This window comes from Microseira wollei NIES-4236, from assembly GCF_020521235.1.
GTDB lineage: Bacteria > Cyanobacteriota > Cyanobacteriia > Cyanobacteriales > Aerosakkonemataceae > Microseira > Microseira wollei.
Genome location: NZ_BLAY01000074.1, coordinates 1 through 47,006, shown reverse-complemented (window position 1 = coordinate 47,006; position 47,006 = coordinate 1). Strand labels below are relative to the sequence as shown.

The following is a 47,006-nucleotide window of genomic DNA, read 5'->3' as shown; positions in this document are numbered from 1 at the left end:
GATTGCTGCCGTGCCCCTACAACAATAACTGTGTTGCAACCCATGGAAAACTGCTGTAATATCATGTCCGGTTGCATTGGTAGGTGGTAGGGGCACGGCAGCAGACAACCTTCATGTTTTGGGCGCTTATTGCTGCCGTGCCCCTACAACAATAACTGTGTTGCACCCCATGGAAAACTGCTGTAATATCATGTCCGGTTGCATTGGTAGGTGGTAGGGGCACGGCAGCAGACAACCTTCATGTTTTGGGCGCTGATTGCTGCGGTGCCCCTACAACAATAACTGTGTTGCAACCCATGGAAAACTGCTGTAATATCATGTCCGGTTGCATTGGTAGGTGGTAGGGGCACGGCAGCAGACAACCTTCATGTTTTGGGCGCTGATTGCTGCGGTGCCCCTACAACAATAACTGTGTTGCACCCCATGGAAAACTGCTGTAATATCATGTCCGGTTGCATTGGTAGGTGGTAGGGGCACGGCAGCAGACAACCTTCATGTTTTGGGCGCTTATTGCTGCCGTGCCCCTACAATATGCCCCTACAATAATTATTCCTTTTGTTGCACTAACTCGACAATGTATGAAATAATCCGATCTGGATCGATCGGTTTGGCTACATGACGTTGAAACCCTGCGGCGATCGCTTGTTTCTGGTCTATCTCTCCAGCATACGCGGTTAAGGCAATCGCCGGAATCGATCTGCCTGCTTCTAACCTCCGAATTGATCGCATTAATTCATAACCGTCCATTTCTGGCATCCCAATATCGCTGAGAATAATGTCAGGCTGGAATTCTCCGAATGTCTGCAAGGCTTCTGTGGCTGAACTGACTGCCAAGACGATCGCACCATTCTCTTCCAACAAGAATGTGAGAAACTCTCGCGTATCGGCAGTATCATCAACAACCAATATTCGCATTCCAGTCAGTGGAGTTTTTGGCGCGCTTGGGGATGATGCGGCGATCGCTCGCGAGGCAGCAGGTTTCAATTTACCATTAACAGTAGGCAACTTAACGGTAAAAGTGGCGCCAAATCCAACACCTGGACTATCTGCCGAAATCCTCCCGCCGTGCATTTCCACAATTTGACGCGCGATCGCTAGTCCCAATCCTAACCCGCCAAATTTGCGCGTGGTGGAGCCATCTTCTTGCCGGAAATACTCGAATACGTAAGGCAAGAATTTGGGATTGATGCCTTTACCCGTATCAATTATTTGAATTTGAGCATCAGTATCAACTTGAGTTAGGCGAATTGTGACCTGTCCGCCAGCAGGTGTGAATTTAACCGCGTTTGAAAGCAGATTCCACACCACTTGTTGCAATCGTCCCGCATCTCCCAACACCTCACCGACTGTTGAGTCAAGTGCCAGATTGAATTGAATATTTTTTGCTTCCGCTGCGAGGCGAACTGTTTCGAGGGCGCTGTAAATTACAAAGGGTAAACTCACAGGAGCCGAATTTAGCGTTAGTTTGCCCCGCATAATCCGAGAGATATCGAGCAAGTCTTCGATTAGTTGAGCTTGCAGTTTGGCATTGCGTTCGATGGTGGTTAAGGCTTCGACTGTGCGTTCGGGATTGAGTTTGCGAGTTTGCAATAGTTTAGTCCAACCTAAGATCGGGTTGAGGGGACTACGCAACTCGTGAGACAGCACTGCTAAAAACTCGTCTTTGAGGCGGTTCGCGGTTTGTGCTTCTTCCCGCGCTTGCTGTTCGGCTTCGTATAACCGCACATTTTCCACTGCGATCGATGCCATCTGCGCTAATTGCACCACTACGGCTTCGTCGGTTTCAGTAAAATCACCTTCATATTTGTCTGAAAGCTGAATCAAGCCGATGTTGTGTCCGTCTCGCCCTACCAAAGGTGCTGCCAGCCAGCCGCGCATGGGAGGATGGTTCAGTGCTTCTTTGCCAAAGCCTTGCCAATGGGGATGGGTTTCGAGTTCGGCTTGCGTCATTCGCATCGGGCGATTTAAGTGACATACGCAGGTATAAATTCCAGATCCATCTGTCTTGGCATCATAGTCTCGCCACTGTGCATATTTATCGGACAGGTAAACGGCGTTGATTGCTTGTTCCCAGTTATTGTTAACAATGATGCTAGTGACAGATTGGTGACTACCAACGATCGCAGCTGCTCGATCTGCGATCGCTTGCAACACTTCTTCCACCGAAAGCGCCGAATTGATTGCTAGCGCCGCCGCCGTCAATCCTTGCAATTGCTCGCTATAGTGTCGTTCGCGAGCCAGGAGATATTCTCGCTCCAGTTCGGCTTGTTTGCGATCGCTAATATCTGCGTGTATCCCCAGCATCCGCAGCGGATTACCATCTCCATCCCAAGCAACGATGCTGCCGATGGAAAGTATCCATTTCCAATCTCCCGATTTTGTGCGTTGCCGGAATTCCACTTGGTACTGGTCGCGTCTGCCTGTGATGTACTCTTGGTATACAGAGCTGACTCGTTCCCGATCGTCGGGATGCAGGCGCTCGAGCCAAAAGGCATTCGTTTCGTGAAACTCTTGGGGATCGTAGCCCAACATCTGAGCATATTCGGGACTGACGATCGCCTCTCCGGTTTGGATATTCAGGTCATACAATCCCTGATGGGCAGCATTAAGCGCCAGTCGCAACCGTTCTTCGCTTTGCTGTAGGGCAATTTCTGCTTGTTTGCGATCGCTAATATCTGTATTGGTGCCAAACCAGCGCACGACGTTACCCTGCTCGTCTCGAATCGGAATCGCGCGGGAGAGGAACCAGCGATAAGTCCCGTCTTTACCCAGCAAAGGAAATGTATCTTCCCAGGGTTCGCCGATTTTCAGGCAGTGGCGGAAATGCTCGACGACGCGCTCTATATGGTCGGGGTGGTGTACCTTTTGCCATCCCCATCCCTGCATTTCTTCTAAAGTCGTGCCGGTGTATTCAAACCAGCGCTGATTATACCAAAAGATCCAGCCGTTAGAGTCTGTCATCCAGGCAAGCTGGGCGATGTTGTCTGCCAGGGTACGGAAGCGAGATTCGCTTTCAGCTAATGCCAGTTCTGCTTGCTTGCGATCGCTAATGTCAATCGCTGCCAGAATTGCATGGGTAGGACGGGCAGTAGAGACGTTACGACGGGCAGTAGAGACGTTACGACGGGCAGTAGAGACGTTACATGTAACGTCTCTACTTGCACGATCGAAGAAGACTTGTTTGCGAACGGTAAGCCATCTCACTTCGCCGTTTCCCCAAACTACGCGATGATCGCGACTAAACCAACCGGTACCTGACGGATCTAGCACCTGCGCGATAATTTCCAGCAATTCTTCCCGTTCTTCTGGATGAAATGTGGCGTGGATGCGCGATCGCGGCACGACTAATTCCCCAGCTGGTAAACCGTATACAGCGGCTGCTTCCTTGGAAAGCTCGACTGTATTCGAGGCGTAATCGAATTTGGCAAGGGCAAAACCCGCCACTTGCATCCCCAATCGCAAACGCTCCTCTGATTCGCGCCAGCTTTGTTCGGTCTGTTTGCGATCGCTAATGTTAGTAAACAGAATGGCAAACTTGTGACTTTGGGGATCGCCGATGCGGAAGGCGCTGACATCGAACCACCGATTCATCGCTGTGGATTGATTCTCAAACCGCGCGGGTTCCCCCGTCAGGGCGACTCTGCCGTAAGTTTCAAACCAAAACGCTTCTAAATTGGGCACGAGTTGGCGCGCCGTTTTGCCCATCGCTTGCTCAAGTCCCGTCATTTGTTCAAATACGTGATTGACTTCGAGGAAACGGTAATCAATCGGTTCGCCGTTTTCGGAAAACAGCATTTCGCAGACGCAGAAACCTTGATCCATCGTCTCGAACAATGTGCGATACCGATGTTCGCTTTCCCGCAGCGCGGCTTCGATTTGTTTGCGAGGGCTGATATCCTGGAAAATCAGCATAATTTCATCGATGCTGCCACTATTGCCATAAACTGGAGCAGCCGAAATGCTGACAATTAATTCTGAGCCATCTTGTTTGCGGCGGTAGGTTTCCATACCAAAAAGGGTTTCCCCATTCGCCACCGCTGCTCTTAGCTGCTGGCATTCATCAAGTTGATCGGGCGGCACAATTGGAATAGGGCGATTCAACACCTCGGCTTCACTCCAGCCAAAGACCTCGGTTGCAGCTTTGTTCCACATCCGGACAGTGGCGTTCGCCTCGAGCGCGACAATCGGCAAAGGCGATGATTCGATTAGCGTTCTTAAGGTTTGGTTAGTTTGTTGCAGTTCTTGCTCGATTTGTTTGCGATCGCTGATATCCAGGGCGACGCCGATCCAGTAATCGATCTTGCCGTTATTATCCCGCACGGGTAAAGCGCGGGTGTAGATCCAGCGGTAAACCCCGTCAGCGCGACGGAATGGAATTTCAATCTCGTAGTCAGAAACTTGTTTTGTTGCGGTTTGCCAAGTCGTATAGACGCGATCGCGAGCGTCTGGGCGAACCAAATCTACCCAACCATCACCTTGCAACTCTTGTAGACTTCGCCCGGTGAATTCCAATCCCCACTGGTTGCAATAGATAATCGAGCCATCTGGATCGCTGATAAAAACGATTTGGGGCGATAATTCTATCAAAGCGCGATAGCGTTCCTCGCTTTGGCGTTGGGCAACTTCTGTGCGTTTGCGATCGCTAATATCCGCAACAAAGATGACAATTCCGCCAATATCGCCGCCCTCGGCGTGCCAAGGACGAATTTCCCACCGCAACCATTGCAGCGATCCATCTGCGAGGGTAAAGCTATCTTCCTCGCATTGTTGAATTTCCCCTGCCAAACCTCGCTGATGAGCTTGTCGCCAGCGATCGCTTATTTGGGGAAAGACTTCGTAATGCGATCGCCCCAAAACCGCCTCAACTGACTCAAGTTGGTAAATTTCCACCCACCGCTGACTGAGGGCAACATAATTCATGTTGCGGTCAAACATAGCGATACAGACAGGGGCATATTTAATAAACAACCGCAGATTGGCTTCGGTTGTCTGCATTGTGTCTTGTTGTGCGGAGCGAGCGAAGTCCTGACGATTTTGTGCGGTGACATCAGTAGACTTCTGCAAAAACTCTTGTGGGGTGGGCATCCTACCTGCCCTTGAGGTTGTTTTCTCAACAGGTCTAGCAATTGTCGTCACAACTGCATAGGGTGCAGATTCATTGGCGCGAAACAACGGCTGTGCATCAAGCAGCAGCCACACCAACTCACCATCTTGGCGATAGAAGCCGATAGTCACATTTGAGCAGGGTTGTCCACTTCGCAGCGCCACTAGCGCTGGATTCTCCTCTGGCAAAAAAGCCGATCCATCCAGATGAATGAATTGCCGGGGCGAATCGAACAACGCCTTGCCAATTAATTGGTCGGCGGTGTAGCCCAGAATCTCGGCAGCTACAGCATTGCAGGCAGCGATTGCGCCATCGGCAAATTGAAGCACCATACCATCTGCCCGAAAAGTCGTTGCAGACTCAGATGGATCGCATTCCCAATTGCGGGCTAACTCAGACACTCGGTTCCTCCTGTTTCGCATTCCTGAGAATTGCTGATGCCATGACAGTTTCACCTATAACACTTTTGCAGCACGAAGCCGCGCTAATTCCAAGGGGTCTGAGTGAAACAGCGATCGTCATCAAAATTCTAAATAATTTTGCCAACAACTGCCCTATCAAGCCAACAGCGATCTGCCACTGGTGAAGTTAGGGATGAGCTTGCTATTTTGATAATTTCACGACTTACGCAAAGTTTTTATATTCAGATCTTCCACGAATATCATAGCCCGCCGGGGAATTTATTCCCTGGCGGGCTAATGCCACAGGTGCAAAATCTCAATATATGTAGGGTGCGATCTTCGTGCAGAGTACGGCATTATGACACTACCGCAAGTGATTTCGTTAATTTATCAGTTTCAGAAACCCGGTTTTTTGCAAAAACCGGGTTTCTATTGACTCAAGTTGCCAGTTATAACTATCGTGGCTTGCTAAATTGCTAATTGCTAATTGCTAATTGCTAATAGGGGATCGATCTTAAAATATCACATGAGCCATCAGCCATTAGCCATTAGCCATGAGCCATGAGCCATGAGCCATGAGCCATGAGCCATGAGCCATGAGCCATGAGCCATGAGCCATGAGCCATGAGCCATTAGCTATTAGCCATTAGCCATGAGCCATGAGCCATGAGCCATGAGCCATTAGCCATGAGCCATTAGCCATTAGCCATTAGCCATTAGCCTGTCTTGGGCCCTAAAAAGATAACTAGCAACTTGCGTTATCACCAACTTATTTTTTAGGACTACCTGAACTGCCGCGATAGGTTGAGTAAGTCCAAGGGGTGCAAATTAAAGGCACGTGGTAGCTTTGGGTTGCATCAAAGATGGCGAAACGGACGGGAACTTTGTCGAAGAAAGGCGGATCGGGGAGTTGTACTCCCAGCTTTTTATAGTAATCGGCAATGTAAAACATCATTTCGTAGCGTCCAACTGCGATTGCATTGCCGCTTAACATTGGCTCATCTGTGCGTCCATTTTCGTTGGTAATAAATGTTTTGATTAACCGATAGCGATCGCCTTCTAAAACGGAAAAATCAATCCGCATTCCCTGCCCAGATTTCCCCCTCATCATATCCAGCACGTGGGTTGTTACGTGGTTCTGGCTTTCTCCTTGTGCGATTTGGCGAAGCGGATATGCCGACCGCACGCTTGCGCGAACGCCCTTTGGGCGAATCGCGTTTGGTTTCCCCTGCGCCAAAGTCCGCAATGGAATCGCCGCCAACGCACCCAGGGACAGTCCTGCAAACAGAAAGTTTCTGCGGTTCATAATTAAATGCTCCTCACTTGAATAAATTGGGATAGAACAGAACCTACGCACGACGAGAAAAGAAACCCGGTTTCGACCTTCGAACGCGAGTGCGGAAGGGAGGCATATCGCTGATTCCCAAACCAACTATTTTTCGGAGAAACGGGGAATATGCGCCTAAGTCTTCCTCTTTTTTAGGCAAAAATATGGAATAATCAATAGGTGGTGTGGTTAAAGTAGTGTAAAATTCACAGAAAAGGTCACAGAAAAGGTTTGCTCGGGGTATACGGTGTTGGCGGATTTCGGTAGTTGGTGCAAGAAAGTGTTGCCAGCGAGGTAACCAAACGTCGTGCTGTCCAAATTTTAGCCGGTCTGGGTGCGTTGTTCGCCTGAGCGCGAAGTAATTTTTAACAAAAGCTCGTGCAATCATGTTGATCAAACAGCTTAACTATCAGGTCGCCAAATCAGCTCGCAAAGTCTCCCTGCGAACAGTCCTGACAGTACCGTTCGTGCTGCAAATCGTTGCGACAGTGGGAATGGTGGGATATCTTTCCTTTAAGAACGGACAACAAGCAGTTAATCAACTTGCCGAGGGATTGATGAGCGAGGTGAGCGAGCGGGTTAAAGATCGCCTTGATGTATATTTATCCGTTCCTAAATTAAGCAATCAACTGAATGCCAATGCCTTAGATACTGGGGCATTAGACATCAGAAATGTTTCAAAACGAGAGCAATATTTTCTCAAACAATTCCCATCGTTTCCCCTTTTAACATTGACCGTGTTTGGCACAGCACAAGGCGAAACTTATGGAATTAGGCGGTTTAAAGGCAATGAAGTGCTATTAAAGTATAGTGACGCTACCACGAATTATGCCCAGATTTACTTTACGAGAAATAGCAAAGGCGAGCCTGACATAAAGAATTCTATTCCTAATTTCGAGCCGCGTAAAAGACCCTGGTATAAGGCGGCGCTCAAAGCTGGAAAGCACACTTGGAAACCAATATTTGCTGATATTGTTGGTGAAAGTTTGATTATCAGTGCCGTGCAACCTTACTACAACAAATCCAGACAGCTTGAAGGAGTTTTGAGCAGTTCGTTTCTCCTTGTCTATGTCAATGAATTTCTGCAAACTTTGAAAATAGGTAAGACAGGACAAGTTTTCATCATGGAAAACTCTGGCGATCTTGTAAGTACATCAAGTTCTGCTCCAGTATACTTAGTTAAAGGAAAGCAGTTTGAACGGATTAAAGCCAGCGAGAGCGATAATCCTTCTATCAGAGCAGCAAAGTATTTATCAAATCTGTTGCCCAATCAAAATCAAGACAGTCAACTATTAGAAGTCAGTCTCAATGGCGAGCAAAAATTCCTTTACGTTACCTCGCTCAAAAAGACTTTTGACTTAGATTGGTTGATTGTAGTCATTGTTCCCCAATCCGACTTCACAGCACAGATCGATGCCAACACCCGCACGACTATTTTACTGACTATTGTGGCTCTAATTATCGCGATTATCATTGGTATTTTCACCGCCCAATGGGTTGCCAACCCGGTAGTGCGACTCAACACCGTTGCTCGCTCACTCGCTGAAGGTCAATGGGATAAAACCGTTGAGTTTGACCGGGAAGATGAAGTGGGACAATTAGCCAAGTCATTTAATAAAATGGCGAAACAATTACAAGAATCCTTTGAAAACTTAGAACAAAAAGTAGAAGAACGTACAGCAGAGTTAGCAATTGCTAAAGAAAAAGCCGAAGTTGCCAACGAAGCCAAAAGCGCTTTTTTAGCGAATATGAGTCACGAATTGCGGACACCTCTCAACGCAATCCTCGGATTTTCCCAACTGATGATACGCAGCCAAAGTTTATCTAAAGAAAACCAAGAAAATGTGGGGATTATTGCCCGGAGTGGGGAACATTTATTGGGGTTAATTAACAACGTACTGGATTTATCAAAAATCGAATCGGGACGTACCACCCTCAACGAAAAAAACTTCGACCTCTACCGCTTGCTCACAGATATCGAAGATATGTTTCGGCTCAAAGCGGACGATAAAAAATTGCAGTTATTAGTGGATTATGCACCGGAAGTGCCGCGCTACATCCGCACAGATCAAGTCAAGTTGCGGCAAGTTTTAATCAACCTGATTAACAACGGGATTAAATTTACTGAAGAGGGAGGGGTTTCAGTCAGAGTCGAACTGGTGAAACGGATTCAAGAGTCAGAAGAAAGTTTGGCGACACAAATGCAAGCAGCTGACAGGAAACTTGCCGCTTACTTGCGCGGTCAAGTTAAACCCGCAACAGTTGCTGCGAGTAAATTTATCGGCAAACAGCCAACTATTAACAGGGAAAAATTAGTTATTGCTTTTGAAATCGAAGATACAGGAATGGGTATTGCCGCAGCAGAATTAGACAGGCTGTTTGAAGCCTTCGCGCAAACTGAAACAGGTAAAGAAGCGCAAGAAGGCACGGGTTTAGGATTACCAATCAGCCGCAAATTTGTGCAATTAATGGGCGGCGATATAACAGTGAATTCGACAGTTGGAAAGGGTACAACCTTCAAATTCGACATTCAAGCTAGCATCGCCGATCCGGTTGAAATTGACAGCAAAAAACCCACCCGGCAGGTTATAGCGCTCGAACCGAATCAACCCTATCGGATTTTAATTGTCGATGATAAACCGATCAACCGCAAACTATTAGTACAAATGCTCAATCCCTTGGGATTTGAACTCAAAGAAGCTAGCAACGGGATGGAAGCGATCGCCATCTGGGATGAATGGGAACCCCACTTAATTTGGATGGATTTGAGAATGCCGGTGATGGATGGTTATGAAGCGATTAAACAAATCAAAGCTACTACTAAAGGTCAGGCTACCGCAGTTATTGCCTTAACTGCCAGCGTTTTAGAAGAAGAAAGAGCGGTTGTGCTTTCAGCAGGGTGCGATGATTTTATGCGCAAACCCTTCCGGGAAGCCGATATTTTTGAAATGATGCACAAACATATCGGAGTGCTATACGTTTATGACAACTCAAATTCCCATCAAACATCTGCCGCCAAAGGTGAAGGGCGATTGCTCACTAGCGCTGCTATAGCCGCATTACCGCCAGAATTGGTAGCCGATTTGAAACACGCTATACTCAGTGTTGACTTGGTTTTAATTGCTAACCAAGTCGAGCAAATCCGCTCGCACAATGGAGGACTAGCTGATGCGCTCGCCCAGTGTATCGACAATTTTGAATACGACAAGATTTTACAGTTAATTAAGTAACGTACAATTCCATGCCAAGCAACAACTCCAAGGGTAATATTTTAATCGTTGACGATACACCAGAAAACTTGCGCTTGTTGGTGGGAGTCTTAAACGAAAAAGGATATCAAACTCGCCCCGTTCCTCATGGTAAGTTAGCTATATCAGCCGCCCAATTAAATCCTCCCGATCTAATTTTACTCGACATTCTGATGCCGGAAATGGATGGCTATGAAGTCTGCGCCAAGCTAAAAGCCGATGACAAAACTAAAAAAATTCCAGTAATTTTTCTCAGTGCAGTTAATGAAGTATGGGATAAAGTCAAAGCTTTTGCCGTTGGTGGAGTAGACTACATCACCAAACCCTTTCAAGTTGAAGAAGTTTTGGCAAGGGTAGAAACCCACTTGGCCTTAGTTTCGGCCCACAAGAGTCTGGCGGCTAAAAACGAAGAGTTGGCTGCCAAAAATGTCGAACTAGACTCAACATTGCAACAACTAAAAAGCACACAAGAAGAATTGATTCAATCGGCAAAAATGGCAGCTTTAGGACAACTGATTGCTGGCATTGCTCACGAAATCAATAACCCCTTGGGCGCGATTACATCCTCGGTGAGAAACATTGCAATATTTTGGAGCGATCGCTTGCTCAATTTCCCCCAATTTCTGCAAGAACTATCCCCATCTCATCAGCAGTATTTTATAGATTTACTGAAAAATATAAGTCAAAAGAATCAAACTTTAACCAGCAGAGAAGAACGCAAGCTGAGAAACTCATTAGCGGCGCAACTCGAAGCGTGCGAAATTGAAAACGCCTCAGACTTGGCAAGTTTATTAGCGGTAATAGGCATTAAAGATATCGAACCATTTGTGCCGCTATTAAAAGCTACTGAGAGCGAATATATTTTAGAAACTGCCTATCAATTCGCCAACGTTCAAACCAGTATCAGAAGCATCACTACTGCCGCAGAAAGGGCAAGGAAAGTTGTTTTTGCTCTGAAAAATTACGCTCGTTATGACAACACGGGGCACAAAATAAACGTAGATATTACGGAGGGAATCGACACCATTTTAACGCTTTATAGCAATCAACTAAAACAGAATATAACCACGCTCAAAAACTATCAGGATTGCTTACCCTCTATCTCGTGTTACCCCGACGAACTCAATCAAGTCTGGACAAACATCATTCACAATGCTTTGCAAGCAATGGACTATCGCGGGACTTTAACCATTGAAGTCAAGCAGCAAGACGGATATATCAAAGCCAGCTTCACCGACAGCGGTAAAGGCATTCCTCCTGAGATTATGCCGAAAATATTTCAACCTTTCTTCACTACCAAACCACCCGGTGAAGGCAGCGGTCTGGGATTAGATATTGTCCAAAAAATTATTGATAAACATCGAGGAAAAATTGAGGTAGAATCTGTGCCAGGTCAAACCACATTTACTATATCCTTGCCCCTAGAGGCAGAGGCTTTATGAACAAAAAAAACTCGCCTAAGCCTGTCATTTTATGCGTTGATGATGAGGTAAACGTTTTACAAAGCTTGCGAATAACACTGCGAAATGGTCTGGGGGATACTTACTTCTATGAAATTGCTGAAAGTCCTGATGAGGCAATGGAAATCCTCGCAGATATAGATTGGGAAACCATGCCAGTAGTCGCGATTATCTCCGATTGGTTAATGCCAGGAATGAAAGGAGACGAATTTTTAATCGATCTTCATAAAAAATATCCCCAAATAGTTAAAATTATGATTACCGGACAAGCCGATAAATCAGCCATCGAGCGAGCCAAAAAATATGCCAATCTGCATGATTGTGTTTCCAAACCTTGGAGCGATCGCCTACTGATTGAAACCATTAAATCAGCGTTGGAGCAATGATGAATCAACCTATTATTATCTGCGTAGATGATGAAAAAACTATCCTAGATAGCCTGGGAATTGAGCTAAAAAATGCGTTTGGAAGCGAATACACGATCGAAATCGCTGAAAGTGGAGAAGAAGCTTTAGAAATTGTCAGAGAAGCATTAGAAAACCAGCAGGAAATTGCCGTCGTCATTTCCGACTACATCATGCCCAATATGAAGGGAGATGAATTGCTCGAACGCATCCATAATCTTTCCCCGAACACCCTGAAAATCATGCTGAGTGGGCAAGCAGATTTAGCGGCAGTGGGAAGGGCGATAGAACGGGCAAAATTATATCGTTATATAGCCAAACCCTGGCATAGGCAAGACTTTAAATTGACAGTAAAAGAAGCAGTAAATAGTTACATTCAAGAGACAAAAATAGCAGAAAAAAATGCAAATTTATATCGCATGAATCAAGAGTTGGCTCGATTAACTCGCTCACAAGAAATCCTGATAGAAGAACTCTCTCAAATCAACAAAGCTGTCTATCGCTTTGTGCCGCGTGAATTTATCAAGCTTTTAGATAAAGAAAGAATTGTCGATGTGCAATTAGGCGATGGCGGACAGCGGGAAATGTCAGTGCTATTTGCAGATATTCGCGAATTTACTACCCTATCTGAAGGCATGAGTTGCCAGGAAAATTTTAATTTTATTAATTCTTTTCTAGCTTACATGGAACCAGCCATTATGGAAAATCATGGGTTTATTGATAAATATATTGGCGATGGGATTATGGCACTCTTTAGCGGTGGAGCAGATGATGCGGTTAAAGCGGGAATTGCCATGTTGCAAAATCTCGCCGAGTTCAACGAGAAACGCGCAAAATCTGGCGCTTTGCCCATTAAAATTGGTATTGGCATCCATACCGGATCGTTAATGTTGGGTACGATCGGGGGACACAGCAGAATTGATAGTACGGCGATTGGGGATACGGTGAACTTAGCTTCTCGTCTCGAAACCCTGACAAAAACTTATCAAGCATCGCTATTGATCTCTCACGAAACTTGGTATCGCTTGCCAAACCACCAAAATTATAGTATGCGCTTGCTCGAGCGAGTCAATGTTAAGGGTAAGTCAAAATCTGTAGCAGTTTTTGAAGTCTTTGATGGGGATTATGAGTCAGTTAAACAGGGAAAATCAACCACAAAATCGATGTTTGAACAGGCAGTTTGCCTCTTTTATGGAGGTTTTTACACAAAAGCAGAACAATTGTTTAAGGAGTGTTTGCAGATTAATAACAGAGATACAGTCGCTCAATTTTATCTGGAACGATTTCAACAGCATTTAATTAAAACTATCCGATTGTAGGAGTTATATCATGTCCTTAGGTATCGGTAGTGTATGGATGGCTAATTGTTAATTGCTAATTGGTAATATAGTATTTTTCCTGATTGAGCCATTAGCGATTAGCTAGTAACGCAAGTTGCTAGTTATCTTTTTAGGGCCCAAGACAGGCTAATGGCTAATAGCTAATGGCTAATGGTAGAACCGAAAAATATTCCCATCAGCAATTAGCAAGCTGGCGATTAGCTTCTGCTGTGCAACCCACGATAGTTATAACTAGCAACTTGGGTTATTAGCAGTTACACAACCGTTGCTACTGGACATGATATTATTCGCAGCGCAGATAGCACTAATGAGCGATCGCACCCATGCCACCTTACCCAAAGAAACCGGGTTTCTGGGTCGAAACCCGGTTTCTCCCAGTCCTGACCAAGTTTGTTCTCATCCCTTGTGTATATTGCAGCACCTGGAGTCGCTGTAAAATTCCCAAATTTACAATACCGATGCAATCCCACACGATATCACTCTTACCTGGGTTGCGGGGGTCTGACCCCCTAACAGTATTTCTACTGTAAGCTGTATAACGAAGTTAGCTTCCGATATACTCGTGTCAACGGGATCTTTCCCCGGAGACAATAAGCATTCATGCTTAGGTATTTTTACTGAAGACTTTACATATGTTTACTGGTAAATATAGTGTAGGGGGTGCAAGTGTAAAGTTTTTAAGTTTTCCCTACCAGCTTTTTGAAATAACAACCATCTAGATCTAGATTGCCCCTATGTCAATCAGATCCTTGCACCGCTTTGCCAAAATTTCTGGAAACGTACCGCTGCGCCTAGTCCTGACCGTACCGTTTGTGCTGCAAATCTTTGCTGCTGTGAGTATCGTCGGGTATCTTTCCTTCAGAAACGGACAAAAAGCCGTCCAAGACCTTGCCAGTCACTTACACGGCGAGATCGGCGATATTTCTGAATTGGATTTAATGGCGCAAATTAACGCCAACAATCGCACCACGATTTTGCTGTGTATTGTCGCTTTAATTATCTCAACCGTTATTTGTATTTTGACAGCCCGGTGGATTGTCAAACCGATTCTGAATTTGAACGCATCAGCGAAAGCAATTGCCAAAGGAAAATGGGAACAAACTGTTAATCTCAATCGCAGCGACGAAATCGGGCAACTTGCCAAATCCTTCAGCGTCATGGCAGGTCAATTGCGAGCATCTTTTTCTACCCTGGAAGCCCAAAATGCCCAATTACAGCGCCTTGACAAAGTCAAAGATGAATTTTTAGCCAACACTTCCCACGAACTGCGAACGCCTCTCAATGGCATCATCGGTATCGCTGAATCGATGCTAGACGGTGCGGCGGGTTCTCTATCAGAAATACAGCAGCAAAATCTGCTAATGATTGCTGGTAGCGCCCGCCGACTCAGCCAATTAGTTAACGATATTCTCGACTTTTCTAAACTGAAACAGCAAAAACTAGACCTGCAAGTTCGCAGCGTGGAAGTGCAAGGAATTGTTCAGGTTGTCCTGACTGTCAGTCAAGCTGTAGCGGTCAACAAAAACTTGCAATTTATCAACGCCGTTCCTGCCGACTTACCCCTTGTTGATGCAGATGAAAACCGCCTGCAACAGATTCTTTATAATCTGATCGGAAATGCGATTAAGTTTACCGACGCAGGCAAGATAGAAGTTTCAGCAGCTTTGGTAATGGGTAATGGGTCATTGGTAATTGGCGAGCGAGAACAATTAGCAATTAGCAATTACCAATTAGCCAAACAAATCGCCATTACCGTTTCCGATACCGGCATTGGTATTGCAAGCGATCGCATCGAAAGCATCTTCGATCCGTTTGAACAAGGCGATGGTTCGATTGTCCGCCAATACGGCGGCACGGGATTGGGTTTAGCCCTCACCAAGCAGCTGGTAGAATTGCACGGCGGTAAAATATGGGTTGAATCTCAACTTGGCATCGGTTCCCGCTTCACTTTTACCTTGCCTGTTTCATCTCAGAAACTGAGTACAAACGTCCCTTGTTGCACCTGCACGGAATGCACCCTTTTACCCCCCTATCTTGGGGCGCACTGTCTTGTTCCCCTACAGACTCCAAAATCTCATACCGAATTGCCCTCAAAGGTGGTAGACAAGGAGAAAATACCATGTATCAACCCAAGTTTATATCGGCAATCCAACCAACTATCCTCCTATTCACCCATTACCGATTCCCACCCAAATTCGGAACAATTCAGAATTCTAATTGTTGATGATGACCCGATCAATCTCCAAGTTTTAAACAATCACCTTTCCTTAGAAGGCTACCAGGTAATCCAAGCTTTAAATGGAGAGCAAGCGCTTTCCATCCTCCAAAGCGGGCAAGAATTTGACTTGATCGTTCTCGATATTATGATGCCCCGGATGTCTGGTTATCAAGTATGTGCCAAACTGCGGCAAAAATATCCGGCACACGAGTTACCCGTCGTTATGTTGACCGCTAAAAATCAAATATCCGATCTAGTGACCGGGTTTCAATTCGGAGCCAATGATTATTTAACTAAACCTTTTTCCAGAGATGAACTCCTCACCCGAATTAAGTTTCACATTCAACTATCAAAAACCAACCATGCCTACGGGCGATTTTTTCCCCATACTTTTCTAGAATTTTTGCAAAAAGAAAGCATCGTCGATGTCAACTTAGGCAATCACGTCAGCAAAGAAATGGCGGTAATGTTTAGCGATATTCGCTCGTTTACCGCGCTTTCGGAAACCATGACGCCCCAAGAAAATTTTGACTTTGTCAATGCCTATATGCGCCAGGTGAGTCCCAAAATTAGAGAGCATAACGGCTTGATTGTTAAATATTTGGGCGATGGAATGATGGCTGTGTTTCCTAATGGCGCTGACGATGCAGTCAAATCGGGTATTGCCAAATTGCAACAAGTGCAAAAATACAATATCCAGCGCATCGCCAGTGGATATCCACCGCTCCAAGTGGGAGTGGGGATAAATTTCGGTCACATGATGGTGGGAATTGTGGGGGAAATAGCCCGAATGCAGGGAGATGCTTTTTCTGATGAAGTTAATTTGGCATCTCGATTAGAAAGTTTGACCAAGTTTTATGGCGTTTCTTTGGTAATTTCGGAAAATGTCTTGACCCATTTAAGTCACCCAGAGCAATACCAAATCCGCTTTCTGGACAAGGTAGTCGTTAAAGGCAGACAAGCACCCATTTCTATCTATGAAGTTCTCGATGCCGAACCCGATTTATTCCGAGATTTAAAGTGGCAAACTCTGCCTGATTTTGCCCGGGGTTTAAAACATTATCAACAGCAAGAATTTACCGCTGCACAAGCGTGTTTTAAGCGCGTGTTGCAGGTTAATCCTGAGGATAAGACGGCTGGGTTGTATCTAGAGCGGGTGCATGAGTTGATGGGGGTATGTCTGCCTCAGAATTGGTCTGGCGTTTGGGTTTTGCATCAGAAATAATCCCCTGATAATAACGGTTGATGGCAGATTTGCGATTTTCAAATAACTTTAACAGTGCGTCTACCACAGGTCGCGTTACAGTCCCATCAAAGCTAGAAATAAAATCAACTGCGGAAAGATTTCCTTTAAAAAACTCTTTCGCTCTCGCGCTTTGTTCTTGCAGATACTCAAATCCGATTGATTTGACTATAAACGCCGCCAAAGGTGAATCTTTTAAATCGGCAGTTGCGCTGTTGGCTCTTCCGTTTTCTAATAAATCCAAGACTTCCGATTCCAAATCGTTTTTGGGATGATAAGCATCGACAACTTTAGGCAGAAAAGTTTCCAAGCGCACGCCCCGATAATCGTGGTAAGGCAATTCCCCCATTAGAGTAGCTAGGGAAACATCAAATCCCAAGCTAAAAGCAAGCGATTCCATCAGCGCGATCGAAACCAGTTTGCTCCCCAAATAAAGCCGCGCAATTTCGATATTTCTCCTGGCACCGTTCTGCAAACGCGAGTAGGTGAGATCGTCTGGTTCTCCCCGAAATTGATTAAATATCGCTTCAGGTTGCAGAAAATTCATGAAACTTTCCATCTTTTGCAGCGCCATTCGGTACTCGCGCACCGTGTACGAACGGCTGATAAAGTTATGATTGGTTTCCGGTAATAAGTTCCAGGTATTCGCCAAAAAATACGCCGAACTCGGATGAGCAAAACCGCTGACATCCCGGTTCCCTACGCGCTGGGCGCGCTTGACGATTTGCTCGATGGCAAGCAAGCTCAAACCCAGGTTAAACCGATGATTGGTTAAAAGCAAGCGTTGGTAGAGGCGATCGCTTGCCGTTAATCCCTCTTTTGATTTAGTCCGAAACGGAATCGTCGCTTCCACACACGCCGCAATCTCCATCAGTCGAGAAAGTGAGAAAAATGGCTCTAAAACTTTTGTTGCCACCAGCGCACTCAGAAATTCGTTTTCTCCCGCAAACGGATCTAGCACCTGCCCTGGAACAAACCCGAACACACACGCTACCATCTCAAACGTGGCATCAGCAGGCAATTGAAAAGTTTCGCGAATTCGTAGCTTTTCCCTTTCCTGCTTAATGAACGGCGTAATGTAATAACTCAGGTTAAAGTTAATGCTGCAATCGACCTGCACGTACACCAAATCGTGAAACAAAGCCGCCAAAACTTCAATCCCATCTTCATTCCCGCCCACTTCAATCACGTGCTGCGGCGTATGAAAATATCGCCAGTAACCCGTCATCGGTTGAACAATCAGGTCGGCAATCGTGTAAAGTTGAGTCAACGCGACTTCTACCTCTAGGCGACCCATTGCCCAGATCAGCTTTTCTAAACATTTTTGATGTGCCTGGGCGCTATCCATCAAACCCTCTCGCACTGAACTTGCTCCAAATCTCGTTTTCGTCAGATACATCACAAAGTTCATATATATGTAAGCGATTGAGCGCTTAACTTGTATTTAACTTACATTTAGACCTATTTCCCTCAGTTAGGCTGCATATCCTAGGGTGAAAGCGAGCCGAATCAACGGATATGTAGCTTTATCTACGGAAAATGGTATTTCCAGCATGGGGAAAGTTGATTTATCTTTTCCCCCTCACTCTCACGCAGCTATGTCAGCAGTTAATATCCCATTTAGCGATCGTTCGCACCCACACTTTCCTGACAGTTCGCTTGCCAAGACAAGACTAGCAGAGATATCAAGATCGCCATTAGCAATTAGCCATTAGCACTATCTTTGACCGCGTCAAGTATATGTATCCTAACTTTATTTTCTCCTTTGCCGCCTCAATTCATCATTAAAATTTGTTAATGCTATTGTTAAGTAAAAATTAACTAATCGTTAACAAAAACTTATATATTTTAACTTTAGGCGTATTATATACCAAACCTAGAAATTCCTTTGAGAGTGAATTATGATAGAAGGAATGGTTCCAAACAACAGATACGACATCAGTAATAATACTGAAGTATTATTACTGAGTCTCAGGTCAGGGAAACGCATCAACCAAATAATGTTGAGTACACCCTAGCCAAAAAGTGTGAATAGCGATCGTGGAAAAACTCGATAATCTTACGTTGAATTCAACTCTGGCAGATCTTCCCAGCCATGAGTGTAAGGTAGACTTAAAAACCGTTGGGCAAGTGGTAGCAAAATCACTCCAGCGGCAGCCAGAATTACCAGGGATCATGATTACTGCCAATAATAATAAAATAGTGGGCATGATCTCGAGGGCAAGATTTTTTGAATGGCTCAGTCGTCCCTATGGGTCAGAGCTTTTCCTCAAACGCCCGATTCAGGTGATGTTGAACATGATCGGCGCAGAATTTAAGGCGATTCCAGATGTAGAAATCCGCCTGGCAAAGTGCCTGGTGTTGAGCGGAGATTGCCCCATCGACAAGGCAGTTGAAATCGCCTTGCAGCGTCCCCCATCCCTAGCCTACGAACCGATAGTCATAGCCGGGGAAAATAGCCAATGGCGGTTACTGGATATGCAAGTTTTGCTACTGGCTAAATCCCAGCTATTTGCCCTGGCAAAAGAATCTGCTGATGCCGCTAACAGAGCTAAAAGTGAATTTTTAGCCAACATGAGTCACGAACTGCGGACGCCTCTCAATGCCATTCTCGGCTTTAGCCAAGTGATGAAACGCAGCTCATCTTTATCGGCAGAACAGCAGGAATATTTGGGTATTATTAACAGCGCTGGCGAGCATCTGCTGGAATTAATCAACGATGTTCTGGAAATGTCCAAAATAGAGGCTTGCAGAACTACATTTTACCAGAGGAGCTTTGACTTGTACCGCTTGCTGGATAATCTGCACGAGATGCTGCAACTGAAAGCCTCATCCAAAAACTTACAGCTAATTTTTGAACGGGCATCAGACGTACCTCAATACCTGCAAACCGACGAGCGGAAATTACGTCAAGTCTTGATTAACCTGGTAGGAAATGCCATCAAGTTTACCGAAAAAGGCAGCGTGACTTTGCGAGTGCAAACATCAGGGGAGCAGGGGAGCAGGGGAGCAGGGGAGCAGGGGAGCAGGGGAGCAGAGGAGCAGGGGAGCAGGGGAGCAGAGGAGAATGTACATCCAAATTCCCCTCTGCATTCTTCTCATCTAAGACTTTGGTTTAGCGTCGAGGACACCGGACTCGGCATGTTTCCCGCAGAAATAGAGCAATTATTTGCTGCCTTTGTCCAAACAGAAACAGGTCGAAAATCGGGACAAGGGACGGGATTAGGTTTAGCAATTAGCCAAAAATACGTGCAAATGATGGGGGGAGAAATTCAAGTTAAAAGTACTCCTGGTGAGAAGTCAATTTTTAGCTTTGATATCTTAGTTAAGCTAACTCAAAGCTCTGACATTTCTCATCTTCAAGCAACTCGCAAAGTGATAGGTTTAGCACCGAACCAGCCACAATATCGCATTTTGGTGGTTGATGATAGCTGGGAAAGCCGTTTGCTGTTGGTGAGGTTGCTGACATCGCTAGGGTTTGTTGTCCGCGAAGCCGAAAATGGTCTACAAGGGTTTCACCTGTGGTCGAGTTTCTCGCCACACCTAATTTTTATGGATATGCACATGCCGGTGATGAATGGGTATGAAGCCACCAAACAGATTAAAGCCCATTTCAAAGGTCAGGAAACAACTATTATTGCTTTAACTGCCAGCGCGTTTGAGGAAGAGCGCAAAGCTATTTTATCAGCGGGGTGCGATGACGTTATCAGCAAGCCTTTCCGCCAAGAGGGACTTTTGGAAAAAATTGCCGAATGTTTAGGGGTGCAATATCTCTATGAAGATTCGGCAGTTCAGGAGCAAGATGAGCCAACTCAGGATGAATTAAATGCTTCTGAGCGCTCGCTTGATTTTCACTTATCCCAAATGCCCGTTGAGTGGGTAGAAAAACTCAATAAAGCAGCGCTCAAATGCCGCGATCGCGATATTATCCAGCTATGCGAACAAATTCCTAAAATCCACGCCCCTCTAGCCAAAACCTTAACTAATTGGGCTAATGATTTTCTGTTCGACAAAGTCATAGATTTAATCCAAGCCGTTGCAGCTAAACAACCAGCGTTAATTCTAAAAACATAGCAGCCGTATCTGTGGAAGGTTACGTTGTGGTTTTTAGCACCCCGGCTGACGCATCTAATATGGTGGGATGGTGCGTTATGCTATCAAAGAGAGCACCCTACTAAATGATTCAAATCTGAAATGAAAAAATGCTAGAAAACATTCTCATCGTTGATGATATACCAGACAATATCCGCCTGTTGGCAACGATCCTCACCGCTCGGGGGTATGAAGTTGGTAAAGCGCGAAACGGACAGATGGCATTGATGTCGGTCAAAACCGATCCGCCGGATTTGATTTTACTCGACATCAATATGCCGCATATGAACGGCTACGAGGTGTGCGAACATCTGAAATCCGACGACCAAACTAAGCATATTCCCGTAATTTTTATCAGCGCCCTTGATGAAGTTTGGGATAAGGTCAAAGCCTTCAATGTCGGCGGGGTGGATTATATCACAAAGCCGTTTCATGATGAAGAGGTTTTAGCCCGCGTTGCCAATCAATTGCAGATTCAAGCTTTGCAAAATGCCCTGAGAAAAGAGCAACAAAAGTCGGAGAATTTGTTATTAAATATTTTGCCGCAAGCTATCGTTGAAGAGTTGAAACAAACACAAAAGGCGACGCCGATACAATTTGAGCAAGCTACGTTTCTGTTTGCCGATATTGTCCGCTTTACTCCCATGTCCAGCGCCATGCCTCCTGGGGATGTTGTCGATCTGTTGAACTTGGTTTTTTCTACCTTTGATGCGCTAGCGCAACAACATGGAGTGGAAAAAATTAGAACGATTGGGGATTCTTATTTTTTGGCAGGGGGAATTCCCGTCATGCGAGAAGACCATGCCCTTGCGATCGCCGAAATGGCGCTGGATATGCAACAAGCGATCGCGCGCTTCACATGGCCCAATGGCGAACCTCTGGCGTTGCGGATCGGTATCAACACCGGCGGGCCAGTGGTAGGCGCTGTCATTGGCACCCAAAAATTTGCTTACGATGTGTGGGGAAATGCTGTCAATCTCGCTTCTCGCATGGAGTCTCAGGGAGAACCCGGACGCATTCAAGTAACAAGGGCTACTTACGAACGGTTGCGGCATCAGTATGTGTTAGCGAAACGAGGTGCGATCGCGGTTAAAGGTCAGGGGGAAATGACTACTTATTGGCTGATGAGTCGGAATTAGACGAGTTGAGGCAACTCTCCCACAAAATGCGATTCTTGACCCACGACATGCGGCTGATGGCACTTTTGTGACTCTCAAACAGCTTGACAACTCCGTCGATTAGAACTTTGGCGACTGTAGGATCGAACTCGGAAATAAAATCAATAGCAGTTAGTTCTTGTTTAAAAAATGCTTTGGCGCGACTGCACTGACAGCGCATTTCTTCAAATCCCATAGATTTAACCATAAAGGTCGCTAAGGGAGAGTGTTCCAGATCGTACTTAGCACTCTTAGCGCGTCCCTTTTCTAATAAATTCATCACTTCCCGTTCCAGGTCATTTTTGGGTTGATAGGCGTTCGCCACAACGGGAATAAAATTTTCCAAACGCGGGCTATCACAATTACCATTGGGCATGTTGCCCATCATGATTACCAGGGGAACGTCCGGGCCAATACTGGAAGAAAGTGCTTCGATGAAGGCGATCGCAACGAGTTTGCTCCCCAAGTAAAGCTTGGCAATTTCCAAGTTTTTCCTAGCAGTGCTATCCCACAATTTGAACGCGCGATCGCTCGGTTCGCCTCTATACTGACGGAAAATTACCTCTGGGCGCAGGAAATTCATAAAGCCTTCCATCTTTTGCAAGGCTAGGCGGTAATCGCGCACCGTGTAAGAACAATTGATCAGATTGTGATTGGTTTCGGGTAATAAATTCCAAGTATTCGCTAAAAAATGGGCAGGATTGGGATGGGCGAAACTGGCGACATCTCGGTTGCTGACGCGCACGGCTTTTTTGACAGCTTCAAACAGTTCTTCTTCGCTCAGGTTGAGGTTAAATTTGTCACAGGTTACTTGCAAGCGTTGAAACAAGCGATCGCTCACCGCTAAGCCATCCTCTGAGCTTGACCGGAAAGGGATGGTGGCTTCGATTCCGGCGACAATTTGAATCAGATGCTCTGGCTGCAAAAATCGCTCCAGCACTTTGACAGCTACCACCGCACTCAAAAATTCGTTTTGTCCGGCGAACGGTTGCAGCACTTGACCCGGAACAAAGCCAAACACCGATGCCACCATCTCGAACATCGGATCGGCAGGCAAGTCGGAAGGTTCGCGAATCACCAGCTGTCCTTTAACTTCTTTCGTATAAGGAGTAATGTAATAACTCAGTTGAAAATTAATGCTGCAATCGACTTGCACGTACACCAGATCGTGAAACAAGGCGGCTAGGACTTCAATCGCATCTTCTGTGCCGCCGACCTTGAAAATGTGCTGTGGGGTGTGAAAAAATCGCCAAGGCCCGGTCATGGGTTGAACGATTAAATCCGTGATCGGAGCCAGTTCCCGTGGCTCTACCCTAGCCTGTAAGCTCGCACAAGCCCACATTAGCCGCTCAGTGCATTTTTGATACGCCTGTTCGATGTCCATCAATACCTCTCGCCCTTGATACGCTCCTGTTTTCTAGGATACTGTTGGTCACCCCACAGGGAGTAGGAGGCCACAACACTGCCAGAATCTATGTTGGTGAAGAGTTTAGCGGTTGACGGCCTCAAGCTTGTCATAAAAACTTTTGCAGCGGAATATATATTGCCAGATGTGTTGATGCGTGCCCTTCAAGCTATTTACCAGCGGTTTTGGAGTGCCAGACTTCGCCAGTTCTCCAAATTTCCTGTTCCTCGTGCGCTTTCCCAAGCGTATTTATACCGTACCTCAAACCGGGCGAGAATTTTTGCCAATATGGCCTGAGAAAAGGTTGGTAAGGAGAAAATCCGCGCTAGTCCAATCCTTTTATAGTCAGCATTCAGCTCCTTGGGCATACTATAACCAATCCCAGATAGCTTTTGCAATTGCCGAGGGTCCTCATGCTTATCGGGTGAAGTTGCCCGCCTTTTTAGCAGGGTGCGATCGCGTCAAGTTGCTGTCAAAGATAGCAGATTCGACCAGTATCGACTTGCTCTCTAGGTTGGTATCGATTCTAGTCTAGTTGCTAGGATGCTCAAAGGCAGGTAGGAAAAGTCGGAAAAGTCGGAAAAGTCGGAAAAGTCGGAAAATTGATTTCCAGTCTCTCCCCCATCTCCGGAAACCCTCGTACCACCACCATGAGTAAAAATTGTTACTTTTCAATTGCCAATCGGGTCGTCAAATCTCTCACCCGTTCCACCCTATGGCGATGCCGTGCCTGGGAGTCGATCATCGCTAATTTTATTTTTCCAGGAGTTTTTTAGATGTACGATCTGACAAAATTTAGCTTGAGAGACATGGTTGAATGCGGACTGGCATTACACCAGATGGGTGAGGGGGCGGCAAACATGGAACAAACCAGCAACAGAATGATCAAATATCTCTACGAACATTTAATCGATCGACAAACGGGTGAGAAATCCTGTGCCTTGGTTCGTTGCTTCAAAACGCACCCATATGGGGAACTGGATGCCCATAGGCGCGAATACGCGCGCAGCATCTTGGGAGACGAAGTTCCCTCGCCGAAGATGCAGTGCTTAACCCTGCTAGCGACCGCAGGGGAAAAATCCCAATGGAACTCCATCGAAGCATCCGCAGCACACAAAGCAATTCCGCTCAAAAGCGAAGAATTGGTGGAACAGTCGCCGATGATCTCCCAACTGATTCAGCAGTTTGGCTTAAATATCAGCGCGGTAGTACAACCCGATCCAAATCTGTTGTTGGAGTTCGAGCAAAAAACATTTAACGTATTTTACGTCCCGGATGCCAAGGACAGTCCTTACATCCCCGCCCAAGACTCATTTGTGATTCCGTTTGGCATCAAGTCGGTACTGGGGTTTGGAGCTTTATTACCGTCGGGCAATTTATTTGCCATTATCATGTTCTTAAAAGTCCAAATTCCCCGCAGCACCGCTGAAATGTTCAGTACCCTAGCGCTCAACGTTAAAGCTGCTTTGTTACCCTTTGTTGACGGTGCAGTCTTCGAGGGCGCATCCCCATCTCCCGCGAGTGGTAATAGCCAAAGCATTTCTGGGCATACTAGGGAAATTCAACAGCTAAAATCCCAGGTGGCGACCTTGACTCAGTTGCTCAACGTTTCCGAGAAATCAACATTAACCCAATCGGATCGACTCGAACAAACCATCGAGCAACTCTCGCAAACACTCGCAAGTCTGCAAGCGACTCAATCCCAATTAATTCAATCAGAAAAAATGGCAGCCCTCGGACAACTCGTTGCCGGGATTGCCCACGAAATCAATACCCCCCTGGGTGCAATTCGTTCCTCAGCGGGGAATATGACTAAGTTTTTAAGTCAAACCCTAGAACAATTACCCACACTGTTTCAATCACTTTCCCCAGAGCAAGCAGAGAATTTTTGGCAACTCCTGCACAGGTCGATCGAAGAAAAATTAATTTTGTCTGCCAAAGAGGAGCGTCAATTTAAGCGAACATTAATTCGCCTACTCGAAGCCGAAGCAATTGATAATGCTTCTCCGATTGCCGATAGCCTGGTAGACATGAGGATTTATCGCGAAATCGACGTTTTTTTACCTCTGTTAAAACATCAGAATAGCAAGTTTATCTTAGACATTGCTTATAAAATTTCAGGCGTGCAAAGAGGCGTTGAAACCATCAACACAGCTACAGACCTAGCCTCAAAAGTCGTATTTGCCTTAAAAACTTATGCGCGGTACGACCGTTCAGGAGTGATGAAGCTGGCTAACATAATTGACGGCATAGAAACCGTGTTAACGCTTTATCAAAGTCAACTCAAAAAGGGAGTAGAAGTGATGCGGAACTATTCCGAGTTACCGATGCTACTTTGCTATCCCGACGACCTGAATCAAGTTTGGAACAATCTGATTCAAAATGCCTTACAAGCGATGAATAATCAAGGGACTTTAATCCTGGAAGCCGTTTTAGTAGAGCAGCAGGTAAAAATTGGGATTACCGATAGCGGGCCGGGAATACCAGAAGAGATTAAGTCTCAAATATTTGAACCATTTTTTACTACTAAACCCCCCGGAGAAGGCACGGGATTGGGACTAGATATCGTTAAAAAAATCGTGGAAAAGCATCGAGGAACAATCGCATTTAAAAGCCAACCAGGCTGCACAACATTTAACGTTTTTCTGCCAATTCAACCAAACTAGGAGAGTGGGGAATGTGTAAACCAGTTATTTTATGCGTAGATGATGAAAAAATTGTTTTGCAGAGTCTCAAAACCCAACTTAAATCAGCCTTTGGGGATGCATATATCTATGAAGTTGCCGAAGATGGGGATGAGGCTATAGAACTGATTAACGAACTAAAAGATGAGGGAATGAAGATTATTTTACTTGTCTCGGATTGGTTAATGCCAGGTATGAAGGGGGATGAGTTTCTGATTCGCGTCCATCAAGAATTTCCTAACATTATTAAAATCATGTTAACAGGTCAAGCTGATGAACAAGCGATCGCGCGGGCAAAAGAACAGGCAAATATCCATTCCTGCTTGTATAAACCCTGGGCTGAAGAAGAGTTAATCGAAACCATTCAATCTGCTATAGCAAAACTATGACTCAACAGGTAATCATCTGTGTCGATGACGAGACAACCGTACTCAAAAGCATAAAAACAGAACTAAAAGAAGCCTTCGGTAACAATTACCTGATCGAAATTGCCGAAGGCGGGAATGATGCCTTAGAATTAGTCCAAGAATTGCTAGAAGATGGGTATGAAATACCATTAATTATATCAGATTATGTCATGCCCGATATGAAAGGAGATGAACTATTAAGGCAGGTGCATCAGCTTTCTCCCAAAACCCTCAAAATAATGCTTACAGGTCAGGCGACTATTGAAGGCGTTGCTAATGCGATCAAATATGCCAAACTTTATCGTTATATTACAAAACCTTGGGAAGCTGAAGATTTAAAATTGACGGTAACAGAAGCCGTTTATAGTTATCTTCAGGATAAAAAGCTGGCAGAACAAAACGCCAAGCTGCAACAAATGAATCAGGCACTTGAAACATTAAACCGCGAACAAGCCGCACTGATTGCCAAGTTGCACGAGAGCGAAAGTCGTTTGAGACAGTTCTTAGAAGCAGTCCCCGTTGGCGTAGAAGTAATTGATGTCCAAGGTCAACTTTATTTTACCAATCAAAGATCGCAGGAATTACGCGGTAAAACAGCCGTAACGTCAGAGCTTAATCCATTTTATATCGCCGGAACCAATCAACCATATCCTTGGGAAAAATTACCGATATCGCGGGCATTGCAAGGCGAAACATCAACGGTTGATGATGTAGAAATACATCTAGGAAATAAGATTATTCCCATCGAAATTTGGGGCACGCCCATCTACGATCGAAATGGCAAGATTTCCTATGCCATTGTCGCCTTTCAAGATATCACCGAACGCCAAAAAGCTGAAGCGGATAGGCAAAAATTTATTGAAGAACTCTTTGAACTTAATGCTAATTTGGAAATAGCGCTGCAAAAAGAATCAGAACTAACCCGCGCGGCAAGTCGTTTTGTACCGAATCAATTTCTCTCTTTGCTGGGACATCAAAGCATTGTCGATGTCAAATTAGGCGAAGCCGTGCAGCAAGAAATGACGGTACTATTTTCCGATATTCGCAGCTTCACCACCATCAGCGAAGGCATGACTCCCCAGGATAATTTTAAATTTATCAATGCCTTTCTGTCGCGCATGGAACCCGCCATCGTTGAAAATAACGGCTTTATTGATAAATACATTGGCGATGCAATTATGGCACTATTTGGTGGCAGCGCCGATGATGCGGTGAAAGCCGGTCTTGCCATGCTAAAAATGCTGAATGAATATAATACAACCAGGGGCACACCCGCACGCCCTACCCTACAAGTTGGCATTGGCATCCATACAGGTTCTTTAATGCTGGGTACAGTCGGGGGATACTCGCGCATGGATGGTACGGTAATTAGCGATGCGGTAAACTTAGCTGCTCGCATCGAAAATTTAACAAAAGAATATGGCGTATCCTTATTAATCTCTCAACAAACTCTGTCCCGCTTGCAAAACCCAATGGAACACAACATTCGCTTCATCGAGCGAGTCACAGTTAAGGGGAAGTCCAAAGCAGTGGCAGTTTTTGAAGTATTTGATGGGGACGATCCGCAAATTAAACAGGGAAAATTAGCCACCAAATCAATGTTTGAACAAGCGTTATTTCTGGCTTATCGACATTGTTTTAGCGAAGCAGCTTTATTGTTTCAAGATTGTCTGCGAATTAACCCAAGCGATACCATCGCTCAAATCTATTTGCAGCGATGTCAGCGGTAGCTTTTATATTTGGCTAATCGCTAATCGCTAATCGCTAATAGGTGATTAACAAGCTCGCAATTAGCTATTAGCAATTAGCAGTTTACCGATATTGATAACAATCCAGCGGACAGGATCTGACGTTCTTTCCCTGGCACCAAAAAATGACAAAAATCAAAACTAGGGAATCTACGGATACTACTCCTTGGCTTTATCAGTACCTGAAGCCCACTTACTAGGTAATTTACGTAAAACTTTGGCTCAATTCCTTAAAATTAGGAGAAAATATGTGGAATTTACGGATATTGCTGACCGCATCAGTTAACGGGTGCTGAAAAACTGTATAATCTACGTAGATTGCTATTTTTTGCTTGTTTATCCTCAGCATTTATTATAAATAATTCATTTCCCGATAAAAATTAATATCTAAAAACATAAATGATAAAATATATATGGTCAGGACTTACACACAGCCTCTACGGGAAGGGAGGGCATAATCTACCCTAGTATGGGTAGTGTCCAAGCAGGCAATAGGTGTAAGTCCTGTTTCTTAATTGATACCAATTTTGTTTATAGCTTCAAATCAGGCTATCCCATAAGCGTAGAGAATCTTTAGTTTGTCGCAAATTTTTCTGCGCTCATGGGAAAAGCCTTACAGGTGTCAGCTGTTTATTTCAAAACAACTGACAACTGATAAGATCGCCATTAATCGTTAGCAATTTAGTTTTAGAGCTTAGTAGAACTACTGGAAAACGCTGCTACTATCTAGACTAGATTACCAGCCGCAAAGCACTTGACGCATTTTCTGCATATTGGCAGGTAAGTCCATGTGCATAGCTTGTTGGATAAACATCGAGGGAATAGGAATTAGAGGCGTTGCTGCGACGCTGTAGGTGAGTAAAGTGCCGCTACCGCAATCTTGCAGCTTTAAATCTGCCGAAAAATCGACAAAGCTGCCTTTTTCCATGCGGAATTGGATTTGCTGTTGCACCACCTCAATTACTCGCAGGTAGATTTCTACCTCGGCGGTGAACATCAAAAAAGCTTTCCGTGCCATTTGATACAGACGCTTGCCGCCAGAGGTGAAACTATCTACCGGGTGTAACTCTTCGCTCTTAATCACATCGGGGAAGTAATGCACCCAGCGGGAGTAGTCAGTTAGCTGCTGCCAAGCGTGGGATCGCGCGATCGGTAGGTACATGCTTGCCGTACACGCGCCACCCCAAGCAGAGTGCGATCGCGTTTGCAGCAAAATCTCACCGCGCAACAGAGCTGGATCGATCGAGTCGGAGGCAAAACGTACTGTCATTTGGCTTAATTATCTCCCTACTAACACCAATCGAGTTTAAGGTCGTAACGGTCTAATACGATAACCCAAAGGTTACTACACCTTCTATATTTCAAGTTACCCACCTTAGTTAAAAAAACTGCAAAGTTTTGATGAAATCTGCAATAATTTTGTCCCTGACATTACCGAGATTGCACTTTGCTACCACAGAAAATTTAAATATTTAGTGATAAAAGTTACTAACTATATGCGTGTAAACTCGGATATAGCCTGTAATCTTGATCAAGCTATGGTTTTTTTGAGTATTTCTGCCCTTGGGTGAAGCAGGTGCGGCAGATCGGGGAGAGTGTAGGGGCACGGCATCTTTATATCTTGTCTTCCGCGCCCGATAACTTGATGTTGCCGTGCCGCTACACCCGAATGGAAAGCTATATCTGGCATCCCATGCCATAATGAGGTCGTAATCGAGCGGCACCGAAAGCAGTGAGTGGTTCACCTAACTCTGACAATTCGATATTTGTGCGGTCTTTTTTCATCCTTTTGGGAGTCACGGTAGCTTATTGGCTGTTGAGAGGATTTGGAATGCGCCCGTTTACTTCGATTCCGGGTGGCATTATCTGGGTGTTGATGCTACTTTGCATCGTTACGGGTATTTTGAGCTACTTGCAAGCTACTAGGTGGTAAGCCGGTGTGCGGGTGAGCAAGTGAGCAGGTGAGCGGATGAGTGGATAAAAATTGCTTTTCCCGTATCAACGATAATCTTGCCTTACTTTTTTCCCACCCGAAGAATTACTACTATTGAACCGCGAAGACGCAAAGGACGCGAAGCAAGAAGAAGGAAGAAGTAGATAATCTTCTAGCACCTCTGGGAGTAAATCTCTCTGACCATCCCACCTGCACCCCGACCCCACGATAAAATTATCGATCGACCTCAAGGGCGATTCGGCTCTTGAATCGCGTCCAGTATTATCAAGCGAGGATGGGAAGGAGGCACAAAAATGCAACAATACGTATGCTCGGTTTGTGGCTATGTTTACGACCCAGAGCAAGGCGACCCAGATGGCGGCATCGAACCGGGTACGCCGTTTGAAGATATTCCGGATGATTGGGTGTGTCCCGTTTGCGGGGCAGCTAAATCAGATTTTGAACCCTTAGAATAGTCGATTTTTTGTGCAACTTTTGAAGATAGCAGTTATTGGGGGTGGGGCAGCGGGTTTTTTTGGCGCGATCAGAGCTGCCTCTGCCAATCCCGACGCCATTGTCACGTTACTCGAAGCCGGACGGCAACCCTTGACAAAAGTCCGCATTTCTGGTGGGGGTCGCTGCAATGTCACCCATGCCTGCTTCGACCCGGCTTTATTGGTGCAATATTATCCCAGAGGTGGAAAAGCTTTGCACGGCGCGTTCAATCGCTTTCAACCCCGCGATACCGTTGCTTGGTTTGAGTCGCAGGGCGTTAAGCTCAAAACCGAATCCGATGGACGCATGTTCCCGATTACAGATAATTCGGAAACAATTGTGGACTGTCTTTACGAGGCAGCGAAGGAAGTCGGGGTAAAAATTCGCATCGGCATGTCCGTAGTTGGCATCAAGGTACAGGAGACTCCAGGAGCAGAGGAGCAATTACCGATTACCGATTACCCTCGTTCCCAGGCTCAGCCTGGGAACGCCATTAGCCACAGATTTGAGATTGAGTTGAAAGCGGGAGGAAGTTTGCAGTGCGATCGCATCCTGCTCGCCACTGGCAGTAACCCCATCGGCTACCAAATTGCCCAGTCATTAGGACACCACATCGAACCGCCAGTCCCCTCCCTGTTTACCTTTAATATAAAAGACAAAAGACTAGAAGATTTAGCCGGTGTTAGCGTTGATAGCACCCGCTTGCGATTGCCGATCGCGGGTAAAACCGCTTTAGAACAAACCGGCGCATTACTCGTCACTCACTGGGGTTTAAGCGGCCCTGCCGTACTGAAACTTTCGGCTTGGGGTGCTAGATTGCTCCACGAGTGCAACTATCAAACAACGCTGGTAATCAATTGGCTACCGCAATACAATCGGGAAAATTTACACCAACAACTACTAGCCGTTAGATCCCAGTTAGCGCGACGCCAAATAGCTGCTAATTGCCCAGTTCTCCTGCCGCGACGCCTGTGGCAGCAGTTAGTTACTTATGTAGGTATTGATGCAGAAAAAAAATGGGCAGAGTTATCTAACAAAGTGCTGAATCAACTGATTCAAGAACTTTGCGAAGGGGAATATCAAATTCAGGGGAAGGGCGTTTTCAAGGAAGAATTTGTTACCTGCGGCGGCGTTAGTTTAAAAGAGGTCAATTTTAAAACAATGGAAAGTCGGATAGTGCCCGGTTTGTTCTTTGCTGGCGAAATTCTCGATATCGATGGCGTTACGGGTGGATTTAACTTCCAAAGTGCCTGGACAACTGCATGGATAGCCGGTGAGGGGATGTGCGAGTTGGATTAGAGACAGGACCAGGACTTACGCAAGACGAGGCCAGAAATTTGGTTTCTTCGTCAATCTCTGGTTGGCTTTCCCAACGATTTTTCGGCTCGCCCTTAGTTTCTTTGCGTAAGTCCTGAGGGCGTAATTAGCGTTTATTGTTGAATAGGGCAGTTGGGGGAACCAGTGTTTAGCCAGAAGTTGCCCCCCAGGGGGCAACTTCCGCTGCAAATTTATCCCGAGCGTTCACTTTTACGCTTCTGCCACTGTCTATGTGGCAGTTGAGCGTGCGGCATCTGGGTTAAGAAATAATAAAACAATCAGTCAAAGAAATGTTTGATGTGATACTTTACCAGTAATTTACCATATTATTGCCGTCGCTCAATCCCAGACATCTCGAACATCAAAAACGGGACAGTTGCGCTTAAAGACCAGTTTTTATATGATGCTATAAAAAGGGGATTATGAAGCAGAAAATCAAATCTATGATCCAGTTATCGCTGCGGAGCTTTGATATCGAGATCGCACGCTACAGCTCACTAAAAGCGACCGCGAGAAAGGCTAGAGACATGGAGTTACTACTCAGTATGCCTGACGATCGCGCTGCGGAAGTATTGAAAAATATGCGAAAATCCCGTTCACAGATACGTCAAGATTTGTTTGTATTATCCCAATTGAATTTCAAGAAAAACGGTTATTTTGTAGAGTTTGGAGCAACAAACGGTGTCACCCTAAGCAATACATACTTGCTAGAAAAGGAATTTGGCTGGACTGGCATACTTGCTGAGCCTGCTATTTGTTGGCACGATGATTTAAAAAAAAACAGAAACGCTAAAATAGAAACTCGATGCGTCTGGAAAGATTCAAGTTCAACAGTTAATTTCAATGAAATTGCCGAATACTCCACTATCAATTCATACAGCGATAAGGACAAACATAAAGAAAGAAGAAAAAAAGGTAAAATTTATGAGGTAAAAACAATATCATTAAACGAATTACTAGAAAAACATGAAGCCCCCGTAGATATTGATTATCTGTCTATTGATACTGAAGGTAGCGAATTTGAAATATTAAATAATTTTGACTTCAGCAAACACAGCTTCAAAGTAATCACTTGCGAACACAACTTTACACCAATGCGGGAAAAAATATTTGAACTGCTAGTTAAAAATGGATATGTTAGGAAGTTGGAAAAAATCTCCGATTTTGATGATTGGTATGTTAGGCTAGATGTAGCAAGCGTGTCATCAGGGGCAAGTTAGTTTAAAAGTATTGGTATATAAGCTTTTCAGCTATCTTTTCCTATTAAATCGTCTAGATATAGTTCCTACTCATCTGCCCAAAGTTACCACAGGGGTGGAACGAAAGAATAGGAGTTTTAGCCATGTTATAGAGCTGAAAAACTGAGGTTTTGTAATACTTGGCCCCAGATGACACGGTTGCTAGATTTACCCCTAATTTTGTGGTATATTTTTCGGATATAATCAGAGTTGTAGAGCTAATTATTAATAATTTTGCAGGAAAAGCTTGCGGTTGCGGCAAACTTTTCCTTTAAGTCACAGTGAGAAGCGCAGAGGCGAAAAAGATAATAACTCAAGTTGCTAGTTATCTCTCTGGGAGCGGCTAATGGCGTTCCCAGGCGAAGAATTTTTCTGGTTTTGTGGGGTGGGTAGTATGTTGGAAGGGCGGGCGTGACGCCCACCCCAGAAGAATTTTTCTGGTTTTGTGGGGTGGGTAGTATGTTGGAAGGGCGGGCGTGACGCCCACCCCAGAAGAATTGTTCTGGTTTTGTGGGGTGGGCATCCTGCCCGCCTCAAATATTTTGGCAAGAGGTATCGAAAATCTGAAATCTGAAATCTAAAATTTGACTATCGAAAGATGGGCGGGATGCGGGCGGGTTAGTTTGTGCTTTGCCGGAAGCTGGCTTCCTCGCTGCGCTCAATTTGACGGCGGATCTCGCTTAACGAGTCTCCACTGGAGAGGCGATTCGTCCAAGTGCGGAGTCCGTTGGCATCGGCTTCGCGCCCCAAAACTTGGCGATAAATTTGGTTAACGGCTGCCCTTGCTTCGGCACTATTAGCAATATCGCGGCGGATATCGTTGAGGGAACGACCCTGTTGCAAACGATCGCTCCAAGTTCTCCATCCCTCCCGATCGGCATCGCGCCCCAGAACTTCTCGATAAATCCGGTTTATATCGTCGTAGCTATAGCGTCGCCGGTAATATCGGTTGTTGTTGTCGTTCCGATAATAGCGGTCGTTCCGATAATAGCGGTCGTTCCGATAATAGCGGTCGTTCCGATAATCGGGGTCGTTCCGATAATCGGGGTCATTCCGATAATCGGGGTCGTTCCGATAATCCGGGTCGTTCCGATAATCCGGGTCGTTCCGATAATATGGGTCATTCCCATATACTTGGGCTAATATTGTTCCTCTCAGGTTGGCATTGGTGATATTGGCACGATCCAGGGCAGCACCTCTTAATTGGGCTTGCTCTAAGTTGGCGCCGCCCAGATCGGCACCCCGGAGGTCGGCTCCTTGGAGGTTAGCACTCCTGAGATTCGCACCCCGGAGGTCGGCTCCTTGGAGGTTGGCATCTCGGAGGTCGGCTCCTTGGAGGTTGGCATAGCTTAACTGGATGCCGCTCAGGTCGCATCTCCAGCACCTGTTAGTTTGCACCAGGCGTCTGATGTCTTGCATACTAGCTGCGCTTGCTGGGGTTGCTAATCCGATAGCGATTAGCAGTGCAGTGGTGGTCAGAATGGGAAATTTCATGTTGGCGCCTCAAATTCTTGCCATGTTGTATGGCAGTCATATATAATTTTATGTTTGTGCTAATGACGCTGGCATCCTCCGGTTGGTTCCTGGGATTTGGTTATCTAGTTGATTGGCGGATGCGTCTGGCTTCTTCGCTGCGTTCGATTTGGCGGCGAACCGAGTCGAGGGAATCTCCACTAGCTAAGCGATCGCTCCAAGTTCTCAACCCCTCGCGATCGGCATCGCGACCCAAAATTTCGCGATAAATGCGGTTAATGGCGTCTCTAGCTTCGCTGCTGTTGGCAATTTCGCGGCGGATATCGCCCAGGGAACGACTGGAATTTAAGCGATCGCCCCAAGTCCTGAAACCCTCGCGATCGACTTCGCGTCCCAAAACTTCCCGATAAATGCGGTTAATCTCATCCCGACGCCGGGAACCGATCCGTCTGTCGTCGCGCCCGGGGCGATCGCGCTGGAGATCTGTACCGTCGAGAATCGCACCATCGAGGAAAGCATTTCTAGTATTAGTATTTCTCAGCTGAGCATCCCGCAGGTTGGCATTTGTGAGATTGGCACCTTCGAGATCCGCACCCCTTAAATCTGCTTGCTCGATGTTGGCGCGCCTTAATCTGGCGCGGCGCAAGTCAGCATCTCTCAAATTGGCACCCTGTAGGTTAGCATTGTCCAGATCCGCACCCTGGAGTCTAGCGCCGGACAAGTCTGCACCTTCGAGATCCGCATCATCCAGGGTAGCTGCTGCCAAATCCGCATTCCTCAGATTAGCGCCTCTGAGGTCGCATCGCGAACACTCACCAGAGTCTAGCAGTTGTCTGAGGTGTCGGCGATTAAATGCATTTCCCGGATCTGCTAAACCAAGGGTAACGAGTAGTACTGTAGTAACCAGAAGTCCAAGTTTCATTTTATGCCCCTCCACGCGCCTACATGTGCGTGCGGTGTTTACATTGATCTTGACGCTGTAAGATCGGTTTTTGATTCCGGCTTCTGGTTCCTCCAGTCGGGTGAAAAAATTTAGACGCGGAATGGTTCAACGGCGGGGACATAACCAATTGGCAACACGAAATCCAGATTCGGGTGGGGACGGGGAATGACGTGGTAAGAAAGCAAGGGCGACTCGATGCTATCGATGTTTTTGGCAGCTTCTATCCCTGCTGTAACGGCGGAAAGCACCTCGGCTACATCTCCTCGGACAATGACGGTGACGTAACCGATATCGATATTTTCGTAGGCGACAAAGGTAACGCGGGCAGCTTTTACCATCACATCTGCCACGGCGGATACAGCCGGAATTCCCAGCACCTCAACCATTCCCACTGCTTTGGTCATTTGCTAGTGCGCCCCACTTTTGTTGCTTAGTGTCTTCATTAGTCGCATCCTACCTAGACGTGGGGGTTTGGGGGAGCTATAGAGCCACCTCCATACCCGGAACGGGTTGGGGGTGGGTTCATGGACTCCCCCAAGCTAATTTTAAGCGGTCAATCCCGCTAAAATTAGAAGTTTACCGCATTGATTAGTTCGGGTAGACGCTCTAAACTAATAGAATGATAACTCTAACTTACGCTTACAGAATTAATGCAACTCCAGACCAAGCGGCACTCATTGACCAAACATTAGAAGTATGCCGTAAGGTCTGGAATTATGCCTTACGCGAACGCAAGGATTGGATTAATTCGCGCAAATGCAGGGTTGATACTTGTTCAATTGGGTCTGAATATATAATCCCAGCCGATGCTCCTTACCCAGGCAAAGTTTTTCAAGAAAAGGCGCTAACAGTTGCTAAGAGAAGCAATGAAGAGTTAAAGAGCATTAACGCTCAAGTCTTGCAACAGGTATTGAGGAAATTAGACATCGCATTTGAGGACATGAAGCGAAAAGGGAATGGTTTTCCTCGCTTCAAAAAGTTTGGACGGATGCGGTCTTTTGTTTATCCTCAGATGCTCAAAGACCCGTTAGGGCAAGGTTGGGTGAAACTGCCGCAATTAGGCAAGGTTGATGTCATTATGCACCGACCCGTCCCTAGTGGGTTTGAATTAAAGCAGGCACGAATTGTCAAAAAGGCATCAGGGTATTACGTTATGCTGTCATTGCAGCTTGATGTAAATGTCCCTTTAACCCCTGCATCAGGACACCCATTAGGGATTGATGTGGGGCTAGAAAAGTTCCTGGCAACATCAGACGGGGAGTTAATTAAAAGACCAAAATTTTTTAAGGCTTTGGCACGTAAGCTTAAATTGCTACAGCGCCGATTAAAGCATAAGAAAAATGGGTCTAAGAATAAAGCGAAACTCGCTCTTAAGATAGCTAGGGTTCACGAACAAATACACGACACACGGAAAGAATTTCACTTTAAGTTGGCTCATCACCTATGCGACCAAGCCGGGATGATATTTGCCGAACAACTGAACCTCAAAGGCATGGGAAAGGGGATGCTAGGCAAGCATACCTTGGATGCAGGATGGGGTCAATTTTTGGAATTATTGTCCTGGGTTTGTTGGAAGCGCGGAGTGTATTTTGCCAAAGTTGAAGCGGCTGGCACATCGCAAACTTGCCCAGAATGCAACGCTCATGTGTCCAAGAACTTGTCAGTTCGAGTGCATGAGTGTTCTGAATGTGGTTACAGAACTGATCGTGATGTAGCAGCCGCTCAAGTGATCAGAAATCGAGGTGTCTCTGCCGCTGGACAGACGGTAGATGAAATTGCCTGTGGACGGGATGCGTCGGGGGCTGGTTCACCCAGTCTAGATGGCACCGGAAGAGACAGGAAAATCTTAGAAGCGATTCTAGGATGCCCCTGCCATAATCTTTGATTTAGGAGGGGAGGATGTCACTAGAATTTTTATATTCTCTAAAACTGGGTTCGGGGTAAACAGAGCGATCGCTATGATAAACAACGAGTGGCTTTTGAGTGCAGTTACCTTTATTATCGGTTTTACCCTGACCTTGCTGGTCTTGGGCAACATTCAAACCGCATTGTTAGCAGGAGTGTTCGCGGTCCCTGCTGCTTTTGCGGGGTTGATCGCGGTGAATATCCAGCGCCGGATCGCCCAAAAACGGGTGTTAACGGCGCTACAGGTGGAAATTCGCCAGATGGAAAAGTTGAAACACCTGTTGCAGCAAGATTTGTGGGCGATCGCCAATCAATCCGACCAAATACAGGAACAAATCAATTATCGCCAAAACCAATTAAATTGGCTGCAAGTTCAAATCGGGGAGAAACAAAAGTCCAAGCAGGATCTAACCTTGGCTTTGATCGGTTTGGGTGAAGATAAGCGCCTTATGGAGGAAGCTATTTATCACCTCAACCAACAGAAAGAAGAACTGGATTTATCCGTGCGATCGATCAAATCCCAACATTACAAAGCCGAAACCAACAAAAACGAATTGCTCGCCGACCTACAGCATTTAAAAGAAGAAATTGCCTTTCAAAAGACCGAAAAACAACGGTTGCAGGAAACAATCGATTTTCTGCGGAGTCAATTCCACGAATGGCAAATGGAAGACATCGAAGTCCACGACATCACCCCCCCAGTTCAGGAATTAACTTCCCCCGAAACTCAAAAACTGCTAACCGCGTCTGATGACCAAGAAGACGCGGAGACGGGGAGAAAGGGAGACGCGGAGAGAGCCAGAGAATTTATTAGTGGAAAAACCGAAATATCTGCCGATTTTGAATCCACAGAATTTATTGATGCTGTATCCCCGCCAGAGCAATCCGACGCAGATTTAGATGCAGAATGGGCTGAGTTTGTCGCGCAATTAACTTATCCAGAACTTGAGGTACTCAAAGCCATAGTCGAGCAATCCAATCCAAATTCCACGATTAAAAATATTGCCGAATCCAACATAACCATGCCAGAATTGCTCATCGATGCTATCAACGAACGAGCCATCGCGACGCTTGGTGATATAATTATCGAACCCGGTACGGATGCGCCAGCGATCGCCGATCCGGAATATTTGGAAACAGTCAAAAAATTGCTGGAAATTAAGGCTGGAAAATGAACAGGAATTATGCAGGCGGGGTGAGAAACCCGGTTGATTCGTCAACTTCTTGCTGCCAGCACAAATTTTCAGAGAAACCGGGTTTCTTTGCGCGTTGCATCCCCCATCATTCAATCTAAAATCTAAAATCTAAAATCTAAAATCAACCAATGGCAAAGCCTAAAATTCCTAAAAGAGTTTCTACTGCCCTCATCAACTCCTTAAGTGCGGGAGTTGTGCCAAGAATTGGCTTAGAAAACATTGCCGTAGGTCGAGAAAAAGAAATCGCCGCGCTTTGGCAAGATTTGGAAAATATCGCCGCTGGCGGTGCAGCATTTCGCTTTGTTGTCGGACGTTACGGTTCCGGCAAAAGTTTTATACTGCAACTGATTCGCAACCAAGCAATGGAAAAAAATTTTGTCGTCGCCGATGTTGATTTATCCCCCGAACGCAGACTAGCAGGAACCGAAGGACAAGGCGTCGCCACCTATCGCGAATTAATGGGAAATATTGCCACAAAAACTCATCCCAATGGCGGTGCTTTAGCCCTAATTTTAGAACGATGGATTAGTGGGATTCAAACCCAAGTCGCCCAAGCAACCGGAATGCGACCAAACGATAATGGCTTTGACGACGAAGTAGAAGCTAAAATATTAGCAGCCGTTAAAAATATTGAAGGATTAGTCCACGGGTTTGACTTTGCTACCGTCGTTACTGCCTATTGGCGCGGTTATCGACTAGATGAAAGCGATAAAAAAGATGCTGCATTGCGGTGGTTGCGGGGAGAATTTGCCACTAAAACCGATGCCAAAACTGCCTTGGGAGTGCGGGTAATTATTGATGATGAAACATGGTATGATTATCTCAAATTATTTGCCAAATTTGCTGCGGATATTGGCTACAAAGGATTTTTAGTTTTATTCGACGAAGCCGTTCATTTGTGGAAAATTACCCATGCAGTATCTCGCCAGAACAATTACGACAAATTGCTGGCAATATTTAACGATACCATGCAGGGAAAAGCCGAACATCTCGGCATTATTGTGGGGGGAACGCCCAAATTTTTAGAAGATCCAAAGCGGGGACTTTTTAACGACCCCGCATGGCAGAGACGCACAGCCAAAAGCCGTTTTGTGCAAGCCGGTTTTCAGGATACTTCGAGTCCGGTGATTCAGTTAGAAAGTTTGACACAGCCGGAAATTTTGCTGCTGTTGCAAAGATTAGCAGATGTTCACGCCACTCACTACGGCAGTGAAAAGAAACTCAACCAGAAAGAATTTGAGGATTTTCTGCAAGAAATTGTTAACCGTTTGGGTGCAGAAACATTGCTAACGCCGGGAGAAATTGTGCGGGATTTCTTGAGCGTTATGAATATCCTGCAACAAAATCAGGAAATGTCTTTGAGTCAATTAATTCATGGTGCTGGTTTGCCGCTTTCTTCGACTAAGAAAACCCAGGTAGATGAAGATGGGGAAATAGCTGAGTTTACTTTATGAAATCATAGCGATCGCACTAATTACAATCCAAAATTTGCTCCCCCCCTGCCCCCCAAAACAGCGGGGGGTGTACAAACAAAATCCAAAATTACTATGAGCGAAGATGCCTTTAAACGACTCGCACCCTTCATCCAAGAATACATCTACACCCAGGGCTGGACAGAATTAAGATCTGTCCAAATTGAAGCCTGTCGCGTTATCTTTGCAACTGACGCACATCTATTACTAGCCGCAGGAACCGCTTCCGGAAAAACCGAAGCCGCCTTTCTTCCCGTCATCACTTTATTGTACGAACAACCCGCTACGACCATCGGCGTTTTATACATTGGCCCGATTAAAGCATTAATCAACGACCAATTTGAGCGGTTAAACGACTTATTAAAAGAAGCAGACATTCCCGTATGTTCCTGGCACGGCGATGTAGCGCGCAGTCGTAAAGAAATATTCCTCAAAGATCCTCAAGGTATTTTGCAAATTACGCCCGAATCTTTAGAAAGCTTGCTGATAAATAAAAACGAGGCAGAACTAACTCGTTTATTCAAGGATTTACGGTTTATAATTATAGATGAAATACATGCATTTATGGGAAGCGATCGCGGCACTCAAATTCTCTGCCAACTAGCGCGTTTATCCAAATACGTAAAACACCCACCGCGACGAATCGGTTTATCAGCAACTCTGGGAGATTATTCATCTGCTGAAGATTGGTTGCGTTGCGAAACAGATCGACCTGTTATTACTCCCGAAGTTAAAAGTAATCAAAGAAAAGTGCATCTGGCTTTGGAATATTTCCAGAAACCCGGTTTCTGTGCAAGTTACAGATATATTTTCGACCGCACAAAATCGCGCAAGTGCCTAATTTTTACCAACAATCGCACCGAAACCGAAGCAGTTATTGCCAACTTGCGTCAAATTGCCGCCGATGAAGGACACCCCGATATTTATCACGTCCATCACGGCAGCATTTCTGCCAAATTGCGACAAGCAGCAGAATCAGCAATGCGCGAACCTAATGCACCCGCCGTCACCGCTGCAACGGTAACCTTAGAAATGGGAATTGATATCGGACAATTGGAAAGAGTAATTCAACTAGATGCACCTTTTTCTGTTTCTAGCTTTTTGCAAAGATTAGGACGAACTGGTAGGCGCGGCGCACCCGCCGATATGCGATTTGTTTGTACTGAAAATGAACTATCAGGAGAAGAATCATTACCAGAAAAAATTCCTTGGCAACTTTTACAGTGCATCGCGATTATTCAACTTTATTTAGAAGAACGCTGGATTGAACCCATAAAACCCATTCAATATCCTTTAAGTTTGCTGTATCACCAAACGATGAGCATTTTAGCGGCAATGGGCGAACTTTCACCAGCACAACTTGCCGCGCAGGTGCTAACTTTACCGCCATTTGGAGCAATTTCTCCAGAGGATTACAGGCAATTGCTGCGCTATCTAATTAGCATCGACCACATTGAGGAAACGGAACAAGATAAACTCATCATCGGTACAACTGGCGAAAAAATTGTGCGGTCTTTTCAGTTTTATGCTGTCTTTTCAGATACTAAAGAATACGTCGTCAGAGATGAGTCGATGGAAATTGGCACGATTATCTTACCGCCGCCGATTGGAGAACGGTTGACGCTTGCTGGTCGAACTTGGGAAGTTATCGATATTGAACCAAAAGCGAGAACGCTTTGGGTGAAACAAGTTGAAGGAATTGCTAATAGTGCGTGGCAAAGTAGAAGTAGTAGCAATATTCATACTAAAATTTTAGCACGAATGCGGCAAGTTTTGTTGGAAGATGTGGAATATAGTTACTTGCAAAAGGGTGCTAAAGAAAGATTAAAAGCCGCTCGGCAACTAGCTCGAATAAATGAAATAGATCGAAGTAATACTATCCTTTTAGAAGAGCGAGCTTATTGCATCTTTCCCTGGATGGGGACGGTGGCTTATCGCACGCTGGAAAGATTGCTGAATTTCTTTGGAAGAGAAGCTTTGAATATTAGAAGTATTGGCGGCGTGAGTCCCTATTTTATGATTGTTAAACTTGGGAAAGGTAAAAATGAATCTTTTTCTGATGAACTTGTCAAGCTTTGCAATCAAGAGATTGCGGCGCTTGATTTGGTGGGTGATGCAGAAGCGCCTAAGTTACAGAAGTATGATGAATTTATTCCGAATAATTTGCTGCGGAAAGCGTTTGCGTTTGATTATTTAGATGTGGCAGAAGTCAGGAAATCTGTTGGCGATAATGGCTTTGATTGAGAATGAGGAGTAAGCCAGGGCGGGTTTATTTATCCTTGGCGCTGCATTCAAAGATCTCTCGTAAAACCCGCCCCTAAAGCATCAAAAACTACACACAACCAAAGCTATCGGAGATGATATAACAACCTTAAACCTCCCGATCCAATTCACCCAACGCATCAGCTAAATCCCTTGAACCATGCAACAACCGCAGAATTTCAATGGTTGTTTCTTGGATGCGATAAAAAATTAAATGCTCCTCAAATTCTCGAATTCTCCACTGACGCACTTCACCCAAACGGGACAAAACCAACTGCGTCACCTTGCCAATTCTAGGCATTGTGGCTAGCTGAGCAAACGTTGTCTCCGCTGCTGACAAAAACCTCACCGCAGCGTCGGCGTTGCCGTTAAGTAAAATGTATTCTGCTTGTTGTCTGAGGTCTTGTTCTGCTCGCTCCTTGATAATCAGTCGATAAGTCATGTCTCTGGAGACTCCGAAGCTTTTGGAGAACGATCGCTCAGCACAGAGTCTCGAAGCTGCTGCCAAAATTCTGGCGTCACTTCTTTGCTACTCTCAGAGTTTAATCCTTCTAGTAACAACGTTTCCAGCTTTTCCTGAGATCGCCGTCTTTGATCTTGGCGCACCAAATGCAAGAAATACTCGCTAACACTGCTGTAGCCACCTACGGTTAATTGTTCTTCAACATAGGTTCTGATCTGATCTGGCAGAGAAATTTGGATATCCATATATTTGCGATCGCAACGCTAGCTTTATTGTAGAAAAACTTAGGCGCGATCGCTTGCGCGTTGGAGTTTTTACGTTTCGAGCGGTCAGATAACTATTCGCTGTTCTCGACAAGTACGTTCGTAAGCAGCATTGAAATCGACAGGCAAACAAATTTCGCCATGCAACCATAATGGCAGCGTTGGTAGCGCTTTCCCTACACTGATTTCCTTTTGCCAAATATCAAGACTCGGCTGTCCATTTCGCTCAATGGGTCGATAGGAAACAGCATAGAGATCTGCATTCAATAATAAGGCATTGTCCCCAAGTAAGCGCGTCAGCAACTCGTCGTGAAGGTTCGCTTTTCGTCCGGTGACAACATCAACAATCGCTAGTCCAATTCCTTGCCGCAAGTAGGTTTCGCACTTAGAAACAAAGGCATTCCGATGGGTGGTTCGCTCTTTGTTTGCGGGGCTAACTAATTCTATTGCGCCTGCTATAATTGGGCCTGCTTCTGTGTTGAAAATGCCGATCTCTACGGTTTCATAATTGGGGATAAAAGGTATAGTTTGGTCGGGGATTGGTGGTGTCCATTCGTCGTAGGAATTGGTGGTAAGTGAAATTGCGCTTTCGCCATTTGTTGGTTCTTCAAATGCGGCTACATCTATTTCGATGCCAAACTGTACATTGGGTTCTGCAAAGTAGTTGGCTGGTAATTTTTGGTTCAATTCAGAGGCAATGTAGGTCGCCCAGGCGTTGTGAAAGGCGTGCCAGTGACGGCGGATGCTTAGGGGTGGGTGAAAATGATCTTGGAGTACCATATTTTTATCATTAGAGCGGTATAAACTCAGATCTTGCACCACTCCACTCACCCGCCGTGGAATCAATTCCACGGCTCATAGCGAAAGTCCATTGAAATGGACTAAAACCTATAAAATCTATATATATAGCAAGCATTTAGTCCTCTTGAGAGGACTTTTGCTATTAGCCCGGAAATTGATTTCCGGGCGGGTAAGCGGGTAGGTGCAAGATCTGAGATAAACTTGGCGGGCGAGACGCCCACCCCACAAGAGAATTTGAACTGGGTTTGTAGTAGGCGCTTTAGCGCTAAAGCGCTTACTACGAGCGAATTATACGTTAGGATGGGACTAGGTAGAGGAGTGAGATTTATGATTCAGGATGAGGAAATTTTACGGAATCTGTATAACAATTTTGACCCATTTCGCCCTTTACCGGCAGGAGATCCGCTTTATGTAGACTGTCGGGAAGTGCGGGGGGATGGGGATATTTTGGTGGAATTGGGGAAGAATATTCGCCGGACTAATCGGATTACTTGTCAGCTTTATTCTGGGCATCGAGGAGCGGGAAAATCTACTGAGTTATTACGATTAAAGCAGTATTTAGAAGAACAGAAGTTTTTTGTGGTTTATTTTGCGGCGGACGAACAGGATGTGAATCCGCAGGATACTCAATATACTGATATTTTGCTCGCTTGTACGCGCCATTTACTGGAAGATTTAAAAGATAGTGCCAATCCTAGTCCGGTGTTGAATTGGTTGAAAAGTCGTTGGGTGGAGTTGAAAGATTTAGCTTTAACTGAGATTAGTTTTGAAAGTTTGAGCGTGGAAGGACAAATTTCTCAGTTTGCCAAGCTGACGGCGAATTTAAGAGCGGTGCCAACGCTGCGCCAACAAATTCGCAATCAAGTTAATCCCCATACTGAAACTTTAATTGAGGCTTTAAATCAATTTATTAACGACGCGAAAAATAAACTACCCGAAGGACGTACTCAACTGGCGGTAATTGCGGATAATTTAGACCGTATTGTGCCGTCGATTCAAGATGGAGGACGCAGCAATCACGATGAAATTTTTATCGACCGCAGCGAACAATTACAAGCACTGGATTGCCATCTGATTTATACTTTGCCGATTTCTATGGCTTACTCTAGCCGTGCTGTCGATCTGAGAGATATCTATGATGATATGCAAGTGTTGCCGATGATTATGGTGCAGCAAAAATCGGGTGATGTTTATCAACCGGGGATGGATAAAGTTACCGAAATTATTGAGAAGCGCGTGCGTCAATGCGTGCCGAATCGTGCCGTCGATGGTGAAATATTTGATAGCAAAGCCACCTTGGAGAGATTGTGCTTGATGAGTGGGGGCCACGTGCGGAATTTGCTATTATTAATTCAAGATGCGATTAGCCGCACGGAAACGTTACCGATTTCGGCGAAAGCGGTGCAAAGATCGATTACAGAAGCGCGGGATGCCTATCGCCGCACGGTGGAAAATTACCAATGGGAAATTTTGGCTTCTGTGGCAAAGACGAAGCGCATCCGCAATGAAGATGATTGTCGTAATTTGTTGTTTAATCGCTGTCTTTTGGAATATCGCTATTTTGATGATGAGGGAGAAATTCAATGTTGGTGTGACGTTCACCCGTTGATTAAAGGAATTCAGGAATTTAAAGAAGCCGTCGCTAAAATGCAGCCATGAAACCAGATTTAACCGATTGGGATGAAGATATACCCACCGATCCAGAGTCAGAATATCGTGCTTTGGTTCGCGCTCTCAAGCGGACGAAAGGGTTTGGTTTGTTGTTTGTGGAGTGTTCGCCTGCGGTGGGGGAAGAGTTAATTGGGAAAGTTAAACAGGATGTTTCGCAAAAAAAAGTTGAGGTGTTGCGATTAGAGAAACCGATTGATAATTTATACGAACTGGTGGCGAATCTGCCGCAGCGAGATGAAATTAATGTTTTGTTTGTTAGCGGGATAGAAGAGTCTTTATATGAATATGAGGCGGTTAAAAGAGAAATTGGCTGGAAGGATGAAGAGATTCGCGGTTACAGTTGGAAAGGCGTGCCGCATATTTTAATTCACTTAAATCAACAGCGAGAAAGGTTTCGCGACAATTTTAATATCTGCTTTGTTTTCTTGTTGCGGCGATTTGCAATTAATTATTTTATTCACCGCGCTCCCGATTTTTTTGATTGGCGTTCTGGTTTGTTTAAGTTTCCTAGCGAACAAGAGTTGGTAGCGCAAGCATCAGAGCGGCTGATTTTGGAGGGAGATTATGAAAAATACTTGGATCTAACTCCGAAAGAAAGGTATGAAAAAATTCTAGAAATTCAAGAGCTGCTAACAGAAGAACATCAGACACCCGATTATAAAGCTAAATTACTATTTGAACGGGGAACCCTGCTTTATGTTGCCAAAGAATATGAAGCTTCGATCGCTTCTTTAGACCAAGCTTTGAAAATTAAACCAGACCTTCATCAAGCCTGGTACAACCGGGGGATTGCTCTGAAGAATTTAGGACGATTAGAGGAAGCGATCGCCGCTTACGACCAAGCTTTGAAAATTAAACCAGACCTTCATCAAGCCTGGTTCTTCCGAGGGATTGCGCTGGGTAATTTAGGACGATTAGAGGAAGCGATCGCCGCTTACGACCAAGCTTTGAAAATTAAACCAGACCTTCATGAAGCCTGGTACAACCGGGGGATTGCGCTAAAAAATTTAGGACGATTTGAGGAAGCGATCGCATCTTACGACCAAGCTTTGAAAATTAAACCAGATAAGGATGAAGCCTGGAACAACCGGGGGAATGCGCTGGATGATTTAGGACGATTAGAGGAAGCGATCGCATCTTTCGACCAAGCTTTGAAATTTAAACCAGATGATAATGATGCCTGGAACAACCGGGGGATTGCGCTAAAAAATTTAGGACGATTAGAGGAAGCGATCGCATCTTTCGACCAAGCTTTGAAATTTAAACCAGATGATAATGATGCCTGGAACAACCGGGGGATTGCGCTAAAAAATTTAGGACGATTAGAGGAAGCGAT

The 47,006-nt window shown here is 45.4% G+C and carries 36 protein-coding genes; 22 read left to right on the top strand and 14 right to left on the bottom strand.

Features of this window, described 5'->3' with window-relative positions; translation table 11 throughout:
* Positions 1 to 315: 315 nt before the first annotated feature.
* The 3 genes from MiSe_RS23390 to uraH all read right to left on the bottom strand — a co-directional run bounded on the left by MiSe_RS23390 (position 316) and on the right by uraH (position 6,811).
* Positions 316 to 477: a hypothetical protein gene (locus MiSe_RS23390; protein WP_226585373.1), complete on the bottom strand. Its 162-nt coding sequence runs from the start codon at positions 475 to 477 to the stop codon at positions 316 to 318.
* Between the two features lie 69 nt (positions 478 to 546).
* Entirely contained in the window at positions 547 to 5,505 is a 4,959-nt protein-coding gene (locus MiSe_RS23385) for a PAS domain S-box protein (RefSeq protein WP_226585371.1), read from the bottom strand.
* A 769-nt stretch (positions 5,506 to 6,274) separates the two neighbouring features.
* A complete protein-coding gene (gene uraH / locus MiSe_RS23380; RefSeq protein WP_226585369.1) occupies positions 6,275 to 6,811 on the bottom strand; it encodes a hydroxyisourate hydrolase in 537 nt (178 codons plus the stop codon).
* 407 nt (positions 6,812 to 7,218) lie between these two features.
* Here uraH and MiSe_RS23375 point away from each other — a divergent pair, with 407 nt between their 5' ends.
* The 6 genes from MiSe_RS23375 (at position 7,219) to MiSe_RS23350 (ending at position 16,727) form a co-directional block, all read left to right on the top strand.
* Complete coding sequence (locus MiSe_RS23375) at positions 7,219 to 10,062, top strand: hybrid sensor histidine kinase/response regulator (protein ID WP_226585366.1); 2,844 nt, start codon at positions 7,219 to 7,221, stop codon at positions 10,060 to 10,062.
* 11 nt (positions 10,063 to 10,073) lie between these two features.
* The gene (locus MiSe_RS23370) at positions 10,074 to 11,522 is read left to right on the top strand and encodes a hybrid sensor histidine kinase/response regulator (protein WP_226585364.1); all 1,449 of its coding nucleotides are present in this window, start codon (positions 10,074 to 10,076) and stop codon (positions 11,520 to 11,522) included.
* Positions 11,519 to 11,926, top strand: a complete 408-nt coding sequence (locus MiSe_RS23365; protein WP_226585362.1) for a response regulator — start codon at positions 11,519 to 11,521, stop codon at positions 11,924 to 11,926. The genes MiSe_RS23370 and MiSe_RS23365 overlap by 4 nt, the downstream gene beginning before the upstream one ends.
* The gene (locus tag MiSe_RS23360; RefSeq protein ID WP_226585360.1) at positions 11,923 to 13,263 is read left to right on the top strand and encodes an adenylate/guanylate cyclase domain-containing protein; all 1,341 of its coding nucleotides are present in this window, start codon (positions 11,923 to 11,925) and stop codon (positions 13,261 to 13,263) included. The genes MiSe_RS23365 and MiSe_RS23360 overlap by 4 nt, the downstream gene beginning before the upstream one ends.
* A 298-nt stretch (positions 13,264 to 13,561) precedes the next feature.
* Positions 13,562 to 13,720 (top strand): hypothetical protein, encoded by a 159-nt coding sequence (locus MiSe_RS23355; protein ID WP_226585357.1) that lies wholly within the window; start codon positions 13,562 to 13,564, stop codon positions 13,718 to 13,720.
* Between the two features lie 298 nt (positions 13,721 to 14,018).
* Positions 14,019 to 16,727: a response regulator gene (locus MiSe_RS23350; protein ID WP_226585355.1), complete on the top strand. Its 2,709-nt coding sequence runs from the start codon at positions 14,019 to 14,021 to the stop codon at positions 16,725 to 16,727.
* Here the strand turns inward: MiSe_RS23350 and MiSe_RS23345 are convergent.
* Positions 16,618 to 18,108, bottom strand: coding sequence for a hypothetical protein (locus MiSe_RS23345; RefSeq protein WP_307731514.1), 1,491 nt, complete (start codon positions 18,106 to 18,108; stop codon positions 16,618 to 16,620). The two genes, MiSe_RS23350 and MiSe_RS23345, sit on opposite strands and share 110 nt — an antisense overlap.
* Positions 18,109 to 18,284: 176 nt before the next feature.
* On the opposite strand from MiSe_RS23345, the gene MiSe_RS23340 reads away from it, so the two are divergent.
* From MiSe_RS23340 to MiSe_RS23330, 3 genes are all read left to right on the top strand, one after another.
* A complete protein-coding gene (locus tag MiSe_RS23340) occupies positions 18,285 to 18,422 on the top strand; it encodes a hypothetical protein (protein WP_226585353.1) in 138 nt (45 codons plus the stop codon).
* Positions 18,423 to 18,785: 363 nt separating this feature from the next.
* Positions 18,786 to 20,819: a response regulator gene (locus MiSe_RS23335; protein WP_226585351.1), complete on the top strand. Its 2,034-nt coding sequence runs from the start codon at positions 18,786 to 18,788 to the stop codon at positions 20,817 to 20,819.
* A gap of 128 nt (positions 20,820 to 20,947) precedes the next feature.
* The gene (locus tag MiSe_RS23330) at positions 20,948 to 21,976 is read left to right on the top strand and encodes an adenylate/guanylate cyclase domain-containing protein (RefSeq protein WP_226585349.1); all 1,029 of its coding nucleotides are present in this window, start codon (positions 20,948 to 20,950) and stop codon (positions 21,974 to 21,976) included.
* On the opposite strand, the gene MiSe_RS23325 is transcribed toward MiSe_RS23330, so the two are convergent.
* Positions 21,948 to 23,378 carry a hypothetical protein gene (locus tag MiSe_RS23325; protein WP_226585347.1) on the bottom strand — a complete coding sequence of 477 codons (1,431 nt, stop codon included), beginning with the start codon at positions 23,376 to 23,378 and terminating at the stop codon, positions 21,948 to 21,950. The genes MiSe_RS23330 and MiSe_RS23325 overlap by 29 nt on opposite strands.
* 178 nt (positions 23,379 to 23,556) lie before the next feature.
* On the opposite strand from MiSe_RS23325, the gene MiSe_RS23320 reads away from it, so the two are divergent.
* From MiSe_RS23320 to MiSe_RS23305, 4 genes are all read left to right on the top strand, one after another.
* Positions 23,557 to 23,934, top strand: coding sequence for a hypothetical protein (locus tag MiSe_RS23320; RefSeq protein WP_226585345.1), 378 nt, complete (start codon positions 23,557 to 23,559; stop codon positions 23,932 to 23,934).
* A gap of 241 nt (positions 23,935 to 24,175) precedes the next feature.
* The gene (locus tag MiSe_RS23315; protein WP_226585343.1) at positions 24,176 to 26,065 is read left to right on the top strand and encodes a sensor histidine kinase; all 1,890 of its coding nucleotides are present in this window, start codon (positions 24,176 to 24,178) and stop codon (positions 26,063 to 26,065) included.
* 11 nt (positions 26,066 to 26,076) lie between these two features.
* Complete coding sequence (locus MiSe_RS23310; RefSeq protein ID WP_226585341.1) at positions 26,077 to 26,472, top strand: response regulator; 396 nt, start codon at positions 26,077 to 26,079, stop codon at positions 26,470 to 26,472.
* Positions 26,469 to 28,220, top strand: coding sequence for an adenylate/guanylate cyclase domain-containing protein (locus MiSe_RS23305; protein WP_226585339.1), 1,752 nt, complete (start codon positions 26,469 to 26,471; stop codon positions 28,218 to 28,220). The genes MiSe_RS23310 and MiSe_RS23305 overlap by 4 nt, the downstream gene beginning before the upstream one ends.
* A gap of 754 nt (positions 28,221 to 28,974) precedes the next feature.
* On the opposite strand, the gene MiSe_RS23300 is transcribed toward MiSe_RS23305, so the two are convergent.
* Both MiSe_RS23300 and MiSe_RS23295 read right to left on the bottom strand, forming a co-directional pair.
* A complete protein-coding gene (locus MiSe_RS23300; protein ID WP_226585338.1) occupies positions 28,975 to 29,508 on the bottom strand; it encodes an SRPBCC family protein in 534 nt (177 codons plus the stop codon).
* 261 nt (positions 29,509 to 29,769) lie between these two features.
* Positions 29,770 to 29,928 carry a hypothetical protein gene (locus MiSe_RS23295; protein ID WP_226585336.1) on the bottom strand — a complete coding sequence of 53 codons (159 nt, stop codon included), beginning with the start codon at positions 29,926 to 29,928 and terminating at the stop codon, positions 29,770 to 29,772.
* Positions 29,929 to 30,485: 557 nt separating this feature from the next.
* Between MiSe_RS23295 and rd the strand changes: the two genes are divergently transcribed.
* The 3 genes from rd (at position 30,486) to MiSe_RS23280 (ending at position 33,203) form a co-directional block, all read left to right on the top strand.
* Positions 30,486 to 30,647 (top strand): rubredoxin, encoded by a 162-nt coding sequence (rd, locus tag MiSe_RS23290; protein ID WP_226585334.1) that lies wholly within the window; start codon positions 30,486 to 30,488, stop codon positions 30,645 to 30,647.
* Positions 30,648 to 30,657: 10 nt separating this feature from the next.
* Complete coding sequence (locus tag MiSe_RS23285; RefSeq protein ID WP_226585332.1) at positions 30,658 to 31,965, top strand: BaiN/RdsA family NAD(P)/FAD-dependent oxidoreductase; 1,308 nt, start codon at positions 30,658 to 30,660, stop codon at positions 31,963 to 31,965.
* A gap of 563 nt (positions 31,966 to 32,528) precedes the next feature.
* Complete coding sequence (locus MiSe_RS23280) at positions 32,529 to 33,203, top strand: FkbM family methyltransferase (protein WP_226585330.1); 675 nt, start codon at positions 32,529 to 32,531, stop codon at positions 33,201 to 33,203.
* 361 nt (positions 33,204 to 33,564) lie between these two features.
* Here the strand turns inward: MiSe_RS23280 and MiSe_RS23275 are convergent, their stop codons facing one another.
* The 4 genes from MiSe_RS23275 to MiSe_RS23255 form a co-directional block, all read right to left on the bottom strand.
* Positions 33,565 to 33,744: a hypothetical protein gene (locus MiSe_RS23275; protein ID WP_226585328.1), complete on the bottom strand. Its 180-nt coding sequence runs from the start codon at positions 33,742 to 33,744 to the stop codon at positions 33,565 to 33,567.
* Between the two features lie 95 nt (positions 33,745 to 33,839).
* Complete coding sequence (locus MiSe_RS23270; RefSeq protein ID WP_226585326.1) at positions 33,840 to 34,715, bottom strand: pentapeptide repeat-containing protein; 876 nt, start codon at positions 34,713 to 34,715, stop codon at positions 33,840 to 33,842.
* 100 nt (positions 34,716 to 34,815) lie between these two features.
* On the bottom strand, positions 34,816 to 35,616 hold the full coding sequence (locus MiSe_RS52165; RefSeq protein WP_307731512.1) for a pentapeptide repeat-containing protein: 801 nt from the start codon (positions 35,614 to 35,616) through the stop codon (positions 34,816 to 34,818).
* 110 nt (positions 35,617 to 35,726) lie between these two features.
* Positions 35,727 to 36,041, bottom strand: coding sequence for a carbon dioxide-concentrating mechanism protein CcmK (locus MiSe_RS23255; protein ID WP_226585324.1), 315 nt, complete (start codon positions 36,039 to 36,041; stop codon positions 35,727 to 35,729).
* A gap of 215 nt (positions 36,042 to 36,256) precedes the next feature.
* Here MiSe_RS23255 and MiSe_RS23250 point away from each other — a divergent pair, with 215 nt between their 5' ends.
* The 4 genes from MiSe_RS23250 (at position 36,257) to MiSe_RS23235 (ending at position 42,454) form a co-directional block, all read left to right on the top strand.
* On the top strand, positions 36,257 to 37,522 hold the full coding sequence (locus tag MiSe_RS23250; protein ID WP_226585322.1) for an RNA-guided endonuclease InsQ/TnpB family protein: 1,266 nt from the start codon (positions 36,257 to 36,259) through the stop codon (positions 37,520 to 37,522).
* A 73-nt stretch (positions 37,523 to 37,595) separates the two neighbouring features.
* On the top strand, positions 37,596 to 38,717 hold the full coding sequence (locus MiSe_RS23245) for a tellurite resistance TerB C-terminal domain-containing protein (protein ID WP_226585320.1): 1,122 nt from the start codon (positions 37,596 to 37,598) through the stop codon (positions 38,715 to 38,717).
* 149 nt (positions 38,718 to 38,866) lie between these two features.
* Positions 38,867 to 40,192 (top strand): ATP-binding protein, encoded by a 1,326-nt coding sequence (locus tag MiSe_RS23240; RefSeq protein WP_226585318.1) that lies wholly within the window; start codon positions 38,867 to 38,869, stop codon positions 40,190 to 40,192.
* Between the two features lie 93 nt (positions 40,193 to 40,285).
* Positions 40,286 to 42,454: a DEAD/DEAH box helicase gene (locus tag MiSe_RS23235; protein ID WP_226585317.1), complete on the top strand. Its 2,169-nt coding sequence runs from the start codon at positions 40,286 to 40,288 to the stop codon at positions 42,452 to 42,454.
* A 127-nt stretch (positions 42,455 to 42,581) separates the two neighbouring features.
* Here MiSe_RS23235 and MiSe_RS23230 read toward each other — a convergent pair whose 3' ends face one another.
* The 3 genes from MiSe_RS23230 to MiSe_RS23220 all read right to left on the bottom strand — a co-directional run bounded on the left by MiSe_RS23230 (position 42,582) and on the right by MiSe_RS23220 (position 44,050).
* Positions 42,582 to 42,914 (bottom strand): type II toxin-antitoxin system RelE/ParE family toxin, encoded by a 333-nt coding sequence (locus MiSe_RS23230; protein ID WP_226585316.1) that lies wholly within the window; start codon positions 42,912 to 42,914, stop codon positions 42,582 to 42,584.
* Positions 42,911 to 43,180: a ribbon-helix-helix domain-containing protein gene (locus MiSe_RS23225; protein WP_226585315.1), complete on the bottom strand. Its 270-nt coding sequence runs from the start codon at positions 43,178 to 43,180 to the stop codon at positions 42,911 to 42,913. Before MiSe_RS23225 ends, MiSe_RS23230 begins: the two co-directional genes overlap by 4 nt.
* Positions 43,181 to 43,264: 84 nt before the next feature.
* Entirely contained in the window at positions 43,265 to 44,050 is a 786-nt protein-coding gene (locus MiSe_RS23220) for a DUF4058 family protein (RefSeq protein WP_226585314.1), read from the bottom strand.
* Positions 44,051 to 44,326: 276 nt separating this feature from the next.
* Between MiSe_RS23220 and MiSe_RS23215 the strand changes: the two genes are divergently transcribed.
* Entirely contained in the window at positions 44,327 to 45,658 is a 1,332-nt protein-coding gene (locus MiSe_RS23215; protein WP_226585313.1) for an ATP-binding protein, read from the top strand.
* The coding region (locus MiSe_RS23210) for a tetratricopeptide repeat protein (protein ID WP_226585312.1) at positions 45,655 to 47,006 on the top strand (1,352 nt) is incomplete at its 3' end. The genes MiSe_RS23215 and MiSe_RS23210, both read left to right, overlap by 4 nt.

Excerpts from the sequence above, each read along its gene's own strand:
- uraH (WP_226585369.1), bottom strand. The coding sequence starts at position 6,811 with ATGAACCGCAGAAACTTTCTGTTTGCAGGACTGTCCCTGGGTGCGTTG.
- MiSe_RS23375 (WP_226585366.1), top strand. The coding sequence starts at position 7,219 with ATGTTGATCAAACAGCTTAACTATCAGGTCGCCAAATCAGCTCGCAAA.
- MiSe_RS23370 (WP_226585364.1), top strand. The coding sequence starts at position 10,074 with ATGCCAAGCAACAACTCCAAGGGTAATATTTTAATCGTTGACGATACA.
- MiSe_RS23365 (WP_226585362.1), top strand. The coding sequence starts at position 11,519 with ATGAACAAAAAAAACTCGCCTAAGCCTGTCATTTTATGCGTTGATGAT.
- MiSe_RS23360 (WP_226585360.1), top strand. The coding sequence starts at position 11,923 with ATGATGAATCAACCTATTATTATCTGCGTAGATGATGAAAAAACTATC.
- MiSe_RS23355 (WP_226585357.1), top strand. The coding sequence starts at position 13,562 with ATGATATTATTCGCAGCGCAGATAGCACTAATGAGCGATCGCACCCAT.
- MiSe_RS23350 (WP_226585355.1), top strand. The coding sequence starts at position 14,019 with ATGTCAATCAGATCCTTGCACCGCTTTGCCAAAATTTCTGGAAACGTA.
- MiSe_RS23340 (WP_226585353.1), top strand. The coding sequence starts at position 18,285 with ATGGTATTTCCAGCATGGGGAAAGTTGATTTATCTTTTCCCCCTCACT.
- MiSe_RS23330 (WP_226585349.1), top strand. The coding sequence starts at position 20,948 with ATGCTAGAAAACATTCTCATCGTTGATGATATACCAGACAATATCCGC.
- MiSe_RS23325 (WP_226585347.1), bottom strand. The coding sequence starts at position 23,378 with ATGGACATCGAACAGGCGTATCAAAAATGCACTGAGCGGCTAATGTGG.
- MiSe_RS23315 (WP_226585343.1), top strand. The coding sequence starts at position 24,176 with ATGTACGATCTGACAAAATTTAGCTTGAGAGACATGGTTGAATGCGGA.
- MiSe_RS23310 (WP_226585341.1), top strand. The coding sequence starts at position 26,077 with ATGTGTAAACCAGTTATTTTATGCGTAGATGATGAAAAAATTGTTTTG.
- MiSe_RS23305 (WP_226585339.1), top strand. The coding sequence starts at position 26,469 with ATGACTCAACAGGTAATCATCTGTGTCGATGACGAGACAACCGTACTC.
- MiSe_RS23300 (WP_226585338.1), bottom strand. The coding sequence starts at position 29,508 with ATGACAGTACGTTTTGCCTCCGACTCGATCGATCCAGCTCTGTTGCGC.
- MiSe_RS23295 (WP_226585336.1), bottom strand. The coding sequence starts at position 29,928 with ATGCCAGATATAGCTTTCCATTCGGGTGTAGCGGCACGGCAACATCAA.
- rd (WP_226585334.1), top strand. The coding sequence starts at position 30,486 with ATGCAACAATACGTATGCTCGGTTTGTGGCTATGTTTACGACCCAGAG.
- MiSe_RS23280 (WP_226585330.1), top strand. The coding sequence starts at position 32,529 with ATGCCTGACGATCGCGCTGCGGAAGTATTGAAAAATATGCGAAAATCC.
- MiSe_RS23275 (WP_226585328.1), bottom strand. The coding sequence starts at position 33,744 with ATGCCCACCCCACAAAACCAGAACAATTCTTCTGGGGTGGGCGTCACG.
- MiSe_RS23270 (WP_226585326.1), bottom strand. The coding sequence starts at position 34,715 with ATGAAATTTCCCATTCTGACCACCACTGCACTGCTAATCGCTATCGGA.
- MiSe_RS52165 (WP_307731512.1), bottom strand. The coding sequence starts at position 35,616 with ATGAAACTTGGACTTCTGGTTACTACAGTACTACTCGTTACCCTTGGT.
- MiSe_RS23255 (WP_226585324.1), bottom strand. The coding sequence starts at position 36,041 with ATGACCAAAGCAGTGGGAATGGTTGAGGTGCTGGGAATTCCGGCTGTA.
- MiSe_RS23250 (WP_226585322.1), top strand. The coding sequence starts at position 36,257 with ATGATAACTCTAACTTACGCTTACAGAATTAATGCAACTCCAGACCAA.
- MiSe_RS23245 (WP_226585320.1), top strand. The coding sequence starts at position 37,596 with ATGATAAACAACGAGTGGCTTTTGAGTGCAGTTACCTTTATTATCGGT.
- MiSe_RS23240 (WP_226585318.1), top strand. The coding sequence starts at position 38,867 with ATGGCAAAGCCTAAAATTCCTAAAAGAGTTTCTACTGCCCTCATCAAC.
- MiSe_RS23235 (WP_226585317.1), top strand. The coding sequence starts at position 40,286 with ATGAGCGAAGATGCCTTTAAACGACTCGCACCCTTCATCCAAGAATAC.
- MiSe_RS23230 (WP_226585316.1), bottom strand. The coding sequence starts at position 42,914 with ATGACTTATCGACTGATTATCAAGGAGCGAGCAGAACAAGACCTCAGA.
- MiSe_RS23225 (WP_226585315.1), bottom strand. The coding sequence starts at position 43,180 with ATGGATATCCAAATTTCTCTGCCAGATCAGATCAGAACCTATGTTGAA.
- MiSe_RS23215 (WP_226585313.1), top strand. The coding sequence starts at position 44,327 with ATGATTCAGGATGAGGAAATTTTACGGAATCTGTATAACAATTTTGAC.